The 44,937-nt window shown below is 68.6% G+C and carries 45 protein-coding genes and 1 pseudogene; 17 read left to right on the forward strand and 29 right to left on the reverse strand.

The genetic code is table 11. The features are described from left to right. Together speA and RSA25_RS07695 are read left to right on the forward strand one after the other, a co-directional pair. Window positions 1-1,575, forward strand: a 1,575-nt coding sequence (speA, locus tag RSA25_RS07690; RefSeq protein ID WP_332808303.1) for an arginine decarboxylase, incomplete at its 5' end; no start/stop codon positions are given. Window positions 1,576-1,666: 91 nt separating this feature from the next. After that, window positions 1,667-1,990 carry a DUF6122 family protein gene (locus RSA25_RS07695; protein ID WP_332808342.1) on the forward strand — a complete coding sequence of 108 codons (324 nt, stop codon included), beginning with the start codon at window positions 1,667-1,669 and terminating at the stop codon, window positions 1,988-1,990. 278 nt (window positions 1,991-2,268) lie between these two features. Here RSA25_RS07695 and RSA25_RS07700 read toward each other — a convergent pair whose 3' ends face one another. Genes RSA25_RS07700 through RSA25_RS07710 form a run of 3 tightly spaced genes read right to left on the reverse strand, consistent with a single transcriptional unit; the run spans window position 2,269 to window position 4,549 of the window. After that, the gene (locus RSA25_RS07700) at window positions 2,269-3,594 is read right to left on the reverse strand and encodes a HAMP domain-containing sensor histidine kinase (protein ID WP_332808304.1); all 1,326 of its coding nucleotides are present in this window, start codon (window positions 3,592-3,594) and stop codon (window positions 2,269-2,271) included. Further along, window positions 3,591-4,253, reverse strand: coding sequence for a response regulator transcription factor (locus RSA25_RS07705; RefSeq protein ID WP_332808305.1), 663 nt, complete (start codon window positions 4,251-4,253; stop codon window positions 3,591-3,593). Before RSA25_RS07705 ends, RSA25_RS07700 begins: the two co-directional genes overlap by 4 nt. Then, the gene (locus RSA25_RS07710; RefSeq protein ID WP_332808343.1) at window positions 4,253-4,549 is read right to left on the reverse strand and encodes a PepSY domain-containing protein; all 297 of its coding nucleotides are present in this window, start codon (window positions 4,547-4,549) and stop codon (window positions 4,253-4,255) included. The genes RSA25_RS07705 and RSA25_RS07710 overlap by 1 nt, the downstream gene beginning before the upstream one ends. A gap of 145 nt (window positions 4,550-4,694) precedes the next feature. Here RSA25_RS07710 and RSA25_RS07715 point away from each other — a divergent pair, with 145 nt between their 5' ends. Further along, complete coding sequence (locus RSA25_RS07715) at window positions 4,695-5,129, forward strand: PepSY domain-containing protein (protein WP_332808306.1); 435 nt, start codon at window positions 4,695-4,697, stop codon at window positions 5,127-5,129. Window positions 5,130-5,198: 69 nt separating this feature from the next. Here RSA25_RS07715 and RSA25_RS07720 read toward each other — a convergent pair whose 3' ends face one another. The 3 genes from RSA25_RS07720 to RSA25_RS07730 all read right to left on the reverse strand — a co-directional run bounded on the left by RSA25_RS07720 (window position 5,199) and on the right by RSA25_RS07730 (window position 7,511). After that, complete coding sequence (locus RSA25_RS07720; protein ID WP_332808307.1) at window positions 5,199-5,696, reverse strand: hypothetical protein; 498 nt, start codon at window positions 5,694-5,696, stop codon at window positions 5,199-5,201. Window positions 5,697-5,800: 104 nt separating this feature from the next. Beyond that, complete coding sequence (locus tag RSA25_RS07725) at window positions 5,801-7,012, reverse strand: FAD-dependent oxidoreductase (RefSeq protein WP_332808308.1); 1,212 nt, start codon at window positions 7,010-7,012, stop codon at window positions 5,801-5,803. 4 nt (window positions 7,013-7,016) lie between these two features. Further along, window positions 7,017-7,511: a lipocalin family protein gene (locus RSA25_RS07730; RefSeq protein ID WP_332808309.1), complete on the reverse strand. Its 495-nt coding sequence runs from the start codon at window positions 7,509-7,511 to the stop codon at window positions 7,017-7,019. Window positions 7,512-7,694: 183 nt separating this feature from the next. On the opposite strand from RSA25_RS07730, the gene RSA25_RS07735 reads away from it, so the two are divergent. Beyond that, window positions 7,695-7,943: a hypothetical protein gene (locus RSA25_RS07735; RefSeq protein WP_332808310.1), complete on the forward strand. Its 249-nt coding sequence runs from the start codon at window positions 7,695-7,697 to the stop codon at window positions 7,941-7,943. 87 nt (window positions 7,944-8,030) lie between these two features. Then, window positions 8,031-10,469: a DUF3772 domain-containing protein gene (locus tag RSA25_RS07740; protein ID WP_332808311.1), complete on the forward strand. Its 2,439-nt coding sequence runs from the start codon at window positions 8,031-8,033 to the stop codon at window positions 10,467-10,469. Window positions 10,470-10,547: 78 nt separating this feature from the next. On the opposite strand, the gene RSA25_RS07745 is transcribed toward RSA25_RS07740, so the two are convergent. Together RSA25_RS07745 and RSA25_RS07750 are read right to left on the reverse strand one after the other, a co-directional pair. After that, window positions 10,548-12,653, reverse strand: coding sequence for a phosphoglycerol transferase I (locus RSA25_RS07745; RefSeq protein WP_332808312.1), 2,106 nt, complete (start codon window positions 12,651-12,653; stop codon window positions 10,548-10,550). A gap of 262 nt (window positions 12,654-12,915) precedes the next feature. Further along, complete coding sequence (locus RSA25_RS07750; RefSeq protein WP_332808313.1) at window positions 12,916-14,628, reverse strand: AarF/UbiB family protein; 1,713 nt, start codon at window positions 14,626-14,628, stop codon at window positions 12,916-12,918. Between the two features lie 110 nt (window positions 14,629-14,738). Between RSA25_RS07750 and RSA25_RS07755 the strand changes: the two genes are divergently transcribed. Beyond that, a complete protein-coding gene (locus RSA25_RS07755; RefSeq protein WP_332808314.1) occupies window positions 14,739-15,677 on the forward strand; it encodes a DUF808 domain-containing protein in 939 nt (312 codons plus the stop codon). Between the two features lie 28 nt (window positions 15,678-15,705). On the opposite strand, the gene RSA25_RS07760 is transcribed toward RSA25_RS07755, so the two are convergent. The 3 genes from RSA25_RS07760 to RSA25_RS07770 are packed head-to-tail and all read right to left on the reverse strand — an operon-like array spanning window position 15,706 to window position 18,517. Continuing rightward, window positions 15,706-16,374 (reverse strand): hypothetical protein, encoded by a 669-nt coding sequence (locus RSA25_RS07760; protein WP_332808315.1) that lies wholly within the window; start codon window positions 16,372-16,374, stop codon window positions 15,706-15,708. Window positions 16,375-16,384: 10 nt separating this feature from the next. Next, window positions 16,385-16,900, reverse strand: coding sequence for a sigma-70 family RNA polymerase sigma factor (locus RSA25_RS07765; RefSeq protein ID WP_332808316.1), 516 nt, complete (start codon window positions 16,898-16,900; stop codon window positions 16,385-16,387). A 54-nt stretch (window positions 16,901-16,954) separates the two neighbouring features. Beyond that, window positions 16,955-18,517: a GGDEF domain-containing protein gene (locus RSA25_RS07770; protein WP_332808317.1), complete on the reverse strand. Its 1,563-nt coding sequence runs from the start codon at window positions 18,515-18,517 to the stop codon at window positions 16,955-16,957. A 148-nt stretch (window positions 18,518-18,665) separates the two neighbouring features. On the opposite strand from RSA25_RS07770, the gene RSA25_RS07775 reads away from it, so the two are divergent. After that, a complete protein-coding gene (locus RSA25_RS07775) occupies window positions 18,666-19,304 on the forward strand; it encodes an NAD-dependent dehydratase (RefSeq protein ID WP_332808318.1) in 639 nt (212 codons plus the stop codon). A 10-nt stretch (window positions 19,305-19,314) separates the two neighbouring features. On the opposite strand, the gene RSA25_RS07780 is transcribed toward RSA25_RS07775, so the two are convergent. The 5 genes from RSA25_RS07780 to pdhA all read right to left on the reverse strand — a co-directional run bounded on the left by RSA25_RS07780 (window position 19,315) and on the right by pdhA (window position 24,309). Continuing rightward, window positions 19,315-19,995, reverse strand: coding sequence for a hypothetical protein (locus RSA25_RS07780; protein WP_332808319.1), 681 nt, complete (start codon window positions 19,993-19,995; stop codon window positions 19,315-19,317). A gap of 422 nt (window positions 19,996-20,417) precedes the next feature. Then, a complete protein-coding gene (locus RSA25_RS07785; protein ID WP_332808320.1) occupies window positions 20,418-21,815 on the reverse strand; it encodes a dihydrolipoamide acetyltransferase family protein in 1,398 nt (465 codons plus the stop codon). Beyond that, window positions 21,812-22,165: an SH3 domain-containing protein gene (locus RSA25_RS07790; protein ID WP_259208857.1), complete on the reverse strand. Its 354-nt coding sequence runs from the start codon at window positions 22,163-22,165 to the stop codon at window positions 21,812-21,814. The genes RSA25_RS07785 and RSA25_RS07790 overlap by 4 nt, the downstream gene beginning before the upstream one ends. 1 nt (window position 22,166) lies before the next feature. Then, the gene (locus tag RSA25_RS07795) at window positions 22,167-23,234 is read right to left on the reverse strand and encodes an alpha-ketoacid dehydrogenase subunit beta (RefSeq protein ID WP_332808321.1); all 1,068 of its coding nucleotides are present in this window, start codon (window positions 23,232-23,234) and stop codon (window positions 22,167-22,169) included. Next, entirely contained in the window at window positions 23,227-24,309 is a 1,083-nt protein-coding gene (pdhA, locus tag RSA25_RS07800) for a pyruvate dehydrogenase (acetyl-transferring) E1 component subunit alpha (RefSeq protein WP_332808322.1), read from the reverse strand. The genes RSA25_RS07795 and pdhA overlap by 8 nt, the downstream gene beginning before the upstream one ends. 332 nt (window positions 24,310-24,641) lie before the next feature. Here pdhA and RSA25_RS07805 point away from each other — a divergent pair, with 332 nt between their 5' ends. The 3 genes from RSA25_RS07805 (at window position 24,642) to RSA25_RS07815 (ending at window position 27,882) form a co-directional block, all read left to right on the forward strand. Then, window positions 24,642-25,520 carry a tryptophan 2,3-dioxygenase family protein gene (locus RSA25_RS07805; RefSeq protein WP_332808323.1) on the forward strand — a complete coding sequence of 293 codons (879 nt, stop codon included), beginning with the start codon at window positions 24,642-24,644 and terminating at the stop codon, window positions 25,518-25,520. A gap of 242 nt (window positions 25,521-25,762) precedes the next feature. After that, entirely contained in the window at window positions 25,763-27,265 is a 1,503-nt protein-coding gene (locus RSA25_RS07810; RefSeq protein WP_332808324.1) for an oligopeptide:H+ symporter, read from the forward strand. 8 nt (window positions 27,266-27,273) lie between these two features. Next, a complete protein-coding gene (locus RSA25_RS07815; protein WP_332808325.1) occupies window positions 27,274-27,882 on the forward strand; it encodes a thioredoxin family protein in 609 nt (202 codons plus the stop codon). A gap of 177 nt (window positions 27,883-28,059) precedes the next feature. Here the strand turns inward: RSA25_RS07815 and RSA25_RS07820 are convergent, their stop codons facing one another. Next, window positions 28,060-28,539, reverse strand: coding sequence for a DUF6795 domain-containing protein (locus tag RSA25_RS07820; RefSeq protein WP_332808326.1), 480 nt, complete (start codon window positions 28,537-28,539; stop codon window positions 28,060-28,062). Between the two features lie 8 nt (window positions 28,540-28,547). Continuing rightward, window positions 28,548-28,994 (reverse strand): DUF6795 domain-containing protein, encoded by a 447-nt coding sequence (locus tag RSA25_RS07825; protein WP_332808327.1) that lies wholly within the window; start codon window positions 28,992-28,994, stop codon window positions 28,548-28,550. A 183-nt stretch (window positions 28,995-29,177) separates the two neighbouring features. On the opposite strand from RSA25_RS07825, the gene RSA25_RS07830 reads away from it, so the two are divergent. Beyond that, the gene (locus RSA25_RS07830; protein ID WP_332808328.1) at window positions 29,178-30,320 is read left to right on the forward strand and encodes a hypothetical protein; all 1,143 of its coding nucleotides are present in this window, start codon (window positions 29,178-29,180) and stop codon (window positions 30,318-30,320) included. An 86-nt stretch (window positions 30,321-30,406) separates the two neighbouring features. On the opposite strand, the gene RSA25_RS07835 is transcribed toward RSA25_RS07830, so the two are convergent. Next, window positions 30,407-30,898, reverse strand: a complete 492-nt coding sequence (locus RSA25_RS07835; RefSeq protein WP_332808329.1) for a MarR family winged helix-turn-helix transcriptional regulator — start codon at window positions 30,896-30,898, stop codon at window positions 30,407-30,409. Window positions 30,899-31,026: 128 nt separating this feature from the next. Here RSA25_RS07835 and hppD point away from each other — a divergent pair, with 128 nt between their 5' ends. Then, window positions 31,027-32,142 (forward strand): 4-hydroxyphenylpyruvate dioxygenase, encoded by a 1,116-nt coding sequence (gene hppD / locus RSA25_RS07840; protein WP_332808330.1) that lies wholly within the window; start codon window positions 31,027-31,029, stop codon window positions 32,140-32,142. Between the two features lie 105 nt (window positions 32,143-32,247). After that, the gene (hmgA, locus tag RSA25_RS07845; RefSeq protein WP_332808331.1) at window positions 32,248-33,549 is read left to right on the forward strand and encodes a homogentisate 1,2-dioxygenase; all 1,302 of its coding nucleotides are present in this window, start codon (window positions 32,248-32,250) and stop codon (window positions 33,547-33,549) included. Between the two features lie 34 nt (window positions 33,550-33,583). Here hmgA and RSA25_RS07850 read toward each other — a convergent pair whose 3' ends face one another. Beyond that, window positions 33,584-33,811, reverse strand: a complete 228-nt coding sequence (locus tag RSA25_RS07850) for a Txe/YoeB family addiction module toxin (protein ID WP_332808332.1) — start codon at window positions 33,809-33,811, stop codon at window positions 33,584-33,586. A 26-nt stretch (window positions 33,812-33,837) separates the two neighbouring features. Continuing rightward, the gene (locus tag RSA25_RS07855) at window positions 33,838-34,365 is read right to left on the reverse strand and encodes a hypothetical protein (protein WP_332808344.1); all 528 of its coding nucleotides are present in this window, start codon (window positions 34,363-34,365) and stop codon (window positions 33,838-33,840) included. Window positions 34,366-34,498: 133 nt separating this feature from the next. On the opposite strand from RSA25_RS07855, the gene RSA25_RS07860 reads away from it, so the two are divergent. Beyond that, entirely contained in the window at window positions 34,499-35,119 is a 621-nt protein-coding gene (locus tag RSA25_RS07860) for a hypothetical protein (protein WP_332808333.1), read from the forward strand. A 100-nt stretch (window positions 35,120-35,219) separates the two neighbouring features. Continuing rightward, window positions 35,220-36,173 carry a sodium:calcium antiporter gene (locus RSA25_RS07865; protein WP_332808334.1) on the forward strand — a complete coding sequence of 318 codons (954 nt, stop codon included), beginning with the start codon at window positions 35,220-35,222 and terminating at the stop codon, window positions 36,171-36,173. Window positions 36,174-36,418: 245 nt separating this feature from the next. Here RSA25_RS07865 and RSA25_RS07870 read toward each other — a convergent pair whose 3' ends face one another. From RSA25_RS07870 to RSA25_RS07905, 8 genes are all read right to left on the reverse strand, one after another. Next, window positions 36,419-36,796, reverse strand: coding sequence for a Na+/H+ antiporter subunit G (locus tag RSA25_RS07870; RefSeq protein WP_332808335.1), 378 nt, complete (start codon window positions 36,794-36,796; stop codon window positions 36,419-36,421). Next, window positions 36,793-37,077, reverse strand: a complete 285-nt coding sequence (locus RSA25_RS07875; RefSeq protein WP_038685776.1) for a K+/H+ antiporter subunit F — start codon at window positions 37,075-37,077, stop codon at window positions 36,793-36,795. The genes RSA25_RS07870 and RSA25_RS07875 overlap by 4 nt, the downstream gene beginning before the upstream one ends. Continuing rightward, on the reverse strand, window positions 37,074-37,580 hold the full coding sequence (locus tag RSA25_RS07880; RefSeq protein WP_332808336.1) for a Na+/H+ antiporter subunit E: 507 nt from the start codon (window positions 37,578-37,580) through the stop codon (window positions 37,074-37,076). Before RSA25_RS07880 ends, RSA25_RS07875 begins: the two co-directional genes overlap by 4 nt. Then, on the reverse strand, window positions 37,577-39,112 hold the full coding sequence (locus RSA25_RS07885) for a monovalent cation/H+ antiporter subunit D (RefSeq protein ID WP_332808337.1): 1,536 nt from the start codon (window positions 39,110-39,112) through the stop codon (window positions 37,577-37,579). The genes RSA25_RS07880 and RSA25_RS07885 overlap by 4 nt, the downstream gene beginning before the upstream one ends. Continuing rightward, a complete protein-coding gene (locus tag RSA25_RS07890; RefSeq protein ID WP_332808338.1) occupies window positions 39,109-39,498 on the reverse strand; it encodes a Na+/H+ antiporter subunit C in 390 nt (129 codons plus the stop codon). The genes RSA25_RS07885 and RSA25_RS07890 overlap by 4 nt, the downstream gene beginning before the upstream one ends. After that, window positions 39,498-42,326 (reverse strand): monovalent cation/H+ antiporter subunit A, encoded by a 2,829-nt coding sequence (locus RSA25_RS07895; protein ID WP_332808339.1) that lies wholly within the window; start codon window positions 42,324-42,326, stop codon window positions 39,498-39,500. Before RSA25_RS07895 ends, RSA25_RS07890 begins: the two co-directional genes overlap by 1 nt. Window positions 42,327-42,696: 370 nt before the next feature. After that, window positions 42,697-43,182, reverse strand: coding sequence for an Mpo1-like protein (locus tag RSA25_RS07900; RefSeq protein ID WP_332808340.1), 486 nt, complete (start codon window positions 43,180-43,182; stop codon window positions 42,697-42,699). A gap of 139 nt (window positions 43,183-43,321) precedes the next feature. After that, window positions 43,322-44,248 (reverse strand): phosphoribosylaminoimidazolesuccinocarboxamide synthase, encoded by a 927-nt coding sequence (locus tag RSA25_RS07905; RefSeq protein ID WP_332808341.1) that lies wholly within the window; start codon window positions 44,246-44,248, stop codon window positions 43,322-43,324. A 141-nt stretch (window positions 44,249-44,389) separates the two neighbouring features. Between RSA25_RS07905 and RSA25_RS07910 the strand changes: the two genes are divergently transcribed. Together RSA25_RS07910 and RSA25_RS07915 are read left to right on the forward strand one after the other, a co-directional pair. After that, on the forward strand, window positions 44,390-44,719 hold the full coding sequence (locus RSA25_RS07910; protein ID WP_259208912.1) for a DnaJ domain-containing protein: 330 nt from the start codon (window positions 44,390-44,392) through the stop codon (window positions 44,717-44,719). Between the two features lie 40 nt (window positions 44,720-44,759). Beyond that, window positions 44,760-44,937: pseudogene (locus RSA25_RS07915) on the forward strand (ribulose-phosphate 3-epimerase); the annotation flags it as partial.

The raw sequence follows: 44,937 nt of genomic DNA on the forward strand, positions 1-44,937 counted from the left end.
GGCGTGGCCGGCACCCTGGCCAGCCACCACGGCGAGGGCTTCGGCCTGGAGGCGGGCAGCAAGCCCGAGCTGATGGCCGTGCTGGCGCTGTCGCGCCCGGGTGGGCTGATCGTCTGCAACGGCTACAAGGACCGCGAGTACATCCGCCTGGCCCTGATCGGCCGCAAGCTGGGCCTGCAGACCTTCATCGTCATCGAGAAGCCCTCCGAGCTGAAGCTGGTGCTGGAGGAGTCCAAGGCCCTGGACGTGAAGCCGGGCCTGGGCGTGCGCATGCGCCTGGCCTCGCTGGGCGCGGGCAAGTGGCAGAACAGCGGCGGCGACAAGGCCAAGTTCGGCCTGTCCCCGCGCCAGCTGCTGGACCTGTGGAAGTCGCTGCGCGATACCGAATACGCCGACTGCCTGAGCCTGCTGCACTTCCACATGGGCTCGCAGATCTCCAACGTGCGCGACATCGCCAACGGCATGCGCGAAGCCACCCGCTACTTCGTGGAACTCTCGCGCCTGGGTGCGAAGATCACCCACGTGGACGTGGGCGGCGGGCTGGGCGTGGATTACGAAGGCACGCGCTCGCGCAGCTTCTGCTCGATCAACTACGGGCTGAACTCCTACGCCAGCAACATCGTGCAGCCGCTGGCCAATGCCTGCGAAGAACACGGCCTGACCCCGCCGCGCATCGTGACCGAGTGCGGCCGCGCGATGACCGCCCACCACGCGGTGCTGATCGCCAACGTGTCCGAGGTGGAGGAGGCGCAGGAAGGCCGCGTGCCCGACGCGCACGACGACGAGCCGGCCGCGATCCGCCACCTGCGCGAGATCCACGCCGAGCTGGACGAGCGCCCGGCGGTGGAGCTGTTCCAGGAAGCGCAGCATTTCCATGCCGAAGGCCTGTCCAGCTACGCGCTGGGCCAGATCGACCTGCCGCAGCGGGCGCGCATCGACGACCTGTTCTATGCCATCGCCCATGCCGTGCGTGCGCGCCTGAGCTATGACGAAAAGAGCCACCGCCCGGCGCTGGATGAGTTGAACGAGCGGCTGGTGGACAAGTACTTCGTCAACTTCAGCGTGTTCGAATCGATCCCCGATGCGTGGGCGATCGACCAGGTGTTCCCGATCGTGCCGATCGAGCGCCTGAACGAAGCACCGCAGCGTCGCGGCATCATCGCCGACATGACCTGCGATTCGGACGGCATGGTCAAGACCTATGTCGAGAACGAGAGCCTGGACAGCTCGCTGCCGCTGCACGCGCTGAACCCGGGCGAGAGCTACCGCATCGCCTTCTTCATGGTGGGCGCCTACCAGGAAATCCTGGGCGACATCCACAACCTGTTCGGCGACACCGACGCGGTGGAAGTGCTGGCCGATGCCGATGGCTATGCCATCACCCAGCAGCGTCGCGGCGACACCACCGATGTGATGCTGGACTACGTGGGCTACAGCCTGGCCGAGCTGCGGGCCAGCTATGCCGAACGCGTGGCGGCCGCGCAGTTGTCGCCGGCGCGCGCGCAGGAACTGTCCGAGGCGCTGGAAGCGGGTCTCACCGGCTACACCTACCTGTCCGACGAACCGCTGGCGTGAGCCGGCGGCGCGGGGTGGTCGCCGCCAGGCCCCACCCCGTCACCCCGGGCGCCGGGCGATGCCGGGCGCACGTGAGGAGGCCACCCACCCGATGAGCGCACGCGCGATCTTCCATCTTGTGCTGCACGCCGCCGTGCCGGCGTTGCTGGCCTGGATGTTCTGGCGCAAGCGGTTCCTGTCGGCGTGGGCGCTGCTGTTGCTGGGCTGGATCATCGACCTGGACCACCTGCTGGCCGATCCGATCTACGTGCCCAACCGCTGCAGCATCGGCTTCCATCCGCTGCACACCGCCCCGGCGATCGCGGTCTATGCGGGGCTGTGCGTGCCCGCCAGGACCCGGTTGTTCGGCATCGGGCTGCTGATCCACATCGCGCTGGATGCCATCGATTGCTGGTGGATGCACGCCGGCAGGTAGATCCACGCCACGCGAGGATGATCTGATGCATCAGAGGGGCCGCACGTCACGGGTAGTGCCGGGGGGGGGGGGGGCGCCCCCCCCCCCCCCCCCCCCCCCCCCCCCCCCCCCCACCCCCCCCCACCCCCAACCCCCCCCCCCACGAGTTTGAAGGTAGGAATCCGCGGGCCCGCCCGCCAGGGGTCGTGCCGGCCGCGGGCGGGCCCCCGCCCCGGGCCCCCGCCGCCCAGCGCCCGGCACTACCAACGGCAAACGCAATGCCGCCAGCGACGGTGCGTTTACCCCGCCGGCAACGTCAGCGTCGCCTGCAATCCGGGTTCGGCATTGGCCAGTACCAGCGTGCCGCCGTAGCTCTCGGCGATGTCGGCCACGATGGCCAGGCCCAGGCCGCTGCCGGCCGCGCGCTGGTCCAGGCGCACGCCGCGCTCGAGCGCGCGCTGCAGGTCTGCCTCGGGCAGGCCGGGGCCGTCGTCGCGCACCTCGATCCGCAGCGTGCTGTCGATATGGCGTGCGCGGATCCAGACCCGATGCGCGGCCCATTTGCCGGCGTTGTCGAGCAGGTTGCCCAGCATTTCCTCCAGGTCTTCGCGCGCCCCGGCAAATAGCCCGGCGGCATGCGGGTCCTGTTCGAACACCAGCCCGCGCTCGGTGTGCACGCGCTGCATCAGCGCACACAACGCCTGCATCACCGGGGCGATCGGCGTGCGCTGCTGGCTGTCGGCACCCACGCCGGCGGCCAGGTAACGGTCGATGCTGGCCTGCATGCGCGCGGTCTCACTGTGCAGGGTCTGCCGCCAGTCGCTGCCATCGCTGCGCGCCTCGGTCACCAGCACGGTCAGCGGGGTCTTCAGCGCATGTGCCAGGTCTTCGGCGCTGCGTCGCGCGCGCAGCACCATCCGCTGGTGATGGTCGAGCAGGTCGTTGAGCTGGGCTGCCAGTGGCGCCACTTCCTTGACCAGGCCCTTCTGCGGGAAACGCACGTTCTCGCCATTGCGCACCTGGCCGGCGATGCGCACCAGTTCGGTCAACGGCCGCAGCCCGTAATGCACCTGGGTGACCAACACGCCGAACCAGAGCGCGATCAGCACCGCCAGCGCGATCGCGGTGCGCTGGCGGAAAGCGCCCACCTCGGCATCCAGGGCGCTGCGGTCGGTGGCCACCACCACGCGCAGGGGCGTGGAGACGCGCGGCAAGGTGACCTGCTGGGCCAGCGCCCGCAGCGGGGTCCGCAGCGGGCCAAGGGTGTCATAGCCCTGCGCCGGGCCGGTACGCAGCGCGGCCGGCGTGGCCAAGGTTTCATCCCACAGCGAGCGCGACTGCCCGAGCGGCTGGCCGTTGCCATCCTGCACCTGCCAGTAGGTGCCGGAGAACACGCGCTGGTAGCGCTCGTCGGACAGCTCGCGACGCAGTTGCAGGCGGCCCTGCGCATCGCTTTCGGCCAGTGCCAGCACCGCGATCAGTTCGTTGCCCAGGCGCGCGTCCATGGCCGTGCGCGCGGCGCGTTCGTACATCGCGCCCAGCCACCAGGTGGCCAGCGCCGACACCAGCACCAGGCCCACGCCACCGGCCAGCAGCAGGCGGGTGCGCAACGAACCGGTGTTCATGGCGTGGCCGACAGACGGAAGCCCTGTCCCCGGTGGGTGTGGATCAGCTCGCCGCCCAGCTTGCGGCGGATGCGCCCGATCAGCACGTCCAGCGTGTTGGAGTCCGGGTCGAAGCCGGCCTCGTAGACGTGTTCGCCCAGCCGCGCGCGGCTGATCACCACGTCGGGGTGGTGCATGAAATAGCTCAGGATGCGGTATTCCTGTGGGCTCAGGTGCAGCGGCTCGCCGTCCAGCTCGACGCGGCCGGCGTTGACGTCCAGCAGCAGCGGGCCGCATTGCAGCCGCGGGCTGGCGTGGCCGGCGCTGCGGCGGATCAGCGCGCGCAGGCGCAGCAGCAGTTCCTCCGGCTGGAAGGGCTTGGTGAGGTAGTCGTCGGCCCCGGCGTCGAAGCCGGCCAGCTTGTCGTGCCAACGCGCGCGCGCGGTCAGCACCAGCACCGGGAAGGTGCGCCCGGCCTGGCGCCAGCGCTCGATCACGCTCAGCCCGTCCAGCCCCGGCAGGCCCAGGTCGACCACGGCCGCGGCGATGTCCTCGATCTGGCCCAGTTCTTCGGCCTGGCGGCCCTCGGCGCTGTGCAGCACCAGGTAGCCGGCATCCTCCAGCATCTGCTGCAGGCGGCTGGCCAGCAGGGCGTCGTCCTCGGCAAGCAGCAGGCGCATCAGTCTTCTTCCATCTTCAACAACCGGCCGGTGGCCGCATCGTAATCGAACTCCATCACCACCCCGTTGGGGCCGAGGATCTCCACCTCGTACTCGCCATCGTCCAGCTCCACCTCCAGCAAGGTGCCGGGGTAGCGCCGCAGCGCGTCGGCCACCACCTGCTGCAGCGGCACCAGCCTGCCCTGGCGGACCGCCTGGCGCACGGCCTCCTGCTGGCCGCGATCGGCATCGTGCGCCTGCGGGGACACCGGCACGGCCAGCGCCAGCAACAGGGGCAGCATCAGGGTAGGGGCCATGGACATGGGCGTGGGCGCTCGAGGGGATGCCAACGGTATACGCCAGGTCCTTAAACGCTGTCTAACAACCGGCCTCATGGTCCGCTTAAGCGCGCTTGCCAGACTGGCTGGGCCGGGAACGACCGGCCTACCCTGGAGCCTGCTGATGAAAACCCTGATTCTTCCCCTTGCCCTCGCCACCTCGCTGCTGGCCGCCCCGGCCTTCGCCGCCCCGCTCGGCGCGGCCGAGGTGCAGGCCAAGCTGCGTGCCGCCGGGTACGCCCAGGTGCATGAACTGGAACGCGAGGACGGGCTGTGGGAGGCCGACGTGAGCCGCGCCGATGGCAGCTTCGAGGAGGTCTTCGTGGACCCGGCCACCGGCGAGATATTCGACCCGCGCAGCAACCGCGCGCTGCTCGACGCCGGGCAGATCCTGGCCCGCGCCGAGAAGGCCGGCTTCAGCCAGATCGAATCGTTCGAGCGCGACGGCGCCACCTGGAAGCTGGACGCGCGCAATGCCCGCAACCAGCGCGTGGAAGTGCGCATGAGCGGCCACGATGGCCGCGTGCTGTCGAGCAAGCGCGAGGGCTGGTGGGACTGAGTGCGGCATCGACCGCAGACGACAACGGCCGGAAGGACCGGCCGTTGCAGGGGCGCGCAGGGCGGCCGATTACCAGCCGGCCGGACCGTCCCAGTAACCCGGGCCACGCCCGTAATACCCACCATACCCCCCATACGGGCCATAGAAGCCAGGGCCCTTGCCCTCGCTGACCCGGATGTTGAGGTTCATGTTGTGGGTCTTGCCCTCATCGGTGGTGTAGTTCTTGTTGAGGTTGATCTCGGCGGCGTTGTAATGCGAGTTGCCGCCTTCCTTGGAGTAGCCGATGCCGGTGGTGAGGCTGCCGTTGACGCGCAGCTTGTCGTCGGTGACCTCGGCGATGCCGTTGGCCGCGCCCCGGTCGCTGAGGCGGCGGCCGCTCTTGTCGCCGTAGAAGGTGCCGGGCGGGTCGCCGCGCAGGGACGCGTCGCCGAGGTACTGCATCGGTGCCTGGGGCAGGGCCAGGTTGAGATCGGTGGCCGACTGCGGGCCGGTCGCGCCAGCCGCCGACTGGGCCAGGGCGACGCCGGGGGCAAGCAGGCACAGCAGCAGGGATAGCGAGCGGATCATGTGGGGCTCCGGAACGGGCAGGCGGCAGGCAGGCGGCCGACAGCGCTGACGCTATCACCGGCTGCTTGAACGATGCCTGTCATGGCACCGGTCCTGGGGGAACTTTACTCCAGGCGCTCGAACCCGAACAGCGCGGCCAGCGGATGGCGACGGCGCTCGATCCGCGCCCGCAACAGGCCCGCGCCGATCATCGAATAGGTGATGCCGTTGCCGCCGTACGCCATGGCGAACAACACCCGCGGCCCCCATTGCCGGTGGGGACCGAAGAAGGGCAGCCCGTCGGCGGTCTCGGCAAAGGTGCCGGCCCAGGAGAAGGCCGGCTGCAGGGGCAGGTGCGGGAACAGCTTGCCTACCTTCTTCAGCAGCCGCGACGCCTTGGCCTCCACGCGCCGGTCGCGCCGGGCCGGAACATCCACCGCATCGTCCTCGCCGCCGATCAGCAGGCGCTGGTCGCCGGTGCTGCGCATGTACAGGTAGGGCCGCGCGGACTCCCACACCATGGTCTGGGCCAACGGCCCCAGCAGGTCATCCGGGATCGGGTCGGTGATGAACGCGTAACTGCTGCGGTTGCGTGCCACCGACGAGGACAGCCACTGCTGGTTGGCGTAGCCGGCGGCCATCACCACATGGCCGCAGCGGATGCGCATGCCCTCGCCGGTGGTGGCGGTGACGCCGCGCGCGGTGGGCACCAACGTCGCCAGCGTGGTGCGGTCATGCACCTGGCAGCCGTTCTTCTGCAGCCGCGCCAGCAGCCGGTAGGTGAGGCAGTACGGGTCCACGCGCGCGGCCAGCCCACTGAGGATGGCGCCGGGCGCGTCCAGGCTGAATTCGTCATGCACCGCGTCGCGGTCCAGCCAGCGCACGTCGAAGCCATGCCGTTGGCGCAGCGCGAATTCCTCCTGCAGCACCGCGCGGTGCCGGCGTTTGCTGGCGTAGTACAGGCTGTGCATGGGATGGCAGTCCACGCCCTTGAGCCCGCGGGCCACCTCGCGCAGCGCCGGAATGGCGTCGGCGCAGGCCTGGTAGGCCTGCACGGCGGCGGCCTCACCGTACTGCCGGGCCAGGTCGATCAGGTGGGTGTCGATTTCGTACTGCAGCAGCGCGGTACTGGCGGCGGTGCTGCCCCAGCCGATGTCGCGTTGCTCGATCAAGGCCACATGGTGGCCATTGGCGCACAGTTCGTTGGCGATCAGCGCGCCGGTAATGCCGCCGCCCACCACCAGGACATCGCACTGCAGGTCCTCGCGCAGGGGCGGGAAGGCGTGCATCAGCCCGTTGCGCACCGCCCAGAACGGATAACCGCTTTTGAGGTCCATGCGCTCAGGCCGTGGGCCGGCCGGTATGCGGGGTGTGGATCAGGGCGGCAAGGTCGAAGCCCTGCTGGCGCGCCTGGGCCAGGTAGTGTTCCTGCACGGTGGCATCCAGCGTGGGGGCGCGCGCGAGCAGCCACAGGAACTTGCGGTCGGGGCTGCCGACCAGGGCCACGCTGTAGTCCGGTGCCACCTGGATGACCCAGTAGTCGCCCTTGGTGAAGGGGATCCAGCGCAACCCGCGCGGCAGGAAGCTCACCTCCAGGCGCGCGCTGTCGTTGTCCACCGCGCAGGCCTCCCCTTCGGCTTCCTCGATCTGCTCGCCCAGCCGGCAGCGGTTGAGCACGGCCACATGGCCGTTGTCCTTGAGGCTGTAATGGGCCGAGACATCGGTGCAGTCCTCCGGCTCGTGCTTCATCGGCAGGCGGGCGATTTCATACCAGGTGCCCAGGTAGCGCGGCAGCTTCAGATCGGGGACGGTCTTGAGGTCGGGGTGGGTGTTCATCGCAGGCGCACGGGGGAAGGGCGCTCCACCATGCCGCGCGCGCTGCCACGGGCGGGTGAAGTCGGGGCGAGGGCGGCGTCGAGAACGCAGCGTTGCCCCGCGGCGACGCCGGCCAGCGGGCGGCGGCGCTATGCTGGCCCCGGGCCGGTGTTGGGCCGGCGATCAACATGATGGGAGGTGCAGATGTACCAGGTGATCCTGCTCAAGAGCACGACCGACTTCGCGCGTGAGCGCTGGGACGCGGTGGACGAGGTGCTGGACTACGAGGGCGTGGCCTATTCGCTGCGCGCCGGCCCGCGCCAGCCGCTGCCCACCGACCACGCCTGGGACCCGGTGGCGGTGTATGCGCCGGAGGAGATCGGCGAAGAGGAATTCCAGGACTGGTATGCCCAGCTGCAACCCCAGGTGGAAGAGCTGCGCCTGAAGTACTGAGTCCGCCCGCACACCCGGTCTGAACAGGGCCGGGTTTATAGTTCGCGCAGGCGCGGTGGTCCGCGCGACTCCCGTGGTGTGCCGGCTTTGTCTTCCCGTCTTCCTGCCTCTTTCGCGCGGCCGCTGGCCGGGGTGTTGCTGTTGCTCTGGCTGGCGTTGGCGCCGCCGGCGATGGCCCAGGCCGATCCGGTCGAGGCGGACCCGATCGCGCAGCTGGCCCAGGCCGGCAAGGATCTCAAGCAGATCCAGGACTCGCTGGCGGACGCCGACACCCGCGACACCCTCAAGACCCTCTCCGACCGCGCGCTGGCGGTACAGCGCGACGCCGATGCCGCGCGCAACGCGCTGCAGCCGCAGCTGGAGCAGATGGACGCGCGCGTGGCGCAGCTGGGCGAGGTGGCCGAGGGCACCGTGGAGGCACGCGACATCGCCCTGCAGCGCAAGGCCCTGAACCAGGAACGCAGCGACATCGCCTCGGCGATCGCCCGGGCCAAGCTGCTGGCCGGCGATGCCAAGCAGCTGGGTGCGGACATCGAGAAGATGCGCGTCACCCAGTTCAGCGAGGAGCTGGCGCGCAAGGTCAATTCGCCGTTGTCGCCCTCGCTGTGGCGGCAGTTCGCCACCCACGTGCCGGCCGACCTGGGCCGGCTGGGCTCGCTGTACCGGCAGGGCGAAAGCACCGCGCGCAAGGCCATCGGCGAGCACGGCTGGACCGCGCCGCTGACCGGCCTGGCGCTGGCGTTGCTGATGTTCTTCCCGCTGCGCCTGTGGCTGCGCGCGGCCGGCCGCCGCTATGCCGCCTCCGAGCGCGCGCCGGACGGGCGCCTGCGCCGCTCCGGGCTGGCGGTATGGCTGCTGGCGGTGGGCACCCTGCTGCCCGGGTTCGCGGCGGTGGTGCTGGTGGCCGCGCTGGAAAGCATCGGCGCGATCCCGCCGCGGCTGGAGCAGCTGGCCCTGCATTTCCAGGTGGCCACGTTCGTGGCCGCCTTCATCACCGCGCTCAGCGCCTGCCTGCTGGTGCCCAAGCGGCCCTCCTGGCGCCTGCTGACGCTCGATGACAGCGCTGCCTGGCGGCTGCGCAAATACGCCTGGGGCGCGGCCGGGCTGACCTTCCTGGGCATCCTGCTGGTGGAGGTCAACCGCGCCTCGCGCACCAGCCAGATCACCACCGTGGCCGTGGACGGGCTGATCGCGATCACTTACATGGCGCTGATCATCGCCATCCTGGTCTCGCTGGCGCGCCTGCACCGCCGCCAGGCCGACGAGGCCGCCGCCAAGCTGGAGGCCCAGGCCGATTCGGGGGCCAAGCCCAAGGCACCGGCGCGGCGCAGCGGCTGGATCGTGCTGGCGCGCCTGGCCGGCCACGTGGTGGTGGCCGCGGCGGTAATCGCCACGCTGCTGGGCTACCTCAATTTCGCCCTGTTCGTGGCCCAGCAGCTGGTGTGGGGCGCGGTGGTGCTGCTGGCCGCCTCGCTGCTGCTGAAGTTCGCCGATGACCTGGCCACCTGGCTGCTGTCGCCGACCAGTCGCGCCGGCCGCAGCATCGTGCTGACCACCGGGCTCACCGAGTCGCGCGTGGAGCAGGCCGGGGTGCTGCTGTCGGCGCTGCTGCGCGTGGGCGTGATCGTGCTGGCCGTGCTGGCGCTCACCGCGCCGTTCGGCAACCTCAATGCGTTCTACGGCGGGCTGGACACGCTCTCCAACGGGCTGACCATCGGCAAGACCACGCTCAAGCCGAGCAGCGTGTTGTACGCGGTGCTGGCCTTCCTGGTGGTGTGGGCGGTGATGCAGGCCTTCCAGAACTGGCTGACCAACACCTACCTGCCCAAGACCGAACTGGATGCCGGCGCGCGCAACTCGATCAGCACCGTCACCCGCTACCTGGGCATCATCGCCGCGGTGCTGTGGGGCCTGACCGCGCTGGGGATCGGCTTCGAGCGCCTGGCCCTGCTGGTCAGCGCGCTGTCGGTGGGCATCGGTTTCGGCCTGCAGGCGATCACCCAGAATTTCGTGTCCGGCCTGATCCTGCTGGCCGAGCGGCCGGTGAAGATCGGCGACTGGGTCAAGCTGGGCGACCAGGAGGGCGACATCAAGCGGATCAGCGTGCGCTCCACCGAGATCCAGGTGGGCGACAAATCCACGTTGATCGTGCCCAACTCCGAGCTGATCACCAAGACCATCCGCAACATGACGATGGGCAATGCGCAGGGGCGCATCCAGATCCAGTTCGCGGTGCCGCTCAGCACCGACGTGGCCGCGGTGCGGCAGATCCTGCTGGACTGCTACAGCGAACATGTAGGCGTGCTCGCCGACCCGGCGCCGTCGGTGTTCATCGATTCGATCGCCAACGGGCAGGTGGCGATCAACAGCTTTGGCTACGTGTCCGGCCCGCGCGCGGTGTATGGCGTGCGCAGCGACCTGTATTTCGCGATGCTGCAGAAGTTCGCCGCCGCCGGCATCGCCTTGTCCTCGCCGACCGACATCCACCTGGTCCGCGATCCGACCGCGCCGCCCGAGGACCGGTAAAGTTCCACTGTTGGTCGCCACGGGGGGCGGTCGATGCGGCGATGTGCCGACCGTATCGGCCGGCAGCCGCCGGGCCGCTTACCCGCGGTTGCCGCGGCGCGAGGGCACCAGTGCGAAGTTGTCCACGGCCAGTTTCTCGGCGTGGTTCAACCACGCGCGGATTTCCAGGTCGTCCACTTCGTGGTCCAGCCCGAACGGCACGCTGATGCGGCCGTCGGCATCGGGCTGCACCCACTGCTGGGCGACCACGACCTTGCGCTGGGACGACACCGCCTCGATCCAGAAGCCACGGTCCGGCGACTGCTTGGCCACGAACTGCAGCATGTACTGGCCGGCGCGGGTGCGGCGGCCCTTCTGGGTGATCATGTGGGCCTGGCGGATGCTCGGGCGCGGGCCGCTGAACGGCTCCAGCGGGCCGTCCACGGCAAAGCCGCCGCGCAGGGCGTCATCGCGGTACAGCTTGATGCCCTTGTCGCGGTTGACCAGCATCGCGCACCAGTCCCCGTCGGCCGAGCCATCCTCGAAGGCGGTGCAGCGGTCCACGTAGGCCAGCGTGTTGGCCGGGTCGGCCAGATCGAACTGCTTGGAGGTGTTTTCCAGGTACACCGACTTCAGGTCGAACTGCTTGTCGTACTCCAGCAGCACCGGCGGCTGTACGTGCTGCAGGCCGATCACCACCTGGTTGTCTTCGTCGATGCGCAGCTGGCGGGTCTTGTCGCCCAGCCACAGCGAACGCGAGAAGGCCAGGTAGCGCGGGTAGTCCTTGCCGTTGTCGCGCAGCGCTGCCGCACTGGCACTGTCGCTGCGCCTGGGGTCCAGCAGCGAGCGGCCAAAGCCGATGGCGTTGATGTCCGGCTGGATCAGACTGAGCAGGGTCGCACCCGAATCGAGGGTGGAACCGGCCGTGCTGGCCAGCTGGCGCGGCGCGATGTCCTTGCCCAGGAACAGCAGCAGGTTCTCGCGCTTCTGCTTGGCCAGGATGTGGCTGAGGTCGTTGGGCATGGCCAGGTGATCGGAGGCGATCACGATCAGGGTGTCATCGCCGTAGGGGCTGGCCTGGATGCGATCCACCAGCTTGGAGATCAGCCCGTCGGTGCACTTGAGCGCGTTGAGCATGCCGATGTTGCCGTACTCGCTCTTGTAGCGGGTGCGCTTGCACGCCGAGGGCAGGTGGCCGGCCGGGTGGTGGGTGTCCATGGTGAGCGTGGTCAGCATGAAGGGCTGGCCAGCCTTGGACAGCTGCTCGAAACGATCGTAGGCCTTGTCCAGCAGCACGTCGTCATGCACGCCCCACGGCGAGAAATGCGCGCGGCCTACCTTCTGCTGCTTGAACCAGGCCACGTCGTCGACGGCATCAAAGCCGTGCGTGGCCAGGAACTGGCCCTTGCCGGCGAACTGCCCGTTGGCCCCGCCCAGGTAATGGTTGGTGTAGCCCTGCTGCTTGAGGTAGTCGCCCAGGCACACCGCCTCGGGAAGGAAGCTGCCCATCCGGCCCATGCTGTTCTCATCTTCCTTGGCGGTGGTCAGCGGCACGCCGCACATGGAGGACACCAGCCCGGCGATGGTCCAGCCGCCGCCCTCGGCCGAGACCAGCCCGCGCACGTCCAGCGCCTGGCCGGCGAGGCGGTTGATGTTGGGCATCAGGTCGGGGAAAACCGCTTCATCCAGGTAGGTGCGCTCCAGGCTTTCGCCGTAGATCCACACGATGTTGCGCGGCTTGGCCAGCGCCTGCTGCGGCACCCGGTATTCCGGGGCAATGACGGTGTAATCCACCGGGCGCGTCTGCTGGTACAAGCGCTGCCCGTCGCTGTACAGCGGGCTGACCAGCACCGCCACCAGCCACGCCGCCATGAACCCGCCGAACACCGCCTTGCCGTGTTCGAGGCGGCGCCAGCGCTGCACGCGCGCCAGGGCGACCGGCAGCAGCAGCGAGACCAGCAGCAGGGCCACGTAGGCGGCGATGTAGCCCTTGAAGTCGGCGATGCCCGCGCCTTCCATGTCCGCGCCCAGGTGGTACAGCGTGGCCGCATTGAGCCCATCGCCGGACAACTTGTTGATCAACCACCACGAACTCAGCAGCACCAGCAGCAGCGACATCAGTCCGGCCTTCCAGCCGACCCACGTGCGCGAGGCAAGCAGCAACCAGGTGAGGAGCAACAGGGACAGCAGCAGGATCCAGGGCATCGGCGGTATCGGTAGCGGAGACAGTGGGTGATGGACGCCATGTCGACGTAAATCCCATCCGACCGGCTGTCCAACCACACCTGCATGACAAGCCGATGACTCGATCATGCATGCACGAACCTGACTGAAATGTTTGTTCTCAACCACGCGCGACGCGCTACAACGCCTCGCGTTTCAAGGTGTAAAACGAGCGTGAAGACGCATGCGCGATCTTGCGTCGCAACACGTGTGTTCGATGTGTGGGGTGAATGCGCGCGCGGTGTCAGCGGTGCCCGCGTTCTTCCTTCGAGCGTGCACGTCGATCGAAGATCAGCGCGCTGAGCACGATGCCCAGGCCGAGCACCACGCCGATGAACATCAGCATGAAAGCGATGGCCGGATAGCCGAACAGGTGCCAGCCGGTCTCCACCTTCATCATCAATGCCGCCGCCAGGATGAGCGCGGCGGTGACGATGCCGGCCGACACGCGGTTGGCGATCTTCTGCAGGTTCTCCATCAGGCGCGATTCTTCCAGCCCGGTCACTTTCATCTGCAGGCGGTTCTCGGCCAGCAGCGCGAGGATGTCCGACATCTTGCGCGGGCCCTCGCGCAGCAGCTGCTGCATCTCCATCGCCTCGCTGGCCAGGTTGGCCGCCGACAGCGATTTCTTCAGGCGCGCGCGCATCACGTGCTGCAGCTGTTTCTCCACGATGCGGCGGGTATCCAGGTCCGGCGACAGCAGCCGGCACACGGTCTCCAGGTTGAGCAGCGCCTTGCCCAGCAGGCTCAGTTCGGGCGGGGTGCGCAGCCCGCTGGCGGTGGCGATGCGGACCAGGTCCAGCACCACCCGGCCTTCGGAGAAACTGCTGTTGGCCGCGTAGCGGGCGATCACCTGGCCGGTCTCGCGCAGGTAGCGCTCCTCATCGAAGGCTTCCAGCCGCGTGCTGATGCCGATGATCTCGTCGGCCACTTCCTCGCCGCGGCCATCGACGGCGGCGAACAGCAGCTTGAGCAGGCGCTCGCGCAGCCGCGGCGGCATGTGTGCCACCATGCCCAGGTCGAAGATCGCCAGCCGCCCTTCGGGGGTCACGCGCAGGTTGCCCGGATGCGGGTCGGCATGGATCTCGCCATGCACGAAAATCTGGTCCACATACCCGCGGATCAGCGCGGCGGCCAGCGGCGCCATCGGCTGTTCGGTGCGGCGCACGTCGGGGATCATGTCCACGCGCACGCCGTGGGCCATCTCCATGGTCAACACGCGGTGGCTGCAGTAGTCCCAGATCGGTTGCGGCACCCACAGCGGCTTGAACGGCTTGAGGTGCTGGCCGAAGCGCTGCAGGTTCTCCGCTTCGGCCTGGTAATCCAGCTCCTGCATCAGGGTCTTGGCGAACTCGTTGAGCCAGTCGCGCAGGCGCACGCGGCGGCCCACCTGGGTGAGGTGGTCGGCGGCCAGCGCGAAGCTGCGCAGCACTTCCAGGTCCGAGCGCAGCTGCGCGGCCACTTCCGGCTTCTGCACCTTCACCGCCACGTCGCGGCCGTCGTGCAGCTGCGCACGGTGCACCTGGGCGATCGAGGCGCAGCCCAGCGGCACCGGGTCGAAGCTGGCAAACAGCTTGGACACCGAGGCGCCCAGCTCCTGCTCGATGATGGCGTAGATGCGCTCCACCGGGATCGGCGCCACCTGCTCCTGCATCCGCTCCAGTGCCGTGGCGAACTCCACCGGCACCATGTCCGGGCGGGTGGAGAGCATCTGGCCGAGCTTGACGAAGGTGGGCCCGAGCGATTCCAGGTCGGTGACGAACTGCTCCGGATTTCCTTCCGGCGGCAGCTCGTGGATCGCGCGCGCGTCCAGGTTCATGCCCGAGAACACTCCGGAATTGCGGTAGCGCAGCAGCAGGCGCAGGATCTGGCTGCGCCGGTTCATGCCCTTGACCAGGGACGGCGAGCCGGCGGCGAGGGGCGTGGTATTCAAGCAGGGCTCCAGCACGAGGGTCACCGGCAGTGTGGCCGGACCCCGGTGGTGGGGCGGTGAATCCGCTGCCAACTACCGCCAACGGGCCCGGATCGGGCAGAATCCACGCTTTCCGCTCGTTCTATTGGATTGCCATGGCCGGTGCCAGCCTGTTTGCGTTGCTCGATGATATTGCCTCGCTGCTGGACGACGTGTCGGTGCTGACCAAGGTGGCGGCCAAGAAGACCGCCGGCGTGCTCGGCGACGACCTGGCCCTGAACGCGCAACAGGTCACTGGCGTGGATGCCAACCGCGAACTGCCGGTGGTGTGGGCGGTGGCCAAGGGCTCGCTGGTCAACAAGGCAATCCTGGTGCCGGCGGCGCTGGCCATCAGCGCGCTGGAGGCGTGGCTGCGCGACAAGGGCTACCCGGTGCCGATCGTGGTGCCGCTGATGATGATCGGCGGCGCGTTCCTGTGCTTTGAAGGCGTGGAGAAGCTGGCCCACCGCTTCCTGCATTCCAAGGACGAGGACGCCCAGCACAAGGCCGAGCGCGCCAAGGCGCTGGCCGATGAGAAGGTGGACATGGTGGCGTGGGAAAAGGACAAGGTGAAGGGCGCGATCCGCACCGACTTCATCCTCTCGGCCGAGATCATCGTGCTCTCCCTGGGCGTGGTGGCGGCCGAGCCGTTCATCAACCAGGTCAGCGCGCTGGTGGTGATCGCGCTGGCCATGACCGTGTTCGTCTATGGCCTGGTGGCCGGCATCGTCAAGCTGGACGACCTGGGCCTGTACCTGTCGCGCAAGGGCGCGGCGCTGGCCGCCTTCGGCCGCGGCCTGCTGGTGGCCGCACCGTGGCTGATGAAGTTCCTGTCGGTGGCCGGCACCGCGGCGATGTTCCTGGTCGGCGGCGGCATCCTGGTGCACAACGTGCCGGCGCTGCACCACCTGGTGCTGTCGCTGGGCGGGGAAGGCCGCTGGGGCTGGCTGGTGAACGCGCTGGGCAACATGGTGGTCGGCGTGATCGCCGGCGCGATCGTGCTGGCGGCGGTGACCGGCATCCAGAAGCTGCGCGGCAGGAAGCCCGCGCACTGAGCGGAGTGTCACCACCCACGGTGGTGACCTACCGGGGCGCGTCTGTGCTCCATGCGCGGACGGCGTCCAGTTCGGCGCGGGCGCGCGCCAGGCGCCGCCCGGCCAGGCTGTCGATCACCCGCTGCAGCCGGGGCGAGTGCGGGTCGCGCCGCTGCCAACGCCGCGCCAGCACCAGCAGGGCGGTCATCAGGGCCACCCCGGCCACCAGTGAGATCCACAGCACGCCGGCGGTGTACGCGCCCAGGTCCACGCGCCACAGTTGCCAGGCCGCCAGCACCGGGACCGCCAGCCAGAGCCAGCACCAGGGCAGCCCGAGCAGCAGTTCGCCGATCGCGGTCCGGGTGCGCAGCGCGGCCAGCTGCCGCGACTGCTGCAGCACCGGCTGGTCCGGCTGCAGCTGCCGGCGCAGGTGCAGGCGTGCCACGCTGGCGATGATCACCGCCACGCAGTACGCATGCAGCGCGATGGCCGCCAGCATCACCGCCAGCGGTGGGCGTGGCCACCACACGCTGCCGCAGTAGATGGCCAGGCCCAGCCAGAACAGCAGCTGCATCACCTGCACCGCGCTGAAGGCCGACAGCTGGCGCTGGGTGGCCTGCTGATGATGGCGCCGCCAGGCATCCATCGCCGCGGTTTCCTCGGCATCGCCGCGCCGGTCGTGCTGCTGCCACAGTTGCTTGAGGGGATCCTCGTGCATGGTCATGTCCTCAGGGCATGGGGTCGAAGCGCGCGCGCAGCTGCTGGCGCAGGCGGTGCAGGCGGGTGGAGACGTTGGCGCTGCTGATCCCCAGCACCTCGGCGATCTGCCGGTGGTCGTAGTCGTCCAGGTGCAGCAGCATCAGCGCCCGGTCCAGTGCCGGCAGGGCGTGGATCGCGGCCTCCAGCTGGCGCAGGGCATGCTGCTGCTCGCCCGGGGTGGCCGCCTCGTCGGCAGGCAGGGGCGCCTCGTCCAGCGGGGCATGGTGGCGCTGGCGCAGCTGCTGGCGGCGGAGCTGGGAAATGGCCACGTTCAGCGCCACCCGGTACAGCCAGGTGGAGAAACGCGCGCGCGCCGGATCGAAGCCCTCGAACGCGTCCCAGGCCTGCACGCTGATCTCCTGGATGAGGTCGAGCCGGTCTTCCTGGTGGGCGCAGTAGCCGTGCGCGATCTTCAGCACGATGCCACGGTGCTGCGCCAGCAGGCTGGCAAAGCGGGCGCGTGGGTCGGCGGCGGTCGTTGTCATGGGCATACCAGGATGATTCGCACCGGCGCGGCCGATATCACAGCGCGTCGGCGATCATGCCGGCGCGTCGGCGGCCTGCACGCGGTTCTTGCCCACCCGCTTGGCCGCATACAGGGCCGCATCGGCGCGGCGCAGCAGCGCGTCGGCGCTCTCGCCAGGCAGCCATCGCGCCACGCCGGCGCTGAAGTGCACCGGCACGCGCTGTCCGTCCAGCGGCAGGGGGCGCTGGGCCAGCGAGCGCTGCAGCCGCAGCAGGGTGGACATGCTGTCCGCGCCCGGGGTTTCGGGCAGCAGCAGCACGAACTCGTCGCCGCCGAGGCGGGCGATCGCATCGGTGCTGCGCAGGTGCAGCTGGCAGACCGCGACCAGGTGGCGCAGCACCGCATCGCCGCCGGCATGGCCGTGGGCGCTGTTGGTCTGGTGGAAGTCGTCCAGGTCGATCAGCGCCAGCGCCAGCGGGTGGCCGTGGCGCTCGGCCCGGGCCAGCTCGCGTTCGATCAGTTCGTCAAAGCCGCGGCGGTTGAGCGCGCCGGTCAGCGGGTCGGTACGGACCAGCCCGCTGACATCGCGCAGTTCCTGCTCCAGCTCGGCGATCCGCGCTTCGGCCTGTTCCACGTCGCGGCGTGCGTTGCCCAGGTGGTCGCGCGCCTGCAGGGCCTGGGCCTGCACGCGGCCGGTGTCCTGCAGTACGTCCTGCAGCAGCTGGTTGAGGTCGGCGATGCTGCGCGCTTCCTTCAGTGCCAGCGCGTAGCTGCTGATCCGGTCGTGGTACTCCCCGGTGCTGACCGCCATGCCCTCCAGGCTGTCGATGAAGCCGCCCATCAGGTGCTTCATCGCCGCCTTGGACTCGCTGATGCCCTGCTTGAGCAGGCCCTGCTTGTAGATCACCTCGCGCAGGTTGACCCGCGCCTGCTCCACCGACTCCCGGTCCAGCGGCCCGGCGATCAGCGCCCGCACCGCATGCACCTGGCCGTGCAGCCAGCTGCTGTCGTCGAGCAGCTCGCCGATGTTGTCCAGCAGCAGGTCGAACAGGCTGAGCAGCAGCTCCTGCTGCTCCTGCCAGCCGTCGCTGCGCACGCCCACCTGGTGGGCCAGTTCACGCAGCCGCAGTTCCAGCGGCTGCAGCGGCTGGCCGGGGTGCCAGTGGCGCAGTTCGTCGGCGATCTGGACCGGCTCGTCCTTCAGCTCCGGCATGTTCTGCAGCAGGCTGGCCACGGTCACCGACAGGGTGTGCCGCAGCAGTTCGCGCAGGCGCACGCTGTCCGGCTGCCCGTCCGGGCTGTCCTGCTCGATGGTGCGGATGTACTTGTCGATCAGCTGCCGCATGGCCCGGCCGTAGCTGACCCAGTCGGCGCTGCGCTGGGAGGACTGCAGGCGCTGGCCCATGTCGCCCAGTTCGCCGGGCAGGGTGGACATGCCGTTGGCGAAGGCGGCCAGCAGCGGTTCGGGGCTGTCGATGCCGGCAAACAGGCGTTGCAGCATCGCACTGCTGCCGCCCTTGGGGCCGGCGGCGGCCACGCTGGCGCTGTCGACCACCAGGGTCTGGGCCTGGCGTCGCGACAACAGCCGGCCCACGGCCGTGCCGGGACTGGGGGGAGCGTCGTGCGGATCGGTCATGCGGCAGGTCCTTGGCGGATGACCGGCGTCGGTCGCCGGGGCGGTGGGGAGGTTGGAACAGTATCGGCGCCGCGCAGGCCGGCTTGAACGCCTGCCCGTCCCCGGCGGTATGCCACGATGGTAGGCAATGGACGGGCAGGAGCGTGCGATGAAGGTGATGCTGGTGGGGTCGACCGGGCTGGTCGGCGGGCAGGTGCTGCGCGCGCTGCTGGATGACGCGCGCTGCGAGGCGGTGGTCGCCCCGACCCGGCGCCCGCTGGGGATGGCCGATCCGGCCCTGCTCAACCCGGTGGTGGACTTCGCCGCCCTGCCGCGGGACGCCGACTGGTGGGCCGTGGACGCGGTGGTCTGTGCGCTGGGCACCACCCTCAAGCAGGCCGGCAGCCGCGACGCCTTCGCCCGGGTCGACCACGACTACCCGCTGCAGGTGGCCGCCCGGGCCCGGGCCGCCGGCGCCCACGCCTTCGTGCTGAACTCGGCAATGGGCGCCAACGCGCAGTCACCGATCTTCTACAACCAGGTAAAGGGCCGGCTGGAGCAGGACCTGCGCGCCCTGGATTATCCGTCCCTCACCCTGGTGCGGCCCGGCCTGATCGGCGGCCAGCGCGCCGAGCGGCGCACCGGCGAACACCTCGCCAGCTTGGTACTGGGCGCCCTGGGCCCGGTGCTGCCGCGTGCCTGGCGGATCAACCCGGCCCACAACATCGCCGGGGCCATGGTGGAGGCGGCGCTGGCGCCGAATCCGGGGGTGCAGGTCATCGGTTCCAGTGCGCTGGCCGGAGAGTAGGCGGGTGCACCTACTCGGCGGGCCGAACGTCGGGTGGTCTCTCTCCGGAAAACGTCTTGTAGAGGGCTAGCGCACGTTCGTCAGCCACGACACGTTCAATGCCGGTCAGATCCCTGCTCGACAATGCCGACGCAGCCTTGCCATCTCCCAGAATGTAGGCGAGCCGCAAGTACGCATAGCTGTTGATGCGATCGGGGCTGGGGCCTTCGAGATACGCCTCGGAAATGCCGTGGTAGGCGAAAATCGAGCCGGACTCAGCAGCGTGGCGGAGTATCGTAAGGCCTGACAACATGTCAGATTCAGTAGCGACTTTCTTGCCATAGAAGACTTCCGCAGCACGGTTGCCGGACTCTGCCTCGATCTTCAGTTGCCCAGCGCTCAACAACGCCAGGCGGTCGTGCTCCTCCTCCGTTGGATAGCCGTTGGCAATAAGCCACCGGGCTTCCTGGATGCTGCGCGCCTGCAGCGGTCCGGTGACACGACAACGACCAGGTTCGCAGAGGTAGCGTCTTTCCGCGTGAGCTGCGATCGGAGCGGATTGAGTCGCCGTTGGCGTCGCCAAATGTGCACCCTTGTCGGCCAACTGCGCAGAGCCATCATCAACGACGACAGGTTGCGCCTCTCGGCCGCATGAGGTGAACATGATTGCCGCCAGGGCCGCATACAAGAGCGATGCAGTGGACTTGAGCATTACGGCACCCCGCACTGGTTCTGATTGACCGCTCTCCACCATAGAGAGCAGGTCGCGTCTTCAGTCGTGGTCCGCCACTTGGCGCCTATGGAATTGCTTACGTCCTCGGAGTCCAGGATGGCAGGTGCTACTTGCATGTTCGACGGGGCCGCATTTGGCAATCAGCGCAGGATTGTCCAAGCTCCAGAACACGTCGGGTGTGAGGTCCGTAGCGGTATCAAGAGCATTCATTCACCACCGTATCCTGGACGAGCGTTCTTCCCGCGTGGATGCGCGACTTGGATCGGCAGAATCGATGGGGAAGAGACGCTGCAGTCGGGTTTCCCCGGGGCGCGTAAACAACAACGGCCACCTTGCGGTGGCCGTTGTTCTTCTTTGTGTTGCCTGCCGACCAACGGTCGGCAGCTACCCGTCGAGGCCGATCAGCTGGCCAGCGCCAGGTCATCCAGCATCGCGCGCAGGAAGCGCGCCGCTTCACCACCGGTGGCCGCGCGGTGGTCGAAGGTGACCGACAGCGGGATCACCTTGTGCGCTTCCACGCCGCCCATCACCGGCGTCATCTGGTGGCGGGCACGGCCGGCGCCGACGATGGCCACGCACGGCGGCACCACGACCGGGGTCGCGTAGCGGCCGGCGAACATGCCGAAGTTGGACAGCGAGATGGTGTAGCCACTCAGCTCGGAGGCGGCGATCGAGCGCGATTCCACCTGCTCGCGCAGGCGGTTCACGCCCTCGCGGATGCCGCGTGCATCGAGCATGTCGGCATTGCGCAGGGCGGGCACGAACAGGCCGTCGTCGGTGTCCACCGCGATGCCGATGTCCACCTGGTTGTGCAGCGTGCGGGTCAGCGCATCGCCGTCGAACCAGGCGTTCAGCGCCGGCACCTTCTGGCAGGCGACCACGATCGAGCGCACCAGGCGCGCGGTGACGTCGTTGCCCGGGACCCAGGCGTGGATGTCGGCGTCGTCGTTCAGCGTGGTCGGCACGACCTTGCTGTGCGCGTCGGCCATCACCCGGGCCATGTTGCGGCGCACGCCCTTGAGCGGTTCCGGCTGGCCCTTGGCGACCACGCCCGGCGGCTGGGTACGCATTGGGCGACCGGCGGCCGACAGCGGCGTACGCGACTCGGCGGCGCGTGCCACCGATGCCGGTGCCGCCGCAGCGGGGGCGGCCACGGCGGCCTGCGCCGGTGCCGCACCGACCTTGGCGCTGCCATCGGCGGCGGCCTGCTTGACGTCGGCCATGGTCACCGCGCCATCGGTGCCGGTGGCCCGCACGCGGGTGAGGTCCACGCCCAGCTTGCGCGCGGTGGCGCGCACGGCCGGCACGGCCTTGACCCCGCCCACCGCGACGGCCTGTTCGGCGTGCACGGCATTGGAGCTCTGCATCGCACCGACCACGGTGCCGGCGTCATCGCGCTCGGCACCCGGCTTGGCGATCTCGCCGCCTTCGTCGGAGGCCACCACCTTGTCCGGTTGCGCGGCAGCGGTCTGGCCGGTGCTGGGCGTCGGCGACGGGGCGGCGTGGCCATGGCTGTGGCCGGTGTCCTGGCCATCGGCGCGCTGCGGCAGGTTCGGGTCCAGCGCAAACTGCGCCAGCACGCTGCCGGTGGGGATGATGTCGCCCTCGCCACCGGCCAGGCTCAGCACCGTGCCCGAGAACGGGGAGGGCACTTCGACCACGGCCTTGGCGGTCTCCATGGAGACCAGCGGCTCGTCCAGCTTGATCACATCGCCAACCTTGACGAACCACTCCACGATCGTGGCGTCCGGCAGGCCTTCGCCGAGGTCGGGCAGGTGGAAATTCTTGTTCTCACTCATGTGCAGTTCTCTTCCAGCAGTTCGAGATCGCGGGCCGGCAGCCAGCCCGTCGCGCCGTTCGCGCGCTCGGACCACCACCAACCCCCATGTTCATGATGCAGTTTGACCAGTTCACCGCTGTCCACGTCCAGTTCGCGGGCGTCGTAGTCGCGCAGGGCCTCTGCGCGACCATCGTCCAGCAACTGCAACCACGCCACCGGTGCCCAGCCGGCACGCCCGTCATCGGTGCGTACCCAGGCAAACGCCGGCCATTCCTCGTCACGAACACCCAGTTCGACGATCTGGCCGGTGCGGAACCGGAGCGGGTTGGGATACTGGCTGCGGTACGGGCCTAGGAGGCGGGCCCGCACGTCAGCCTGCCGCAATGGCGCGTTTGGCCGCGCTCACGATCCGGTCCACGCTGGGCAGGTACTTCATTTCCAGGCGGAACAGCGGAATGTGGGTGTCATAGCCGGTCACGCGCTCGACCGGGGCCAGCAGGTCGTACAGCGATTCCTCGGCCAGGCGCGCGGCGATTTCCGCACCGAAACCCGCGGTCTTCGGCGCTTCCTGCACGATCACGCAGCGGCCGGTCTTGGCCACCGACTCGGCGATGGTGGCAAAGTCCAGCGGGCGCAGCGTGGCCACGTCGATGACTTCGGCGCTGATGCCTTCGCCGGCCAGCTTGTCGGCCGCTTCCAGCGCTTCCTTCACCTGCGCGCCCCAGGTCACCAGGGTCACGTCGGTGCCGTCGCGCAGCACGAAGCAGACATCCAGCGGCAAGGCCTCGCCGTCGTTGACCACCACTTCCTTGTACTGGCGGTAGATGCGCTTGGGCTCCATGTAGATCACCGGATCCGGCTCGCGGATGGCCGCCAGCAGCAGGCCATAGGCGCGCTGCGGCGAGGACGGCAGCACCACGCGCAGGCCCGGCACGTTGGTGAAGATCGCCTCGTTGGCTTCGCTGTGGTGTTCCGGCGCACGGATGCCACCGCCCCACGGCACGCGCAGCACCATCGGGCAGTGCAGGCGGCCACGGGTGCGGTAACGCAGGCGCGCGGCGTGGCAGATGATGTGGTCCACCATCGGGTACATGAAGCCGTCGAACTGGGCTTCGGCCACCGGCTTCATGCCCTGTGCGGCAAGGCCGATGGTCAAGCCGGCGATGGTGGTTTCATCCAGCGGGGTGTCCAGGATGCGGTCGGCGCCGAAGCGCTGCTGCAGGCCGGCGGTGGCGCGGAACACGCCGCCGTTGACGCCCACGTCCTCGCCCAGCACCAGCACCGACTTGTCGTGTTCCAGTTCCCAGGCCAAGGCCTGGGTGATGGCTTCGATGAGGGTGATCGGGGTGGTGGTCATGCTCTGTTCTCCGCGCGCGACGGCGGCGCTGTCGGCGGCGTTGGTGTGCGCGCCGGGCGCGCCGTTCTTGATCTCATCCATGGCGCTGCTCCAGCGCGATGGCCTGGGCACGCTGGGCCAGCAGGTCCTGCGGCGGGTCGGCGTAGAGGAAGTCGAACATCGCCTCGACCGGCTGCACGGGGGTGTTGAGGTAGAGGTTCACTTCCTCGTCCACGCGCTTGCCGCACTCGGCGGTCCAGGCTGCTTCCTCTTCCTCGCTCCACACCCCGGCGTTGGTGAGGTACTTGCGCAGGCGCAGCATCGGCTCGCGCTGCCAGGCATCCTTCACTTCGGCGTCGTCGCGGTAGCGGCGCGCGTCATCGGCGGTGGTGTGGTCGGACAGGCGGTAGGTCATCAGTTCCAGCACGGTGCCACCGTCGCCGGCCAACGCGCGTTCGCGGGCCTGCAGCATGGCGGCCATCACCGCGATCAGGTCGTTGCCGTCCACCTGCAGGCAATGCAGGCCACCGGCCAGGCCCTTCTGGGCCAGCGTCTCGGCACCGGTCTGGGCCGAGCGGGGCACCGAGATGGCCCAGCCGTTGTTGACGATGCACAGGATCAGCGGGAGCTTGTAGGCACCGGCGGAGTTGAGCGCGGCGTAGAAGTCGGTCTTGGAGCTGCCGCCGTCGCCGCACACCGCCACCGCGATCTGCTTTTCGTGGTTGAGCTTGAACTTCAGCGCCGCGCCGGCCGCGTGCAGGCACTGGGTGGAAATCGGCACGCAGAACGGGAAGTCCTTGGCCGCGTTGCCACCGTAGTCGTTGCCACGCTCGTCGCCGCCCCAGTACATCAGCACGTCGTGCGGGCGCACGCCGCGCATGAACATGGCGCCATACTCGCGGTAGGACGGCGCGAACACGTCGTCCTTCTGCATGGACGCGCCAATGCCCACGTGCGCCGCTTCGTGGCCCAGGCAGGCCGCGTAGGTACCCAGCTTGCCGGTGCGCTGCAGCGCGATCGACTTGCCGTCGAACACGCGCACGAACAGCATCTGCTTGAACATCGGCAGCAGCGCGCGTGGATCGCGCAGGGCCTCGGGCAGGTCATCGCGGACGAGCGTGCCGTCCGTGTCCAGGTACTGCAGGTATTCGATCTTGAACTCAGCGGCAACCGTCATTGCGTACTGCACCTTCGACAGGAAGTTACAAATGATATGAATTGCCATGTTAAGGAACACGTACGAAAAAGCCGTCCTGCGGCGCAGCAAGGATTTCCGCCATGGCCCCGCCGGTATACCGCATCGGGACCGCGCAGGGCCAATAACTCCAACGTATTCAGTTGCCGCAACGGCGCATGAGCGGTCGCTGGCCCGGGCGCCGGGTGCGGACGGCGGCAGCGCCCCCCGCGCAGATTCGGCCCTGCCGGGCGACCAGACGCCGGCGTAGGGTGGGGGCTGCGCGGCCGGGCACCCACTGCGCTACCCTTTGACCCCCTCATTTGGCCCACGCCATGTCCGTCGAGAATAACCAACGCGACCTCGAAGCCGGTATCCACACCGACCTGGAGGGGCGCCTGACCTACGGCGGCTACCTGCGGCTGGACCAGCTGCTCAGCGCCCAGCAGCCGCTGTCCAACCCGCCGCACCATGATGAGATGCTCTTCATCATCCAGCACCAGACCTCCGAGCTGTGGCTGAAGCTGCTGGCCCACGAGCTGCGCGCGGCCATCGGGTTCCTGCAGCGCGACGAGGTCTGGCAGTGCCGCAAGGTGCTGGCGCGCAGCAAGCAGGTGCTGCGCCAGCTGACCGAGCAGTGGTCGGTGCTGGAGACCCTGACCCCGTCCGAATACATGGGCTTCCGCGACGTGCTGGGCCCGTCCTCGGGCTTCCAGTCGCTGCAGTACCGCTACATCGAGTTCCTGCTGGGCAACAAGAACGCGCACATGCTGCAGGTGTTCTCGCACGATCCGGCCGGGCAGGCGCAGCTGCAGCAGGTGCTGGACGCGCCCAGCCTCTACGAGGAGTTCCTGCGCTACCTGGCGCGCTTCGGCCACCCGGTCCCGGCCGGGTACACCGACCGCGACTGGCAGCAGCCGCACGTGGCCGACGATGCCCTGCACCCGGTGTTCGAGCGGATCTACCAGAACACCGACCGCTTCTGGCGCGAGTACGCGCTGTGCGAGGACCTGGTGGACCTGGAGACCGCCTTCCAGCTGTGGCGCTTCCGGCACATGCGCACGGTGATGCGGGTGATCGGCTTCAAGCGGGGGACCGGGGGCTCCAGCGGCGTGGGGTTCCTGCGCCAGGCACTGGAGCTGACCTTCTTCCCGGAGCTGTTCCAGGTGCGCACCACGATCCGCAACGACGACCCGATGCCGCCCGACGCCTGACCGGCCGCCGGGCGGGAAAGCCCCATTCATGATGACGTGCCGATGACAGTCGGGCGCCGCGCAGGCCCCGCCGTTGCTGCGCCGGGGTGGGGGCGGCGGTGGTTTCAGATGCAAGTTCAGCGAGCAGGCCGCCAGCTGCACGGATCGGCGTGTATTTGACGTGAACGCGGTTGGTCTGGGATTCTCCCGCGTTGCTTGGCACATCGGACGTGCATGTCTTCCACCGAACCCAGGAATCCCGCATGAGCGTAGACGCCACCGGCAAATCCCTTCCAGACCCGGCGCTGCCGGCGTTCAACACCACGCTGGGCCATCCGCGCCCGCTGTGGATGCTGTTCATGACCGAGTTCTGGGAACGCTTTGCGTTCTACGGCATCCGCTGGGCGCTGGTGCTGTACATCGTGTCGCAGTTCTTCGAAGGCGACTCGGCCGGCCAGGCAGCGGCCAGCCGCACCTATGGCGCCTACCTGGCGCTGGTGTACGCCGCGGCCATCTTCGGTGGCTACGTCGCCGACCGGGTCCTGGGCTACCAGCGCTCGATCCTGACCGGCGCGGTGATCATGGCCGCCGGCCTGTTCATGGTCGCGATGCCCAACAAGGAAGTCTTCGAACTGGGCCTGGCCACGATCATCATCGGCAACGGCCTGTTCAAGCCCAACATCTCCACCATGGTCGGCAAGCTGTACGGCCTGAAGGATGAGCGGCGCGATTCGGGCTTCACCATCTTCTACATGGGCATCAACATCGGCGCGATGATCGCCCCGGTGCTGACCCAGTGGCTGGCCGAGCAGGTGTTCGGCACCCAGGCCATGCCGTCCTACAAGATGGTCTTCATCGCCTCGGGCATCGGCATGCTGATCAGCCTGGCGTGGTTCTACATCGGTCGTGCCGGCCTGAAGGGCATCGGCGCACCGCCGGCCGGCGCCGAAGGCTTCGGCCGCATCATCATGGTGCTCGTCGGCGCGATCGTGGCCATCCCGGTGGCCTACTTCCTGCTGTCCACCGGCGCCACCGCGCTGGCCTGGATCCTGGGCGTGATGTTCGTCGCCCTGGGCGTGCTGCTGCTGGTGGAAGGCATCCGCGAAGGCAAGGTCCAGCGCGACCGCGTGATCGCCATGCTGATCATCTTCACCTTCAACGTGATGTTCTGGATGTTCTTCGAACAGGCCGGCAGCTCCTTCACCTTCCTGGCCGACAACATCGTCAACCGCAACCTGGGCGGCTGGACCTTCCCGACCGCCTGGTTCCAGTCGGTCAACTCGGTGGCCATCATCACCCTGGCCCCGCTCATCGCCTGGATCTGGATCAAGCTGGGCCGCGCCAACCCGTCCATCCCGCGCAAGTTCGGCCTGGGCCTGCTGTTCAACGGCGCGGCCTTCGCGCTGCTGATGCTGGCGCTGTCGAGCATGGTCGTGGACGGCAAGATCCCGTTCTGGACGCTGTTCATGGTCTACGTCATCCAGTCGGTGGGCGAGCTGTGCCTGTCACCGATCGGCCTGTCGATGGTGACCAAGCTGGCCCCGGTGCGCCTGGTCGGCTTCGGCATGGGCGGCTGGTTCCTGTCCACCGGCATCGGCAACAACCTGTCGGGCATCTTCGCCGGCGCGGTCAGTGGCGAAGGCGGCATGACCGTGGAGTCGGCGCTGAAGGGCTACACCTTCGGTTTCTGGGCGTTGATCATCTCCGGCGCGGTGCTGTTCCTGATCGCCCCGCTGATCAACAAGCTGATGCACGGCGTCAAGTGAGGCCGGCCATGCGCATGCAGACGTGGGCAGGTTCGCTGATCGTGGCCGGCCTGCTGGCCGCCTGTTCGCCGTCGCCGTCGCCCACCGCCGCGCCGGCGCAGCCGCTGGACACCACGCCGCAGGCGCCGACCGTGGCCGATCCGGGCGAGCCGGTGGCCTCGGGCAACACCCCGGCGGCAGCGGACGTGGCGGCGATCGCCGCACTCAATGCCAGCTTCGACCCGGCACGTGATCCGGTCGCCGACCTGGCGACGGCCAAGGTCGAGGCCCAGCGCGGTGGCAAGCGGATCGTGCTGGACGTGGGCGGGGAGTGGTGCTCGTGGTGCCACCTGATGGATGCCTTCATCGAGGGCGACGCGGAGATCCGCAGCTTCCGCGATGCCCACTTCGTGTGGATGAAGGTCAACTACAGCGAAGACAACGAGAACACGGCGTTCCTGTCTGCGTTCCCGGCGATCAAGGGCTACCCGCACCTGTTCGTGCTCGATGCCGACGGCACGCTGCTGCACTCGCAGTTCACCGGCGAGCTGGAGGCCGACAAGGGCCAGCCCAAGGGCTACGACCGCAAGCGGTTCTTCGCCTTCATGAAGGACTGGGCGCCGACCAAGGCGCCGTGATCGAAGAAGGCCGCGGATTCCGCGGCCTTCTTTTTTGTTTCCACCCCAAGGGCGGTTGGCCGGTGCGCACCGCCGGTAGTGCCGGCCGCTGGCCGGCCTCCCACCGCCACCGCGGTAAGATCCGCGCAAACGAGTGGACAACCGCCTTTGGCGCAGCGGCGAGACCTGCCGCCGCGCCTAGCGCAGGACGCAGATCCCGTAGGTTTCCGTTTCCGGGTGCGCCTTGGCCTCGCTGGCCAGGTCACACACGAACGACAGCCTGCGCCCGGCCACCTCACCGAGCCGGTCGTAGTTGTGCTTGGCCATGAACCAGCCGACGTGCTCCTTGCCCCGGTAGCGCAGCGTGATGCGTTGAACCACGACCGGTTCGTGCGGAAGAAACGCGGTGAACGACCGCCCGGTGACTTCGGGAAAATGAAAGCGCCCCTGCGCATCGGTGGTGACCGTGGCGGTGCGCTTCTGGTTGCCCCAGTGCCAGTGGTAGTCGCGCTCGACCTGCACGCCAGGCACCGGCCGCCCGTCGAGCACCACCACGCCCTGGACCTCGGAAAACAGGTGCAACGTCTTGGGAAATGCCATGGCCCCTCCTGGGGTGGACAGTGCGGCGAACAACAGGGGCAGGCGCGCCCATCGCATCGACAAGGGGGTCATGGCCATGCCCCTGCTCAACGCATCACGCAGATGCCGAACGACCCGATCTCCGGGTGCGGCAGCGGCGGATGGGACAGATCGCAGATCAGCGCCAGCGGGCGCCCGGGAACTTCGCCAAACCGGTCGTAGTTGTGCTTGGAATGCAGCCAGCCCTTGTATTGCCGGCCCTGGTAGCGCAGCGTGATGCGCTGGTTGATGACCGGCTCGTGCGGCAGCAGGCCCGCTGTCCAGGATCTGCCGGTCACTTCCGGAAAGCGAAAACGCCCTTGCGCATCGGTGGTCACCCTCGCGCTGCGCTCCTGCTCGCCCCAGTGCCAATGGTAGTCCTGCTCGACCTCCACGCCTGGCACCGGCCGCCCATCGAGCAGCACCACGCCGTCTACTTCGGTAAACAGGTACAGGGTTTTTGAGAAGAAGGCCATCGCCGCTCCTGGGCTGAGAAGTCCCGCCAGCAGCAGCATGGCGGCGGTCCAGCGGAGGTGTCTGGCACGCATTGGCGTCCTGCCTGCAGTCGGTCAATCGTCAATGTTCGCATCAAAGGTGCCGTTACCGGAACCCGCCCTCAACTTCCCGCCTCGCCTGCCGCTATCTGCAAGGACCTCATGCCGCGCTGTTTGTGGCGCATAACCGACGGATCGATACGCATGCAGCCGGGCACCAGCGACAGTACCAACGAGACCCTCCTCCAGGACCCGGCCGGCGTGAGCCTGCCGCCGGTGGAGGTGCTGCTTGACGACCAGTCGGCCGGGCAGGCGCCCGAGGCCGACGCCGACACCCCCGCGCCCGGTGCCATCCGCTACCGCCTGCCGCTGGTGGCGGTGCCGGACAACGTGCTGCTCAAGGCGGCCGTGCAGAAGCTGGTCGACCAGAAGGCCCAGCTGGACGTGCTCGCCCGCAACCCGGCGCTGGCCGGGATGCTGCCGGCCGAGTGGCAGGGCAGCGGGGTGCGGGCGGTGGACCTGCAGGGCTTCGTGCTCTCGGTGCTGCCGTTCGTACAGAATGCGGGCAAGGCGGAGACGGCGCCGGCGCGGCTGCCGCTCCGGCACGTGCTCGGCGACACCGGGCGCTGGGATCGCGCGGATGTGGGCGAGCCCAAGTCGCTGGCCTTCTTCCAGGCCAGCGACGCCCGCGCCGATGCCGGCGCCCAGGATCCCGCCGAAGCCGACCAGGTGGGCGCGCTGGGCCTGGCCTGGGGGCACGAAGGACGCACCCGCCCCGGCTTCCTGCGCCAGATGGGCCATGACAGCGTGGCCGCACGCGTGCACCTGCTGCCGTATCCCGCGCCGGGGCAACTGGCGTTGTACGGGGTGGTGGCCAACGGGGTAAGCCAGCTGTGGTGCGTGCTGGATCGGCGCAAGCTGCGCCCGCTGCTGGCCCCCTGGATCAGCGTGCCGCTGTTGACCGCCTACGGCGTGGCCGCACCGATGACCTGGCCGACCTCGTTCCCGCCGGTGGAGGAAGTGGCGCAGATGCTGGCCACCGCGCGAACCGGCAAGGGCCCGGTCGAAGTGGACCTGACCAAGGTCGCCGCCAAGGTGCAGCACGACGCCTCGGCCGAGACCTGGATGCCGGTCAGCCTGCTCCAGGTGGGCACCTGGGCACCGCGCTGGGGCTACTTCATGGCCACCTTCATCGGCCTGCCCACGGTGCTGCTGGTGCTGGCCGCGCTGGCCCTGCCCCATGCCATCGAAGCAGCGGTGGTGGCCGCCTCGCTGGCCTTCGCCGGGGGCGCCATCGGCGCGCTGGCCGCGCCCTGGGTGCATGCACGGCGCAAGCACCTGAGTTGAGGTGCCGCGCCCCGGGCCGATGGGCAACGGCATGACGGCCCACGGTCGTCAGCGACCGGGGCAGGCTCACCGCAGTGGGGAGCGCCTCAGCCCTGGTCCATCTTCTGCAGGCCTTCACCGGCCAGGCGCAGGATCAGCGTCTCCAGCATCTGCTCCTCCTCCTCGCTCAGCACGGACATCAGCTTGCGGGTGATCTCGATCACCAGCGGGGCAATGGTTTCATACACCTCGAAGCCGGCCGCCGACAGCGCCAGCACCGAGCGGCGGCGGTCATCGCCGTGGGTTTCACGCTTGATGAAGCCCCGCTCGAGCAGTCTGGCCACGGCCCGGCTGACGGCCACCTTGTCCATCGCGGTGCGGTCGGAGACCTCGCTGGCCGACGAGCCCGGGTACAGGGCCAGGATGGTGATGACCCGCCACTCCGGGATGGCCAGGCCATAGCGGTCCCCGTACAGCTTGGCGATATTGCCGCTGACCCGGTTGGACAACACGCTCAGCCGGTACGGCAGGAACTGCTCCAGGTCGAGCAGGGCGTGCGAGGCGCGGATGCTGTGGCTGCTGGGATCGGACGGGCTCATGCTGCGGTGCACCTTGATGGTGGTTTCATGTGAAACTATAACCTTGTTTCTGGATTCCGCATTCTCGCGGGTCTGTCCGTCTCCCGCACCTGGTTTTTTCCGATGCGGACCTGCCTTGGAGCCACAGCATGAACAGCCAACCGAGCACCGCGTCCCACGCACCCGATCCGGGCATGCAGGTCACCACCTTCGAAAACCCGATGGGTATCGACGGGTTTGAATTCGTCGAGTTTGCCGCCCCGGCCGGCCGTGGCGCGGAACTGCACGACTACTTCCGCAAGATGGGCTTCACTGCCGTGCTGCGCCACAAGCGCCGCGCGATCACCGTCTACCGCCAGGGCGACGTCAACTTCCTGGTCAACGAGGAGCCCGATTCGTTCGCCTCCGACTTCGCCGACAAGCACGGCCCCTGCGCCTGCGGCTTTGCGATCCGCTTCAAGAAGCCCGGCCAGGAAGTGCTGCAGATGGCGCTCGGCAACGGCGCCGAGGAAATCGCCTTCAAGCCGGACACCAAGGCCGTGCCGGCCCCGGTGATCAAGGGCATTGGCGACTGCATGCTGTACCTGGTGGACCGCTACGGCGCCGGCGGCAGCATGTTCGATGAGGACTACGCGCCGATCGAGGGCGTCAACCCGCGCCCGACCGGGTTCGGCCTGACCTTCATCGACCACCTCACCCACAACCTGTATTTCGGCAACATGCAGCAGTGGTCGGATTACTACGAGCGCCTGTTCAACTTCCGCGAGATCCGCTATTTCGACATCAAGGGCCTCAAGACCGGCCTGGTGTCCAAGGCGATGACCGCCCCGGACGGCATCGTGCGCATCCCGCTCAACGAGTCCTCCGATCCCAAGAGCCAGATCAACGAATACCTGGACGCCTACAAGGGCGAGGGCATCCAGCACATCGCCTGCTTCACCGAGAACATCTACGAGACCGTGGAAGCCATGCGCGCCCAGGGCGTGGAGTTCCTGGACACGCCGGAGACCTACTTCGACGTGATCGACATGCGCGTGCCCAACCACGGCGAGGACGTGGCGCGGCTGGCGCGCAACAAGATCCTGATCGACGCCGATCCGGAAACCAAGCAGCGCAAGCTGCTGCAGATCTTCACCACCAACTGCATCGGCCCGATCTTCTTCGAGATCATCCAGCGCAAGGGCAACGAAGGCTTCGGCGAAGGCAACTTCACCGCGCTGTTTGAGAGCATCGAGCGCGACCAGATCAAGCGCGGCGTGCTGTAACGTGGCACGGGGCGGCGATCGGCCGCCCCGACGGGAGCGCCGGGCCCGGCCCGGTGGCGCCCGGCCTCGGACACGATCTTTGCGGGCCCTGCCAGGACACTCCAGATGAGCACTTCCCTCACAGCACGCGGTTACCAGACCGGTTTTGGCAACGAGTTCGCCACCGAGGCGGTGCCCGGTGCCTTGCCGGTCGGGCGCAATTCGCCGCAGCGCGTGGCCCATGGCCTGTATGCCGAGCAGTTGTCGGGCACCGCGTTCACCGCCCCGCGTGGCAGCAACCGGCGCAGCTGGCTGTACCGGATCCGCCCGGCGGTCTCGCACGGTGAATTCAGCGCCTATGCGCAGCCGCACCTGCACGGCGATTTCGCTGCCGGCGCGGTCTCGCCCAACCAGTTGCGCTGGGATCCGCTGCCGCTGCCGCAGGCGCCCACCGATTTCGTCGACGGGCTGTACACGATGGGCGGCAACGGCTCGCCCGAGGCCCACCACGGCGTGGGCATCCACCTGTATGCGGCCAACGCGGACATGCAGGGCCGTTACTTCTACGATGCCGACGGCGAACTGCTGATCGTGCCGCAGCTGGGCCGGCTGCGCCTGCTCACCGAGCTGGGCGTGATCGAGATCGAGCCGCAGCAGGTCGCGGTGATCCCGCGCGGCGTGCGCTTCCGCGTCGAGCTGCCCGATGGCGATGCGCGCGGCTATGTGTGCGAAAACTTCGGCGCGCTGCTGAAGCTGCCCGACCTGGGCCCGATCGGGTCCAATGGCCTGGCCAACCCGCGCGATTTCGAAACCCCGCAGGCCGCCTTCGAGCAGCTCGAGGGCGACTTCGAGCTGATCGCCAAGTTCGGCGGCCAGCTGTGGCGTGCGCCCATCGACCATTCCCCGCTGGACGTGGTCGCCTGGCACGGCAACTACGCGCCGTACCGCTACGACCTGCGCCGCTTCAACACGATCGGGTCGATCAGCCACGACCACCCGGATCCCTCGATCTTCCTGGTCCTGCATTCGCCCAGCGATACCCCGGGCACCAGCAACATGGATTTTGCGATCTTCCCCCCGCGTTGGCTGGTGGCGCAGGATACGTTCCGCCCGCCGTGGTTCCACCGCAACATCGCCAGCGAGTTCATGGGCCTCATCCACGGTGCCTACGACGCCAAGGCGGCCGGCTTCGTGCCCGGCGGTGCCTCGCTGCACAACTGCATGAGCGGCCACGGCCCGGACGCGGCAACCTTCGACAAGGCCTCGGCGGCCGACCTTAGCAAGCCGGACGTGATCAAGGACACCATGGCCTTCATGTTCGAAACCCGTGGCGTGATCCGTCCGACCGCGCAGGCGATGGACGCCGCACATCGGCAGCGCGACTACCAGCAGTGCTGGCAGGGATTGAAGGCGAACTTCGCGGGGTGATCGCGATGCCGGCCGCCGCAGCGGCCGGTGCGCATCACGGCGCGTGGTGGTGGTAGCGCAGGGCGGCGATCATCACCACGCCGTCGGCAACCCGATACACCACGCGGTGCGCCTGATCGATACGGCGTGACCACCCTCCGGCCTTGTCAAAGCGAAGGCGCTCGGGCTTGCCGAGTCCTTCATGCGGTTCGCGCACCATCGCATTCAACAGGGCGTTGATGCGACCAAGCTTGCGTGCACGTAAGGCGAGCATTGGATCCATCGATTCAATATCAGTGAGCGATCGACTCAGGCTGGCGTTGCGACGCTTCGCTCCAACTGCGCGGCGTGTGCCTCCGGCAGCACTTCCAGCAGCCGCTGCCGCACCCGCTCGGCATAGCCGGGCGAGGTGAGGGTGGGCAGCGCGGCCAGGGACGTGTGCAGCGCGGCGATGACGTCCTCGTCGCTGCGCGCGCGCTGCAGGTCGTGGAACAGCGCGGCGGCCTGGGGATGGCGCTGCATCTCCAGGATGCCCAGCAGGTAGATGCGCGCGGCCACCAGCGAGCGTCGGCGTTCGGCCGGGGCGCTTGGGGCGGCGGTGGGTGCGGCGGCCACGGCGGGTGTCGGCGCTGGTTCCACCGGGGCGGTGGAGACCAGATACCCGGCCTGGATCAGTTGGATCACCATGGCTGACGCTTCCGGCCCAATCATGCCGGTGAGCTGGGCCAGGTCGCGCTGGCCGTCGCACAGGATCAGCAGGCGGCGCTGGCGCATGTCCAGCGGGGCACGATGGGCCTGCAGGGCGTTACGGGCGAGGTCGGTCTTGCGCGGTTGCATGGGCGTGGGGTCGATGCGGTGCAGGCCGAGCCTGAACGCGGCAGGTGAAACCGCGATGACAGTCACGTTCCTGCATGCAGCCGCTGCACAGCGTTCGCGCTAGTCTGCCGGCCACTGACTGGAGGACACGCACATGAAGCAGCTGGGAAGCGTTCTGGCACTGGCCATTGCCCTGGCCGTCGGCGGTTGTGACCGCCACGCCGACACCCCCGCCACGGCGACCGACGCCGCGGCCCCGACCCCGGCCCCGGCTGCGGCGGCGGACACCGCAGCGACCGCCGCGCCGGCCGCACCCACCGCGCCGGCGCAGAGCGGGCCGGCGCGCCTGGACGGGTACGGGCCGCTGAAGCTGGGCAGCAGCCTGGACGAGGTCCGCGCGGCCTGGAAGACGCCGCTGCAGGGCGAGGTGCCCGACGACTACTGCCATGCGCTGCGCCCGGAAGGCGCGCAGGCCAAGGACGTGGTGCTGATGATCGAAGGCAAGCGCCTGGTCCGCTATGACGTGAAGAATGACCGCATCGTCGCGCCCGGCGGCGGCAAGATCGGCATGTCGCTGGGCCAGCTGCAGAGCCTGTACCCCGACCGTGGCGACCTCACCCCGCACAAGTACGACGAGCGGGGCCACAACCTGCGGGTGCGCCCGGCGACCGAGGGCGGCGCGCTGATCAACTTCGAGATCGATGGCGATGGCCTGGTCACCCAGTGGCGGGTCGGCCAGACCCCGCAGGTGGACTACGTCGAAGGCTGCCTGTAGGCCCATGGCGGCGCGCCCCGGGTCCGGGGCGTGCCGCCGTCCACCCAAGGACGTGGCCACGCTCTAGAATCGGGCCACGCCTGCCACCGGGGACTGTCCCATGATCGCTGCCACTGCTTGGTTCCTGCTGGGATTGCTGCTGCTGGCCCTGGGCGGCGATTCGATCGTCAAGGCCGCCTCCGGCCTGGCCCAGCGCTTCGGGGCCTCGCCCTTCGTGGCCGGGCTGTTGCTGGTGGCCTTCGGTACCTCGCTGCCCGAGCTGGTGGTCAACGCCCGCGCGTTCGCGGTCGGGGCCGAAGAACTGGCGCTGGGCAACGCGGTGGGCAGCAACATCGTCAACGTGGGCCTGACCCTCGGCCTGGCGGCGCTGGCCGCGCCCCTGCTGGTCCGCGCGCGGCTGCTGTCGCCGCTGCTGGTGCTGGTGGCGGTGGCCAGCCTGGCGCTGATCGTGTTCGGCCTGGACGGGGTGGTCACGCGCTGGGAGGGCGGCCTGCTGCTGCTCGGCTTCGTAGCTTCGCTGGTGTTCCTGCTGCGCCACGCACGGCGCGAATCGGAGCCGGTGCGCGAGGCCATCGCCGGCTACGCGATGACCCGCACCGGGCTGTTCCTCAACACCCTGCGCGTGGTGTTCGCCGGGGTGTGCCTGTACTACGGCGCGCGCTGGGTGGTGCAGGCCGCGCCGGTATTCGGCGCCGGGCTGGGCTGGTCGCCGTTGCTGGTGGGGCTGCTGCCGGTGGCGATCGGCACCGCGCTGCCCGAGGTGGCCGCCGCCATCGCCGCCGCGCGCCGTGGCCAGGGCGACATGGTGCTGGGCCACGTGATCGGGTCGAGCCTGTTCAACCTGCTGGTGGTGGTGGGCGGCATGGCCGCCCTGCGCCCGCTTGCGGTGCCGGCCTCGTTCGTGCGCCTGGAGCTGCCCGCCGCCATCGCCTTCGTGCTGGTCCTCTATCCGATGCTGCGCGGCGACCTCACCATCAGCCGCCGCGAAGGCGCGGTGCTGCTGGTGGCGTTCCTCGCCTGGGTGGCGCTGGAGCTGGCGCTGGTGGCCGTGTAGGGCATGACCACCGGGCGCAGGATCGCCCGATGCTGTGCTGACGCGTTGAACGGAGGGCACCCACGCAGAGCGCGTGGACAACGTGCGCGATATTCGGTCATCTCAGGGGGTAGAGCCACGCCATGCGTGGCTGGCGCGCTGCGTAATCGCTCGACGCCTTGCTGTATCGCGCAGTGAACGGAGGCCAGCCACGCATGGCGTGGCGCTACCACGGCGCGCGGTCAACCCGCGCACCCGGCCCGCGCTCAGGGCGCCGGATCACCTTCGGGGCGCGGCGGCGGCAGCTGTTCTTCCTTGGCGGTCTCGTGGCCGGGCAGGCTCGGCCGCTTTTCCATCATCAACGACAAGGCGGCCTTGGCCATCATGTGCGCGCTGATCGGCGCGGTAATGAACAGGAACACGGTGATCAGCAGCTCGCGCGGCTGCGGGTCCTGGCCCAGGAAGATGTGGTAGCAGACCGAGCCCACCAGCACGCAGCCCACGCCCAGCGTGCTGGCCTTGGTCGGGGCGTGCAGCCGTTTGAAGAACGTCGACAGCTTCACCAGGCCCAACGCACCGACCAGGATGAAGAAGCAGCCGAACAGCAGCAGGATCGACAACACGATCTGGATGAAGGTGATCATTCGACGATATCCCGGCGCAGCACGAACTTGCTCAGCACCACCGTGCTGCCGAAGCCGAGCATGGCGATGATCAGGGCCGCCTCGAAGTACACCGCCGAGTTGAGGTACATGCCAAACAGCATCAACTCGGCGATGGCCGTCACCGACAGGGTATCCAGCGCCAGGATGCGATCAGGCACCGTAGGGCCGCGCAGCAGGCGCCAGGTGGCCAGCAGCATGGCCAGCCCGACCACGTGCATGCACACCACCATGGTGGTCTGGATGAAGGTGTAACCGGTCATGGGAAAATCTCCATCAGCGGGGCTTCGTAGCGCTCCTTGATCTGCCGGATCAGCGCATCGGGGTCATCCAGGTGCAGCACATGCACCAGCAGGTAACGGCGATCATCGGACAGCGCCGCCGAGACCGTGCCCGGGGTGAGGGTGATCATGCTGGTCAGCGCGGCGATGCCGTGGATGTTGGCGATGTCCAGCGGCAGCCAGATGAAGCCGGGGTGGATGCGGCGTTCCGGGCCCAGCACCTGGATCGCCACGCGGATGTTGGACACCAGGATGTCCCACAAGGTCACGCACAGCAGCTTGGGTATCGGCCGCAGCGAGCCGATGCGGGCGAATTCGCGGTCGATGCGCGCGGCGAACAGCGGCACCACCACGCCCAGCAGCATGCCCAGCAGGATCTGGCCGAGGGTGAAGCTGTCGGACATCAGCAGCCAGAAGGCCACCACCACCAGACTCAGCGTGGGCGAGGGAATCAGGCGCCTGGTCAGCGAAGGCGTGCGCGTCATGGCTGGCGGATCTCCGGGGAGGTGGCGCGCAGGTGGCCCACGTAGTCACTGGGGGTGAGCAGCTGGCCGGCCATCGCCTCGGTGTGCTGCATCAGCGGGCCGGCAAACACGCTCATGCCGATGCCGTAACTGAGCAGCAGCGCGGCGGCCAGCAACTCCACGGTGCGGGTGGGGGCCTTGCGCGGCGGCGGCACGCCCTCTTCCTGGGCGGGCACGCGCCAGAACAGGCGGATGCCGGCGCGGGTGATGCCCACGATCACCATCAGGCTGCTGCCCAGCACCGCGGTCCACACCGCGGCGGTATACGCGGCCGGCATGCCCGCCAGCAGCGCGGCCTTGGCCAGGAAGCCGGACAGCGGCGGCAGGCCGGCCACGGCCACCGCGCCGATCAGGAACAGCACCGCCGGGGTCTGCTTGCCGGGCATCGGCGCGATGATTTCCTTCCTGTCGCTGGCACCGCCGCGACGGCGACGGATCAGGTCGGCCACCAGGAACAGCGCGGCCGCCACGAAGGTGCTGTGGGGCAGGTAGTACAGCCCGGCCGACAGCACCTGCGGGGTGCGGATCGCAAAGGCGATGAACAAGGTGGCCGCCGACACCACCACCAGGTAGGAGATCATCACCCGCAGGCGCGCGGCGGCCAGCACGCCCAGTCCGCCCAGCACCAGGGTGGCCACGCCGGCCCACAGCAGCCAGTCGCTGCCATAGCCGGCCATCGGCCCGGCGCCTTCGCCGAACCACAGCGAGCTCACCCGCAGCACCGCATACAGCCCCACCTTGGTCATGATCGCAAACAGCGCGGCCACCGCGGCCGGCGCGCGTGCGTAGGCTTCAGGCAGCCACAGGTACAGCGGCATCAGCGCCGCCTTGCTGCAGAACACCAGCAGCAGCAGCCCCATCGTGGCCTTGACCAGCACCAGGTGCGACGGCGGCACCTCGGCGATGCGCTGGGACAGCTCGGCCATGTTGAGCGAGCCCAGCGTGGCGTACAGCAGGCCGAGCGCGATCAGGAACAGGGTCGAGGCGGTGACGTTGAACACCACGTAGTGCAGGCCGATGCGCATGCGCAGGCCACGGCCGCCACTGAGCAGCAGGCCGTAGGAGGCGATCAGCATCACCTCGAAGAACACGAACAGGTTGAAGATGTCCCCGGTGAGGAAGGCCCCGTTGAGGCCCACCAGCTGGAACTGGAACAGCGCATGGAAGTGCGGCGCGCGCCGGTCCCAGCCCGAGCACGCATGCAGCAGGCAGGGGATGGCCAGCAGCAGCGTGGTGACCAGCATCCACGCCGACAGCCGGTCGGCCACCAGCGCGATGCCCAGGCGTGCCGGCCAGTCGCCCAGCAGGTACACCGCGATGCTGCCATCGGCGGTCTGCGCGAACAGCAGCGCCACCGCGGCGGCCAGCGCGGCCAGCGTGGTCCACGCCACCGTGCGCTGCACCTTGGGGCCGTAGCGGCGGTGTTCGACGAACAGCGAGCAGGCGGCCCCCACCAGCGGAATCAGGATCGGCAGGATCACCGCATGGTTCATGCGCCGCCCTCCCGGCCGGGCGCGGTATCGGCCGGTGCGTCGTCGGCCGTTTCCTCATGCGCGTCCACGTGGTCGCTGTGGTTGTCGCTGCGGCTGCGCATGGCCAGCACGATGCTCACCGCGGTCATCGCGAAGGCGATCACGATGGCGGTCAGCACCAGCGCCTGCGGCAGCGGGTCGGTGTAGTTGCCCAGGTCGCTGTCGATGCCTTCGCGCAGCACCGGCGCCTTGCCGGTGACCAGCCGGCCGCCGGCGAAGATCAGCAGGTTGGTGGCATAGGACAGGAAGGTCATGCCGAGGATGACGTCGAAGGTGCGCGCGCGCAGCAGCAGGTAGATGCCGATCGCGCCGAGCACGCCGATGGCGCTTGCCAGGGCCAGTTCCATCAGTGCATCTCCCCGGTCTTTGCCGAACGTCGGTTGGGATCGATCTCGCCCTTGCGGGCATGGCGGGTGCGCGAGGGCTTGATCGTGCCCATCATCGACAGCATCAGCATCGCCCCGCCGAACACCACCAGGTACACGCCGGTGTCAAACCCGATCGCGCTGGCCAGCGGCACCTCCCCGATCAACGGGATATGCAGGTCCAGGTGGCCGCTGGTGAGGAAGGGCACGCCGAACAGCATCGAGGCACTGCCGCTGACGATGGCGATCAGCAGGCCCGCGCCGATGCAGCGGATGTAGTCGAAGCCGAACCGCGACTCCACCGAGGTGGTGCCCTGGATCACGTACTGGATCAGCAGCGGTACCGCCAGCACCAGGCCGGCGATGAATCCGCCACCGGGCGCGTTGTGGCCGCGCAGGAACAGGAAGATGGAGACGGTGAGCGTCAGCGGGAACATGATCTGGGCCAGGTCGGCCGGCACCGGCAGCTTGATCGGCGGGCCCGGCATGATCTGCTCCGGGGCCATCCGCGAGCGCCGCAGCATGGCGTGCACCACCAGGGCGGCGATGCCGAACACGGTGATCTCACCGAAGGTATCGAAGCCGCGGAAGTCCACCAGGATCACGTTGACCACGTTCTGCCCATACGCCTCGGGCAGGGCGCGGGCGACCAGTTCGCCGGCCATGGTGTTGGGCGGAAGGGTCATCGCCGTGTACGCCGCCGCCGCCAGCCCGCCGCCACCGATCACCGCGATCAGCGCGTCGCGGCGCTTGCGCCAGCGCGAGTGCTCCGGTGGCGACTGGGCAGGCAGGTAGTTCATGCCGAGCAGCATCAGCACCAGGGTGACCATCTCCACCAGCAACTGGGTGAGCGCCAGGTCCGGTGCGGACAGGAACACGAAGGTGAGCGAGACCATCAGCCCCACCCCGCCCATCACCAGCACCGCCAGCAGGCGCTGCCGGTACACGAACAGCGCGCTCACCGCGCACGCCATCATCACCAGCCACAGCGCCCAGCCCAGCAGCGGCAAGGGCTGCGGCGAGGGCCAGTTGGGCGAGCCGGGGCTGGCCACGAACGGGGCCAGCGCCACGATGATCGCCACCACCACCAGCGCCATCAGCATGCGCTGCAGGCTGCCGTTGGCCAGCGCCTGGGTCAGCCGGTGGGCGAAGCCGAACACCAGGTCCAGCTGCTTGTGGAACAGGTTGCGACCGATCGCGCGGGTCACCACCGCATGCAGGTCGATCAGCCGGCGCAGGCCGAAATACAGCGCGATACCGCCCAGCACGCCGGCGATGCTCATCATCAGCGGCATGTTGAAGCCGTGCCAGACCGACAGGCTGTAGGCCGGCATCGCCGCGCCCAGGATCGCGCCGGCTGCTGCATGCAGCACCGGTGCCACGGTGAACGCCGGGGCCACGCCGACCGCCACGCACACCACCACCAGGATCTCCACCGGCACCTTCATGAAGCGCGGCGGCTCATGCGGCACCCGGTCCAGGTCATGCGGGCCCTTGCCGAAGAAGGTGTCGTGCACAAAGCGCAGGCTGTAGGCCACGCCGAACACGCCGGCCAGCAGCGCGGCGATGGACATGGCCAGGCGCATGGTCTCCGGGCCACCGGCGCTGAGCGCTTCGGCAAACAGCATTTCCTTGGACAGGAAGCCGTTGAGCAGCGGGATGCCGGCCATCGCCAGCGAGGCGATGATGGCCAGCGCGCTGGTGAAGGGCATCAGCCGGCGCAGGCCACCCAGCTTGCGCATGTCGCGGGTGCCGGTCTCGTGGTCGATGATGCCGGCGGCCATGAACAGCGAGGCCTTGAAGGTGGCGTGGTTGAGGATGTGGAACACGCCGGCCACCACCGCCATCGGCGTGGACAGCCCGAACAGCATCGTGATCAGGCCCAGGTGGGAAATCGTCGAATAGGCCAGCAGGCCCTTCAGGTCGTGCTGGAAGATCGCGTTCCAGGCGCCGATGAGCAGCGTGATCGCACCGATCCCGCTGACCGTGTAGAAGAACAGCTCGGTACCGGCCAGCGCCGGGTGCAGCCGCGCCAGCAGGAACACGCCGGCCTTCACCATCGTGGCCGAGTGCAGGTAGGCCGAGACCGGCGTCGGGGCGGCCATGGCATGCGGCAGCCAGAAGTGGAACGGGAACTGCGCGCTCTTGGTGAAGATGCCCGCCAGCACCAGGAACAGCGCATAGGGGTAGAGCGCGCTGGCGCGGATCGCATCGCCGCTGGCCAGCACCACGTCCAGCTCGAAACTGCCCACGATGCGGCCGATCAGCAGCACCCCGCCCAGCAGGGCCAGGCCGCCGCCACCGGTGACCACCAGCGCCATCCGCGCGCCTTCGCGGGCGTCCTGGCGGTGCGACCAGAAGCCGATCAACAGGAACGAGCTGATGCTGGTCATTTCCCAGAACACCATCAGCAGCAGCAGGTTGCCCGACAGCACCATGCCCAGCATGGCGCCCATGAACAGCAGCAGGTAGCAGTAGAAGCGGTGGGCGTTGTCGCGCGCGCTGAGGTAGTAGTGCGCGTACATCACCACCAGGGCGCCGATGGCCAGCACCATCCCGGCGAACATCCAGGCCAGGCCGTCCAGGCGCAGCGAGAAGGCCAGCCCGATCTGCGGCAGCCAGTTGCCGAAGCTGCGCACGACCTCGCCGCGGAGGATGTCCGGGGTGATTGTCGCCAGCAGCGCCAGGCCACCCAACGGGGCGGCCGCGGCCAACCAGGCGGCCGTGGAGCGGGAGGTGCGGCGGAATGAGGCCACCGCCACCGCCATCAGGAAGGGCAGGGCGAGCAGCAGGAGCAGACTGGGATTCATGCAGGGAATACGCGATTCACGAGCAGGCCGTTCAGTCTAACAGGCAGTCAATTGCTGCCGATACACCCGAATACGCCACCAATTGCATGTAACGTGCGTGATTCATTTTTTCGACCCTCGTGTCGTGCCCATTCGAGACCGCTGACGGGCGTATGGAACGGCGCCCCCGACTTTGCCGGATCTGGCCCCTCGACCGGGTCCGAAGCCAGCAACCGCAGGGCCTGCGGCTTGCACGAAGATGAACGCTGGGTGCATGCCAGGCCTCGCCCACGACGATGCTGGACGCGCCCGCGTCGCGCGCCGGTGAGCATCCATCTCGTTCATAAAAAGGGGGGCTGCGGCAGGTGCCGACCGTGGGTCGGCACGCCACTCAATAAGGCACGCCCATCCGCCGGTACAGCTTGGCCACTACCCAGGCCGGCCCGATCAGCAGGTAGGTCAGGTCGGTGAGGAAGCTCGGCTTGCGGCCTTCGAACTTGTGGCCGATGAACTGCGCCACCCAGGCCACCACGAACACCCCGAGCCCCAGCCAGCGCAGGCCCTGCAGGCCGATCTCGGCCTCCAGCAGGCGGCACAGGCAGCCAAACACGAAGAACTGCACCAGCATCCCGATGCCCAGTGCGCGGGACAGCTTGTTGTAGAAGCACCAGGCCGCGAACATCGCCAGCGCCGCCCAGACCCCGCTCTGGAACCAGGTGATCAGCGGCGGCAGGCACCATAGCAGCGCCACCACCGACCACAGGATCGCCGGCACCGCCACCACGTGGATGCGCTGGTTGAGCACATGGCGGTGGTCGTCGGCATAGCTGGCGAAGTAGCGGTCGATCGGGCGTGCATGTTGGGTGTTGGTCTGCATGCGGCGTCGCTTCCTCGGACAACGGTAATGCCGACCGCTGGCCGGCAACCCAGCATAGCCGAGTTCACGCGCCAGCCGACCAGCCGGCCGGCCCCCCGCATGAACCGCCCCCGCCAGGCCGGCCGGGGGCGCAGCAGGATCAGTCGACGCTGATCCCGGCCAGGCGCTGCAGCGCCTCGGCGTACTTGGCGCGGGTGCGCTCGATGATCTCGGCCGGGATGGCCGGGCCCGGGGCGGTCTTGCCCCAGTCCAGCGTCTCCAGGTAGTCGCGCACGAACTGCTTGTCATAGCTCGGCGGGCTGGTGCCCACCTCGTACTCGTCGGCCGGCCAGTACCGCGACGAATCCGGCGTCAGCATCTCATCCATGATGTACAGGCGGCCGTCGGCATCGGTGCCGAACTCGAACTTGGTGTCGGCCAGGATGATGCCGCGCTCGCGGGCGTAGTCGGCGGCGAACTTGTAGATGCGCAGGGTGGCATCGCGCACGCGCTCGGCCAGGTCCGCGCCCACCGCCTTGACCATCGCGTCGAAATCGATGTTCTCGTCGTGGTCGCCCACCGCCGCCTTGGTGGACGGGGTGAAGATCGGCTCGGGCAGCTGCTCGGCCTGGCGCAGGCCATCGGGCAGGTCGATGCCGCTGACCTTGCCGGTGCGCTGGTAATCCTTCCAGCCGCTGCCGATCAGGTAACCGCGCGCAATGGCCTCCACCGGCACCGGCTTGAGCTTGCGGGTCACCACCGCGCGCTTGGCATACAGCGCCGGGTCCACGCCCTCGGGCAGCACGCTGGCCACGTCGATGCCGGTCAGGTGGTTGGGCATCAGGTGCGCGGTCTTGGCGAACCAGAAATTGGAGACCTGGCAGAGCATTTCGCCCTTGCCCGGAATCGGATCGGGCAGCACCACGTCGAAGGCCGAGAGACGGTCGGTCGCGACCATCAGCAGGTAGTCCCCCGGCGGCGTGCCGGCGGGCAGCCGGTCGCGCGGAATGTCAAACACATCACGCACCTTGCCGCGATGGCGCAAGGGCAGGCCGGGGAGATCGGATTGCAACAACGTGGTCGGCACGGGCACTCCTGGGGCTTGTCATGACAGCCGCCCTGGGGACCCGGAGGGCCCGCCTGGCAGCGGGCGGCCTAGTGTAAAGCCGGTTGGGCCCGCTGTGACGTAAAATGGGGCTCCTTTATTGCCACGGCCGCCCTGACGACCATGCGCTGGTACGGAAAACTGCTCGGATTCATCGCCGGGGCCCTGCTGTTCAGGCCCAATCCGCTGTTTGGCGCGGTCGTCGGGCTGTTGATCGGGCATGCCTTCGATGCCGACTGGTTCCGCCTGAACAAGGAGAACCCCTACCGCGAACTGGGGCTGACCTCCGAGGCCACCGATGCCGAGGTCGACCTGGCCTACCGCCGGCTGATCTCCCAGTACCACCCCGACAAGGTCGTCGGCGCCGCCCCGGAACTGCGCCAGCAGGCCGAGCGCAAGTCGCGCCAGCTCAACGCCGCCTACGACCGCATCAAGACCCTGCGCAAGCGCTGAACGCGCGCGGCCCCCTTTCCAAGTACTGAAGGCCCCGGCCATGTCCAACTGCATCATCGCCCCCTCCATCCTGTCCGCCAATTTCGCCCGCCTCGGCGAGGAAGTGGACAACGTGCTTGCCGCCGGTGCGGACTGGGTGCACTTCGATGTGATGGACAACCATTACGTGCCCAACCTGACCATCGGCCCGATGGTCTGCCAGGCCCTGCGCAAGCACG

It is taken from the genome of Stenotrophomonas sp. (assembly GCF_036662295.1).
Taxonomy (GTDB): Bacteria; Pseudomonadota; Gammaproteobacteria; order Xanthomonadales; family Xanthomonadaceae; genus Stenotrophomonas.

Excerpts from the sequence above, each read along its gene's own strand:
- RSA25_RS07830 (WP_332808328.1), top strand. The coding sequence starts at position 29,178 with ATGCAGCCGGGCACCAGCGACAGTACCAACGAGACCCTCCTCCAGGAC.
- RSA25_RS07770 (WP_332808317.1), bottom strand. The coding sequence starts at position 18,517 with ATGACCGATCCGCACGACGCTCCCCCCAGTCCCGGCACGGCCGTGGGC.
- RSA25_RS07695 (WP_332808342.1), top strand. The coding sequence starts at position 1,667 with ATGAGCGCACGCGCGATCTTCCATCTTGTGCTGCACGCCGCCGTGCCG.
- RSA25_RS07910 (WP_259208912.1), top strand. The coding sequence starts at position 44,390 with ATGCGCTGGTACGGAAAACTGCTCGGATTCATCGCCGGGGCCCTGCTG.
- RSA25_RS07850 (WP_332808332.1), bottom strand. The coding sequence starts at position 33,811 with ATGGATCCAATGCTCGCCTTACGTGCACGCAAGCTTGGTCGCATCAAC.
- RSA25_RS07780 (WP_332808319.1), bottom strand. The coding sequence starts at position 19,995 with ATGCTCAAGTCCACTGCATCGCTCTTGTATGCGGCCCTGGCGGCAATC.
- RSA25_RS07810 (WP_332808324.1), top strand. The coding sequence starts at position 25,763 with ATGAGCGTAGACGCCACCGGCAAATCCCTTCCAGACCCGGCGCTGCCG.
- RSA25_RS07865 (WP_332808334.1), top strand. The coding sequence starts at position 35,220 with ATGATCGCTGCCACTGCTTGGTTCCTGCTGGGATTGCTGCTGCTGGCC.
- RSA25_RS07715 (WP_332808306.1), top strand. The coding sequence starts at position 4,695 with ATGAAAACCCTGATTCTTCCCCTTGCCCTCGCCACCTCGCTGCTGGCC.
- RSA25_RS07760 (WP_332808315.1), bottom strand. The coding sequence starts at position 16,374 with ATGCACGAGGATCCCCTCAAGCAACTGTGGCAGCAGCACGACCGGCGC.
- RSA25_RS07895 (WP_332808339.1), bottom strand. The coding sequence starts at position 42,326 with ATGAATCCCAGTCTGCTCCTGCTGCTCGCCCTGCCCTTCCTGATGGCG.
- RSA25_RS07795 (WP_332808321.1), bottom strand. The coding sequence starts at position 23,234 with ATGGATGAGATCAAGAACGGCGCGCCCGGCGCGCACACCAACGCCGCC.
- RSA25_RS07710 (WP_332808343.1), bottom strand. The coding sequence starts at position 4,549 with ATGGCCCCTACCCTGATGCTGCCCCTGTTGCTGGCGCTGGCCGTGCCG.
- RSA25_RS07730 (WP_332808309.1), bottom strand. The coding sequence starts at position 7,511 with ATGAACACCCACCCCGACCTCAAGACCGTCCCCGATCTGAAGCTGCCG.
- RSA25_RS07900 (WP_332808340.1), bottom strand. The coding sequence starts at position 43,182 with ATGCAGACCAACACCCAACATGCACGCCCGATCGACCGCTACTTCGCC.
- RSA25_RS07765 (WP_332808316.1), bottom strand. The coding sequence starts at position 16,900 with ATGACAACGACCGCCGCCGACCCACGCGCCCGCTTTGCCAGCCTGCTG.
- RSA25_RS07720 (WP_332808307.1), bottom strand. The coding sequence starts at position 5,696 with ATGATCCGCTCGCTATCCCTGCTGCTGTGCCTGCTTGCCCCCGGCGTC.
- RSA25_RS07705 (WP_332808305.1), bottom strand. The coding sequence starts at position 4,253 with ATGCGCCTGCTGCTTGCCGAGGACGACGCCCTGCTGGCCAGCCGCCTG.
- pdhA (WP_332808322.1), bottom strand. The coding sequence starts at position 24,309 with ATGACGGTTGCCGCTGAGTTCAAGATCGAATACCTGCAGTACCTGGAC.
- RSA25_RS07820 (WP_332808326.1), bottom strand. The coding sequence starts at position 28,539 with ATGGCCATGACCCCCTTGTCGATGCGATGGGCGCGCCTGCCCCTGTTG.
- RSA25_RS07855 (WP_332808344.1), bottom strand. The coding sequence starts at position 34,365 with ATGCAACCGCGCAAGACCGACCTCGCCCGTAACGCCCTGCAGGCCCAT.
- RSA25_RS07835 (WP_332808329.1), bottom strand. The coding sequence starts at position 30,898 with ATGAGCCCGTCCGATCCCAGCAGCCACAGCATCCGCGCCTCGCACGCC.
- RSA25_RS07785 (WP_332808320.1), bottom strand. The coding sequence starts at position 21,815 with ATGAGTGAGAACAAGAATTTCCACCTGCCCGACCTCGGCGAAGGCCTG.
- RSA25_RS07880 (WP_332808336.1), bottom strand. The coding sequence starts at position 37,580 with ATGACGCGCACGCCTTCGCTGACCAGGCGCCTGATTCCCTCGCCCACG.
- hmgA (WP_332808331.1), top strand. The coding sequence starts at position 32,248 with ATGAGCACTTCCCTCACAGCACGCGGTTACCAGACCGGTTTTGGCAAC.
- RSA25_RS07805 (WP_332808323.1), top strand. The coding sequence starts at position 24,642 with ATGTCCGTCGAGAATAACCAACGCGACCTCGAAGCCGGTATCCACACC.
- RSA25_RS07775 (WP_332808318.1), top strand. The coding sequence starts at position 18,666 with ATGAAGGTGATGCTGGTGGGGTCGACCGGGCTGGTCGGCGGGCAGGTG.
- RSA25_RS07745 (WP_332808312.1), bottom strand. The coding sequence starts at position 12,653 with ATGCCCTGGATCCTGCTGCTGTCCCTGTTGCTCCTCACCTGGTTGCTG.
- RSA25_RS07870 (WP_332808335.1), bottom strand. The coding sequence starts at position 36,796 with ATGATCACCTTCATCCAGATCGTGTTGTCGATCCTGCTGCTGTTCGGC.
- RSA25_RS07860 (WP_332808333.1), top strand. The coding sequence starts at position 34,499 with ATGAAGCAGCTGGGAAGCGTTCTGGCACTGGCCATTGCCCTGGCCGTC.
- RSA25_RS07735 (WP_332808310.1), top strand. The coding sequence starts at position 7,695 with ATGTACCAGGTGATCCTGCTCAAGAGCACGACCGACTTCGCGCGTGAG.
- RSA25_RS07825 (WP_332808327.1), bottom strand. The coding sequence starts at position 28,994 with ATGCTGCTGCTGGCGGGACTTCTCAGCCCAGGAGCGGCGATGGCCTTC.
- RSA25_RS07755 (WP_332808314.1), top strand. The coding sequence starts at position 14,739 with ATGGCCGGTGCCAGCCTGTTTGCGTTGCTCGATGATATTGCCTCGCTG.
- RSA25_RS07815 (WP_332808325.1), top strand. The coding sequence starts at position 27,274 with ATGCGCATGCAGACGTGGGCAGGTTCGCTGATCGTGGCCGGCCTGCTG.
- RSA25_RS07875 (WP_038685776.1), bottom strand. The coding sequence starts at position 37,077 with ATGACCGGTTACACCTTCATCCAGACCACCATGGTGGTGTGCATGCAC.
- RSA25_RS07700 (WP_332808304.1), bottom strand. The coding sequence starts at position 3,594 with ATGAACACCGGTTCGTTGCGCACCCGCCTGCTGCTGGCCGGTGGCGTG.
- hppD (WP_332808330.1), top strand. The coding sequence starts at position 31,027 with ATGAACAGCCAACCGAGCACCGCGTCCCACGCACCCGATCCGGGCATG.
- RSA25_RS07885 (WP_332808337.1), bottom strand. The coding sequence starts at position 39,112 with ATGAACCATGCGGTGATCCTGCCGATCCTGATTCCGCTGGTGGGGGCC.
- RSA25_RS07890 (WP_332808338.1), bottom strand. The coding sequence starts at position 39,498 with ATGGAACTGGCCCTGGCAAGCGCCATCGGCGTGCTCGGCGCGATCGGC.
- RSA25_RS07725 (WP_332808308.1), bottom strand. The coding sequence starts at position 7,012 with ATGGACCTCAAAAGCGGTTATCCGTTCTGGGCGGTGCGCAACGGGCTG.